The 55,581-nt window shown below is 54.5% G+C and carries 61 protein-coding genes, 6 tRNA genes and 1 pseudogene (2 of these 68 cut by a window edge); 55 read left to right on the top strand and 13 right to left on the bottom strand.

Going from position 1 to position 55,581, the window contains the following annotated elements; translation table 11 throughout:
* The 3 genes in view from AB3175_RS09635 to AB3175_RS09625 are tightly spaced (at most 33 nt apart) and all read right to left on the bottom strand, a layout consistent with a single transcriptional unit that may run on beyond the window.
* A protein-coding gene (locus tag AB3175_RS09635) for a CoA transferase subunit A (protein ID WP_367360726.1) crosses the window boundary here: on the bottom strand, positions 1-579 show its 5' portion. 417 nt of this gene lie to the left of the window's left edge; only the first 579 of its 996 coding nucleotides appear in the window; it begins with the start codon at positions 577-579; its stop codon lies beyond the left edge, outside the window.
* 11 nt (positions 580-590) lie between these two features.
* Complete coding sequence (locus tag AB3175_RS09630) at positions 591-1,124, bottom strand: hypothetical protein (RefSeq protein ID WP_367360725.1); 534 nt, start codon at positions 1,122-1,124, stop codon at positions 591-593.
* A 33-nt stretch (positions 1,125-1,157) separates the two neighbouring features.
* Positions 1,158-2,081 carry a DMT family transporter gene (locus tag AB3175_RS09625; RefSeq protein ID WP_367360724.1) on the bottom strand — a complete coding sequence of 308 codons (924 nt, stop codon included), beginning with the start codon at positions 2,079-2,081 and terminating at the stop codon, positions 1,158-1,160.
* Between the two features lie 273 nt (positions 2,082-2,354).
* Between AB3175_RS09625 and AB3175_RS09620 the strand changes: the two genes are divergently transcribed.
* Positions 2,355-3,929 (top strand): NAD(P)H-hydrate dehydratase, encoded by a 1,575-nt coding sequence (locus AB3175_RS09620; RefSeq protein ID WP_367360723.1) that lies wholly within the window; start codon positions 2,355-2,357, stop codon positions 3,927-3,929.
* A 14-nt stretch (positions 3,930-3,943) separates the two neighbouring features.
* On the opposite strand, the gene AB3175_RS09615 is transcribed toward AB3175_RS09620, so the two are convergent.
* From AB3175_RS09615 to msrB, 3 genes are all read right to left on the bottom strand, one after another.
* Entirely contained in the window at positions 3,944-4,918 is a 975-nt protein-coding gene (locus AB3175_RS09615) for a polyprenyl synthetase family protein (protein ID WP_367360722.1), read from the bottom strand.
* A gap of 291 nt (positions 4,919-5,209) precedes the next feature.
* Positions 5,210-6,007 (bottom strand): LamG-like jellyroll fold domain-containing protein, encoded by a 798-nt coding sequence (locus AB3175_RS09610; RefSeq protein WP_367360721.1) that lies wholly within the window; start codon positions 6,005-6,007, stop codon positions 5,210-5,212.
* Between the two features lie 336 nt (positions 6,008-6,343).
* Positions 6,344-7,438 carry a peptide-methionine (R)-S-oxide reductase MsrB gene (gene msrB / locus AB3175_RS09605; RefSeq protein ID WP_367360720.1) on the bottom strand — a complete coding sequence of 365 codons (1,095 nt, stop codon included), beginning with the start codon at positions 7,436-7,438 and terminating at the stop codon, positions 6,344-6,346.
* 373 nt (positions 7,439-7,811) lie between these two features.
* On the opposite strand from msrB, the gene AB3175_RS09600 reads away from it, so the two are divergent.
* From AB3175_RS09600 to AB3175_RS09575, 6 genes are read left to right on the top strand one after another with little or no spacing between them, the layout of a single operon-like run.
* The gene (locus tag AB3175_RS09600; RefSeq protein ID WP_367360719.1) at positions 7,812-8,660 is read left to right on the top strand and encodes an MlaE family ABC transporter permease; all 849 of its coding nucleotides are present in this window, start codon (positions 7,812-7,814) and stop codon (positions 8,658-8,660) included.
* A gap of 5 nt (positions 8,661-8,665) precedes the next feature.
* Entirely contained in the window at positions 8,666-9,910 is a 1,245-nt protein-coding gene (locus tag AB3175_RS09595; protein WP_367360718.1) for an ABC transporter ATP-binding protein, read from the top strand.
* A gap of 4 nt (positions 9,911-9,914) precedes the next feature.
* Entirely contained in the window at positions 9,915-10,385 is a 471-nt protein-coding gene (mlaD, locus tag AB3175_RS09590) for an outer membrane lipid asymmetry maintenance protein MlaD (protein WP_367360717.1), read from the top strand.
* Positions 10,386-10,405: 20 nt separating this feature from the next.
* Positions 10,406-11,005, top strand: coding sequence for a phospholipid-binding protein MlaC (locus AB3175_RS09585; protein WP_367360716.1), 600 nt, complete (start codon positions 10,406-10,408; stop codon positions 11,003-11,005).
* A gap of 32 nt (positions 11,006-11,037) precedes the next feature.
* A complete protein-coding gene (locus tag AB3175_RS09580; protein ID WP_367360715.1) occupies positions 11,038-12,102 on the top strand; it encodes an MlaA family lipoprotein in 1,065 nt (354 codons plus the stop codon).
* Positions 12,103-12,146: 44 nt separating this feature from the next.
* A complete protein-coding gene (locus AB3175_RS09575) occupies positions 12,147-12,956 on the top strand; it encodes a hypothetical protein (protein WP_367360714.1) in 810 nt (269 codons plus the stop codon).
* Here AB3175_RS09575 and AB3175_RS09570 read toward each other — a convergent pair.
* From AB3175_RS09570 to AB3175_RS09545, 6 genes are all read right to left on the bottom strand, one after another.
* On the bottom strand, positions 12,953-13,321 hold the full coding sequence (locus AB3175_RS09570; RefSeq protein ID WP_367360713.1) for a DUF3135 domain-containing protein: 369 nt from the start codon (positions 13,319-13,321) through the stop codon (positions 12,953-12,955). The two genes, AB3175_RS09575 and AB3175_RS09570, sit on opposite strands and share 4 nt — an antisense overlap.
* A gap of 461 nt (positions 13,322-13,782) precedes the next feature.
* Positions 13,783-14,169, bottom strand: a complete 387-nt coding sequence (locus AB3175_RS09565) for a hypothetical protein (protein ID WP_367360712.1) — start codon at positions 14,167-14,169, stop codon at positions 13,783-13,785.
* Positions 14,170-14,708: 539 nt separating this feature from the next.
* Positions 14,709-16,241, bottom strand: a complete 1,533-nt coding sequence (locus tag AB3175_RS09560) for an ATP-binding protein (RefSeq protein WP_367360711.1) — start codon at positions 16,239-16,241, stop codon at positions 14,709-14,711.
* Between the two features lie 11 nt (positions 16,242-16,252).
* On the bottom strand, positions 16,253-17,617 hold the full coding sequence (rimO, locus tag AB3175_RS09555; RefSeq protein ID WP_367360710.1) for a 30S ribosomal protein S12 methylthiotransferase RimO: 1,365 nt from the start codon (positions 17,615-17,617) through the stop codon (positions 16,253-16,255).
* A complete protein-coding gene (locus AB3175_RS09550; protein WP_367360709.1) occupies positions 17,614-19,821 on the bottom strand; it encodes a DNA translocase FtsK in 2,208 nt (735 codons plus the stop codon). Before AB3175_RS09550 ends, rimO begins: the two co-directional genes overlap by 4 nt.
* A gap of 1 nt (position 19,822) precedes the next feature.
* On the bottom strand, positions 19,823-20,584 hold the full coding sequence (locus AB3175_RS09545) for a lysophospholipid acyltransferase family protein (protein WP_367360708.1): 762 nt from the start codon (positions 20,582-20,584) through the stop codon (positions 19,823-19,825).
* Positions 20,585-20,795: 211 nt separating this feature from the next.
* Here AB3175_RS09545 and rfaE1 point away from each other — a divergent pair, with 211 nt between their 5' ends.
* The 8 genes from rfaE1 (at position 20,796) to AB3175_RS09505 (ending at position 27,303) form a co-directional block, all read left to right on the top strand.
* Positions 20,796-21,794, top strand: coding sequence for a D-glycero-beta-D-manno-heptose-7-phosphate kinase (gene rfaE1, locus AB3175_RS09540; protein WP_367360707.1), 999 nt, complete (start codon positions 20,796-20,798; stop codon positions 21,792-21,794).
* Positions 21,791-22,324 carry a DUF4416 family protein gene (locus tag AB3175_RS09535; protein ID WP_367360706.1) on the top strand — a complete coding sequence of 178 codons (534 nt, stop codon included), beginning with the start codon at positions 21,791-21,793 and terminating at the stop codon, positions 22,322-22,324. The genes rfaE1 and AB3175_RS09535 overlap by 4 nt, the downstream gene beginning before the upstream one ends.
* 55 nt (positions 22,325-22,379) lie before the next feature.
* Positions 22,380-23,264 carry a YicC/YloC family endoribonuclease gene (locus tag AB3175_RS09530; protein WP_367360705.1) on the top strand — a complete coding sequence of 295 codons (885 nt, stop codon included), beginning with the start codon at positions 22,380-22,382 and terminating at the stop codon, positions 23,262-23,264.
* Positions 23,257-23,889 (top strand): guanylate kinase, encoded by a 633-nt coding sequence (gene gmk / locus AB3175_RS09525; protein WP_367360704.1) that lies wholly within the window; start codon positions 23,257-23,259, stop codon positions 23,887-23,889. The genes AB3175_RS09530 and gmk overlap by 8 nt, the downstream gene beginning before the upstream one ends.
* A gap of 36 nt (positions 23,890-23,925) precedes the next feature.
* Complete coding sequence (gene rpoZ, locus AB3175_RS09520; protein WP_367360703.1) at positions 23,926-24,201, top strand: DNA-directed RNA polymerase subunit omega; 276 nt, start codon at positions 23,926-23,928, stop codon at positions 24,199-24,201.
* On the top strand, positions 24,191-24,934 hold the full coding sequence (gene pyrF, locus AB3175_RS09515) for an orotidine-5'-phosphate decarboxylase (protein WP_367360702.1): 744 nt from the start codon (positions 24,191-24,193) through the stop codon (positions 24,932-24,934). Before rpoZ ends, pyrF begins: the two co-directional genes overlap by 11 nt.
* Before the next feature lie 159 nt (positions 24,935-25,093).
* Positions 25,094-25,846 carry a 23S rRNA (guanosine(2251)-2'-O)-methyltransferase RlmB gene (rlmB, locus tag AB3175_RS09510; protein WP_367360701.1) on the top strand — a complete coding sequence of 251 codons (753 nt, stop codon included), beginning with the start codon at positions 25,094-25,096 and terminating at the stop codon, positions 25,844-25,846.
* A gap of 245 nt (positions 25,847-26,091) precedes the next feature.
* Positions 26,092-27,303 carry a type II secretion system F family protein gene (locus tag AB3175_RS09505; RefSeq protein ID WP_367360700.1) on the top strand — a complete coding sequence of 404 codons (1,212 nt, stop codon included), beginning with the start codon at positions 26,092-26,094 and terminating at the stop codon, positions 27,301-27,303.
* 3 nt (positions 27,304-27,306) lie between these two features.
* On the opposite strand, the gene AB3175_RS09500 is transcribed toward AB3175_RS09505, so the two are convergent.
* Positions 27,307-27,383: transfer RNA gene (locus AB3175_RS09500), tRNA-Pro, on the bottom strand.
* A gap of 236 nt (positions 27,384-27,619) precedes the next feature.
* Here AB3175_RS09500 and AB3175_RS09495 point away from each other — a divergent pair.
* From AB3175_RS09495 to rpsE, 40 genes and pseudogenes are all read left to right on the top strand, one after another.
* The gene (locus AB3175_RS09495; RefSeq protein ID WP_367360699.1) at positions 27,620-28,036 is read left to right on the top strand and encodes a DUF1178 family protein; all 417 of its coding nucleotides are present in this window, start codon (positions 27,620-27,622) and stop codon (positions 28,034-28,036) included.
* Between the two features lie 269 nt (positions 28,037-28,305).
* A complete protein-coding gene (gene cysS / locus AB3175_RS09490) occupies positions 28,306-30,615 on the top strand; it encodes a cysteine--tRNA ligase (protein ID WP_367360698.1) in 2,310 nt (769 codons plus the stop codon).
* Positions 30,616-30,752: 137 nt separating this feature from the next.
* Complete coding sequence (gene amrB / locus AB3175_RS09485) at positions 30,753-31,580, top strand: AmmeMemoRadiSam system protein B (protein ID WP_367360697.1); 828 nt, start codon at positions 30,753-30,755, stop codon at positions 31,578-31,580.
* Positions 31,581-31,582: 2 nt separating this feature from the next.
* A complete protein-coding gene (amrA, locus tag AB3175_RS09480; RefSeq protein WP_367360696.1) occupies positions 31,583-32,161 on the top strand; it encodes an AmmeMemoRadiSam system protein A in 579 nt (192 codons plus the stop codon).
* A gap of 167 nt (positions 32,162-32,328) precedes the next feature.
* A tRNA-Thr gene (locus AB3175_RS09475) sits at positions 32,329-32,404 on the top strand.
* A 20-nt stretch (positions 32,405-32,424) separates the two neighbouring features.
* Positions 32,425-32,509 (top strand) — tRNA-Tyr (locus tag AB3175_RS09470).
* 77 nt (positions 32,510-32,586) lie between these two features.
* Positions 32,587-32,662 (top strand) — tRNA-Gly (locus AB3175_RS09465).
* 144 nt (positions 32,663-32,806) lie between these two features.
* Positions 32,807-32,882, top strand: a tRNA-Thr gene (locus AB3175_RS09460).
* 22 nt (positions 32,883-32,904) lie between these two features.
* Positions 32,905-33,054: a 50S ribosomal protein L33 gene (gene rpmG / locus AB3175_RS09455; RefSeq protein ID WP_011416199.1), complete on the top strand. Its 150-nt coding sequence runs from the start codon at positions 32,905-32,907 to the stop codon at positions 33,052-33,054.
* Between the two features lie 26 nt (positions 33,055-33,080).
* Positions 33,081-33,157: transfer RNA gene (locus AB3175_RS09450), tRNA-Trp, on the top strand.
* Positions 33,158-33,198: 41 nt separating this feature from the next.
* Positions 33,199-33,402 (top strand): preprotein translocase subunit SecE, encoded by a 204-nt coding sequence (gene secE, locus AB3175_RS09445; protein WP_367360695.1) that lies wholly within the window; start codon positions 33,199-33,201, stop codon positions 33,400-33,402.
* A gap of 6 nt (positions 33,403-33,408) precedes the next feature.
* Positions 33,409-33,939, top strand: coding sequence for a transcription termination/antitermination protein NusG (gene nusG / locus AB3175_RS09440; protein WP_367360694.1), 531 nt, complete (start codon positions 33,409-33,411; stop codon positions 33,937-33,939).
* 54 nt (positions 33,940-33,993) lie between these two features.
* Positions 33,994-34,419 carry a 50S ribosomal protein L11 gene (gene rplK, locus AB3175_RS09435; protein WP_367360693.1) on the top strand — a complete coding sequence of 142 codons (426 nt, stop codon included), beginning with the start codon at positions 33,994-33,996 and terminating at the stop codon, positions 34,417-34,419.
* A gap of 144 nt (positions 34,420-34,563) precedes the next feature.
* Entirely contained in the window at positions 34,564-35,262 is a 699-nt protein-coding gene (rplA, locus tag AB3175_RS09430; protein WP_367360692.1) for a 50S ribosomal protein L1, read from the top strand.
* A gap of 292 nt (positions 35,263-35,554) precedes the next feature.
* Complete coding sequence (gene rplJ, locus AB3175_RS09425; RefSeq protein ID WP_367360691.1) at positions 35,555-36,079, top strand: 50S ribosomal protein L10; 525 nt, start codon at positions 35,555-35,557, stop codon at positions 36,077-36,079.
* A 51-nt stretch (positions 36,080-36,130) separates the two neighbouring features.
* Entirely contained in the window at positions 36,131-36,514 is a 384-nt protein-coding gene (rplL, locus tag AB3175_RS09420; protein ID WP_367360690.1) for a 50S ribosomal protein L7/L12, read from the top strand.
* 53 nt (positions 36,515-36,567) lie between these two features.
* The gene (rpoB, locus tag AB3175_RS09415; RefSeq protein WP_367360689.1) at positions 36,568-40,659 is read left to right on the top strand and encodes a DNA-directed RNA polymerase subunit beta; all 4,092 of its coding nucleotides are present in this window, start codon (positions 36,568-36,570) and stop codon (positions 40,657-40,659) included.
* 54 nt (positions 40,660-40,713) lie between these two features.
* Positions 40,714-44,742 (top strand): annotated as a pseudogene (rpoC, locus tag AB3175_RS09410) (DNA-directed RNA polymerase subunit beta'); the annotation flags it as partial.
* 180 nt (positions 44,743-44,922) lie between these two features.
* Positions 44,923-45,294 (top strand): 30S ribosomal protein S12, encoded by a 372-nt coding sequence (rpsL, locus tag AB3175_RS09405; protein WP_367360688.1) that lies wholly within the window; start codon positions 44,923-44,925, stop codon positions 45,292-45,294.
* Between the two features lie 15 nt (positions 45,295-45,309).
* A complete protein-coding gene (gene rpsG, locus AB3175_RS09400) occupies positions 45,310-45,780 on the top strand; it encodes a 30S ribosomal protein S7 (RefSeq protein WP_367360687.1) in 471 nt (156 codons plus the stop codon).
* 143 nt (positions 45,781-45,923) lie between these two features.
* Entirely contained in the window at positions 45,924-47,117 is a 1,194-nt protein-coding gene (gene tuf / locus AB3175_RS09395) for an elongation factor Tu (RefSeq protein ID WP_367360686.1), read from the top strand.
* A gap of 45 nt (positions 47,118-47,162) precedes the next feature.
* Entirely contained in the window at positions 47,163-47,471 is a 309-nt protein-coding gene (rpsJ, locus tag AB3175_RS09390) for a 30S ribosomal protein S10 (RefSeq protein WP_093882010.1), read from the top strand.
* A gap of 101 nt (positions 47,472-47,572) precedes the next feature.
* On the top strand, positions 47,573-48,202 hold the full coding sequence (rplC, locus tag AB3175_RS09385; RefSeq protein WP_367360685.1) for a 50S ribosomal protein L3: 630 nt from the start codon (positions 47,573-47,575) through the stop codon (positions 48,200-48,202).
* A gap of 27 nt (positions 48,203-48,229) precedes the next feature.
* A complete protein-coding gene (gene rplD / locus AB3175_RS09380; RefSeq protein ID WP_367360684.1) occupies positions 48,230-48,853 on the top strand; it encodes a 50S ribosomal protein L4 in 624 nt (207 codons plus the stop codon).
* Positions 48,853-49,137 (top strand): 50S ribosomal protein L23, encoded by a 285-nt coding sequence (gene rplW, locus AB3175_RS09375; protein WP_367360766.1) that lies wholly within the window; start codon positions 48,853-48,855, stop codon positions 49,135-49,137. The genes rplD and rplW overlap by 1 nt, the downstream gene beginning before the upstream one ends.
* A gap of 17 nt (positions 49,138-49,154) precedes the next feature.
* Positions 49,155-49,976, top strand: a complete 822-nt coding sequence (gene rplB / locus AB3175_RS09370) for a 50S ribosomal protein L2 (RefSeq protein ID WP_367360683.1) — start codon at positions 49,155-49,157, stop codon at positions 49,974-49,976.
* 3 nt (positions 49,977-49,979) lie between these two features.
* Positions 49,980-50,261, top strand: coding sequence for a 30S ribosomal protein S19 (gene rpsS, locus AB3175_RS09365; protein WP_367360682.1), 282 nt, complete (start codon positions 49,980-49,982; stop codon positions 50,259-50,261).
* A 54-nt stretch (positions 50,262-50,315) separates the two neighbouring features.
* Entirely contained in the window at positions 50,316-50,648 is a 333-nt protein-coding gene (gene rplV / locus AB3175_RS09360; protein WP_367360681.1) for a 50S ribosomal protein L22, read from the top strand.
* An 18-nt stretch (positions 50,649-50,666) separates the two neighbouring features.
* Positions 50,667-51,317 carry a 30S ribosomal protein S3 gene (gene rpsC, locus AB3175_RS09355; protein ID WP_367360680.1) on the top strand — a complete coding sequence of 217 codons (651 nt, stop codon included), beginning with the start codon at positions 50,667-50,669 and terminating at the stop codon, positions 51,315-51,317.
* A 55-nt stretch (positions 51,318-51,372) separates the two neighbouring features.
* Positions 51,373-51,795, top strand: coding sequence for a 50S ribosomal protein L16 (gene rplP / locus AB3175_RS09350; RefSeq protein WP_367360679.1), 423 nt, complete (start codon positions 51,373-51,375; stop codon positions 51,793-51,795).
* Positions 51,785-51,982 carry a 50S ribosomal protein L29 gene (rpmC, locus tag AB3175_RS09345; protein WP_367360678.1) on the top strand — a complete coding sequence of 66 codons (198 nt, stop codon included), beginning with the start codon at positions 51,785-51,787 and terminating at the stop codon, positions 51,980-51,982. The genes rplP and rpmC overlap by 11 nt, the downstream gene beginning before the upstream one ends.
* Complete coding sequence (gene rpsQ, locus AB3175_RS09340; RefSeq protein ID WP_367360677.1) at positions 51,979-52,236, top strand: 30S ribosomal protein S17; 258 nt, start codon at positions 51,979-51,981, stop codon at positions 52,234-52,236. The genes rpmC and rpsQ overlap by 4 nt, the downstream gene beginning before the upstream one ends.
* Positions 52,237-52,270: 34 nt before the next feature.
* Complete coding sequence (gene rplN / locus AB3175_RS09335) at positions 52,271-52,639, top strand: 50S ribosomal protein L14 (RefSeq protein WP_367360676.1); 369 nt, start codon at positions 52,271-52,273, stop codon at positions 52,637-52,639.
* 69 nt (positions 52,640-52,708) lie between these two features.
* Positions 52,709-53,029: a 50S ribosomal protein L24 gene (gene rplX / locus AB3175_RS09330; protein WP_367360675.1), complete on the top strand. Its 321-nt coding sequence runs from the start codon at positions 52,709-52,711 to the stop codon at positions 53,027-53,029.
* An 11-nt stretch (positions 53,030-53,040) separates the two neighbouring features.
* A complete protein-coding gene (gene rplE / locus AB3175_RS09325; protein ID WP_367360674.1) occupies positions 53,041-53,580 on the top strand; it encodes a 50S ribosomal protein L5 in 540 nt (179 codons plus the stop codon).
* Between the two features lie 40 nt (positions 53,581-53,620).
* Positions 53,621-53,806, top strand: a complete 186-nt coding sequence (locus tag AB3175_RS09320) for a type Z 30S ribosomal protein S14 (protein WP_367360673.1) — start codon at positions 53,621-53,623, stop codon at positions 53,804-53,806.
* Positions 53,807-53,830: 24 nt separating this feature from the next.
* The gene (rpsH, locus tag AB3175_RS09315; protein WP_367360672.1) at positions 53,831-54,232 is read left to right on the top strand and encodes a 30S ribosomal protein S8; all 402 of its coding nucleotides are present in this window, start codon (positions 53,831-53,833) and stop codon (positions 54,230-54,232) included.
* Positions 54,233-54,286: 54 nt separating this feature from the next.
* Positions 54,287-54,826 carry a 50S ribosomal protein L6 gene (gene rplF, locus AB3175_RS09310; protein ID WP_367360671.1) on the top strand — a complete coding sequence of 180 codons (540 nt, stop codon included), beginning with the start codon at positions 54,287-54,289 and terminating at the stop codon, positions 54,824-54,826.
* A gap of 52 nt (positions 54,827-54,878) precedes the next feature.
* The gene (gene rplR / locus AB3175_RS09305; RefSeq protein WP_367360670.1) at positions 54,879-55,244 is read left to right on the top strand and encodes a 50S ribosomal protein L18; all 366 of its coding nucleotides are present in this window, start codon (positions 54,879-54,881) and stop codon (positions 55,242-55,244) included.
* 41 nt (positions 55,245-55,285) lie between these two features.
* On the top strand, positions 55,286-55,581 hold the 5' portion of the coding sequence (gene rpsE, locus AB3175_RS09300; RefSeq protein WP_367360669.1) for a 30S ribosomal protein S5. 199 nt of this gene lie beyond the right edge of the window; the window shows 296 of its 495 coding nt (coding positions 1-296); its start codon is at positions 55,286-55,288; its stop codon lies off the right edge, out of view.

Genomic DNA, 55,581 nt, shown 5'->3' with positions numbered 1-55,581 from the left:
CTGGTAGTCGGCCTTCTGCACATGCAGAATCGTCACGTCGGGGTTGATCGCCGGAACGAGGACCACCCTGGGAGCGTCGGCCCAGGAGCCGAAGGGATTGTCCACAACGACCAGCTTTTTGCCGGCGATTTTCGGGTCCTTCTGCCGCATCTCCTCCGAGAAGCCCCACCGGTTGATGATGTCGGTGCCCAGGGAAGAGCGGGTGGGAAGGAAGGGTACGCCCATGGAACCGGCGGCGAAACGCAGGGTCATCTGATAGTTGGAGTAGTCCTCCACCTGGATTTCCCCCTCCTGAACGGCTTTCCGGAAGCGGATGCAGGTGGTCGCCGCCTTTCCGTTGCCGCCATAGGCGATCTCCAGGCGGGAAATGCAGCCCCCGCCGATCAGTTCATCGATTCCGGTCCCGTTGGAATGGACATAGAAGTGGAGATTTTTGATTCCCTGGCGGATGATCGTGTAAACGGCCGCCATGGGATTGCGGCTGATGGAAAATCCGCCGATGGACATGTGGCTGCCGTCCCGGACAAAGGTCCGGACGGCCTCATCCAGGTCCATGACCTTGCTGCGGGAATCCTCCATCGCTTACCCTTTTATTTTGATTCCGGAGTTGCCGGAGTCGCCTGCGGTGCGGCCGTCGGCGGGGGTGGTGCGGCCATTGGCGGCGGCATGACGAACGGGGCGGCTGGTTTGGGGATCAGGTTGTCGAGGCGTCTTTCAAAATTCAGGATGAGGTTCCGCTGGACTTCCAGATCGATGGCCACCTGGATATTGGTGCCGGCGATTTCGCGCCTTAACTCATCCAGATGGGCCTTGTCGATCCCCAGGCTTGCGGCGTTCAGCTTCGAGAGGGGAGCGTCCGCTTCCCGGAGATGGCCGTTGGCCAGGCCGAAGTTTCTTTGATCGAGGTCGAAGAGCGTCTGGAAGAGGGCGGTCCGGGCCTTGAGTAAGTGGGTGCTGTTTTCCGCAGCAATCCGTCTGGCCTCGCTTTCCTTCAGCTGCTGAAGGCATTTTTCCTTCTGGGCATTCACCTGGCTTCTCCCATGCCACATGCCTCCCAGGTAAAGGGCGGCACACAGGACGACGACAACCACTGCGATGATGCCAAGTTTTTTACCTCTGTTCATTGGTCTTCCTCCTTGATGGTTCCAGTTCCATATTCAAAGCGCTCTCTGCGTTGATGGCCCCTGTTCCGGTCCGCCCAGGGAAAAGGCCAGCCCGAAAAGAATCAGGGCCGTACCGGCGAACATAAAGGCATTGATGTCCTCGTGGAGCAGCAGGGCGGCCAGCACCGAGGCCAGTGCCGGTTTGATGAAAAACATCATGGACCCCTTCTGCGCCGGGATATTGAGAAACCCGAAGTAATAAAGAGCGTAGGCCAGGGCGGTGCCCGGCAGGGCAAGATAAAGCACGGGCAGCCAGGCATCCCCCAGGCGGGTCAGGGTGTCCGGTGTAAAGCGCAGCCAGGCCAGGGGCAGAAGAAACAGGCTTCCGAAAAGCGCGGAAAACCCCATCAGCACAACCGCCCCGTACCGCCCGACCACGCGCCGGGAAATGCAGATGCTCAAGGCAAAAAAGAATGCCGACAGGAGCATTTGACCGATGCCGACGAGGGAGGAGAGCGAAAGAGCCCCCGTTTCGCCGGCAAAGAGGCAAACCCCGGCAGCGCCCGTGGCCACGGCGATCCATTTGCGCCGATTCCAGGATTCCCCATTGACAAAACGCGCGAGGATCATGACAAAAACCGGGTTTATGCTGAAGACGACCGCACAGGAGGCGGCTTTGTCCATCGTCTGGATCGCGGTGTGAAACATCGATATGGCCAGGGAGATTCCCAGCAGGCCGTTCAGGCAGAAGATCCCGTAATCCCCTGCCGCCAGCGGTTCGAGTCTCAGGCGAAGGACGGGAAAAGACCACACCAGAAGGACCGCGCCCGTGAGGAAGAAGCGCAGAAACGTCAGGATCAGGGGGTCCACCTGCGGTCCAATGAGTTTGCTGGCGATTTCCACGGTGCTGAAAAGAGCGACGGCGGCCAGAAGACTGAGCATTCCCAGCGCTTCGTCTCGGGAGGTAGCGATGTGCATCAAAAACGATGGTCTCCTGCTTACGGGCAGAGCCGGAGAGGCTGTGCCCATCCGTTTTGGGTCCGGTAACGCCGGGCTGCCGTTTTTGTCCGGAAACGGGCGATGGCTTGACGGTTGCTCCGCACCGCATGATCCTTGCGCCTGAACACCTGAGGCAGAATCTAGCACACCTTTCCCGGAAAATACAAATTCAAAGATCGCTTCTTGCCATCTCCACCGGTTTGAGGATAAAGAAAGAGAGAGATTGCGGAACGAAAAGCCAAGGAGTCCGATATGAGAGTATGCAGCGTTCGGGAAATGCGCGCCATGGATCGGTATGCCATTGAAAAGCTGGCCATTCCGGAAGAAATTCTGATGGAGAATGCGGGATTGGCGTCGGCGGCGGTTTTAAATCGTGAAATCGGAATCCCGGGGAGGAGATTTGCGGTTTTCTGCGGCGGAGGAAACAACGGGGGCGACGGTTTTGTCGTGGCCAGGAAAATCCTGTCCGACGGGGGATCCGTCACGGTTTTCCTCCTTTCCGACCCGGAAAAATTTCAAGGAGCGGCCCGGACCAATCTGGAAATCATAAAGCGGCTGCCCCTGTCACTGGTGCGCCTGGATTCCCCGGAGCGGATCCGCGGCGATGTCGCCCATTGCCATGGCATTGTGGACGCGATTCTGGGCACCGGACTGGACCGCCCTGTCGGGGGGCTCTTTAAAGAGGTGATCGAACGAATCAATGCCAGCGGCAAAAAAGTGCTCAGCCTGGATATCCCTTCCGGCGTGAACGGCGATACGGGTGAGATCCTGGGGGTCGCCGTTCGGGCCGATTACACGGTAACCTTCGGGCTTCCGAAAATCGGCAATCTCCTGTATCCCGGATTTGCCCGGGGAGGAAAACTCCATGTCTGCCATATCACCTTTCCCCCGGATCTGCAGACGGGAGAGTCGATCCGCGTCCGGATCAACACACCGCCGCCTGTTCCGCCGCGTGATCCCGACGCGCACAAGGGGAGCATGGGGGAGGCCCTTTTTATTGCCGGTGCGGCAAACTATTTCGGGGCGCCCTGCTTTGCCGCCCTGTCCTTTCTCAAGGCGGGAGGGGGGTATTCCCGTTTGGCGGCACCGGCATCCATGATTCCCGCCATGGCCCAGCGAGGCGGAGAAATCGTTTTCGTCCCACAGAGGGAAACGGCGGCAGGCAGCCTGTCGGAGGAGAACTTCGAGGCCCTGCTTGCCCTTTCCTCCACGATGGACATGGTCGTCCTCGGTCCCGGCCTTTCTCTTGAAGGGGAAACCCAGGCCCTTGTCGGGAGGCTGGTCCGGGATATTCCTGTCCCCCTGCTCATCGACGGCGACGGCCTGACGGCGATTGCTTCCCGCCTCGAACAAATCCGGGCACGGAAGGCGCCGACGATTCTCACCCCCCACCTGGGGGAAATGGCGAGAATCTCCGGGAAGGGCATTCCCGATATCCGGCGGAACCGGATTGGCGTTCTGCAGGAGACGGCGGCCGATCTCCGGGCCCTCATCGTTCTCAAAGGGGCCCATTCTCTCATCGGAATGCCCGATGGACGGGTCTCTGTGAATCTCAGCGGGAACGCAGGAATGGCAACGGCGGGATCCGGGGATGTGCTGACGGGGACGATCGCGGCCATGTACGGTCAGGGGCTTCCCCTGGATGAGGCCGTCTGCAAGGGGGTTTTCATTCACGGACTGTCGGGGGACCTGGCGGCGGAAAGCCGGGGAGAAGATGGAATGACGGCTTCGGACATCCTCGAATTTCTGCCCGAGGCAAGAAGGGCGGACCGGGCGGGATTGCCGGAGCATCTGCGCCGCCGCTATGCAGGTCCTGAGGTGCTGTAAGGATAAAAGGGATCTTAAAGGTTCCGTTTCAGGACGTATTCGGAAATGGCCAGCAGGGCTTCCTTTGCCGGCCCCTCCGGCATCCCGTCCAGAAACGCCCTTCCCTCGTCAATGAGGATTTCCGCCGAGCGAAGGGCGTCGGCAATGCCGCCGTATCGTGAAATCAGGGCCAGGATTTCCGCCACGGGTATTTCCTTTGCTTTTCTTTCCGCCAGGGCCTCTTCGATAAATTTCCGCTCTTCCGGTGTACAGCGCTTCAGGGTATAGATCAGGGGGAGGGTCATCTTCCCCTCGCCGAGGTCCTTGCCGATTTCCTTCCCGAATTCATCCTGGCTGGCGACATAGTCCAGGGTGTCGTCCGTAATCTGGAAGGCCGAGCCCAGGCGCAGGCCGAACTGCTTGAGCGCTTCGATCCGTTCGGTTCCGGCGCCGCCCAGATGGCCGCCCAGGGCGCAGGCCGCCGAGATGAGAATGGAGGTCTTTTTCTCGATGATCTTCCGGTACTCCTCTTCGGAAAGGTTCGCTTCGCCGCATTTGATCAGCTGAAAGACCTCCCCTTCCGACATGACGTTGGAGGTGTTCGAAATGAGCTGAATGATCTCCATGGTTCCGTCTTTTGCCATGAGCTGGTAGGCCTTCGAATAGAGATAATCGCCCACCAGGACCGTGGCGGCGTTTCCCCAGATATTGTTGGCCGAGACCTTGCCGCGGCGGGTCTCCGCCTTGTCGATGACATCGTCATGGAACAGGCTCGCCGTATGGATGAACTCGATGACGGCGGAAAGGGTGTAGCAGCGCGTGCCCCGGTAGCCGAAGAGGTCGGCCGTTGCCAGAACCAGCAGGGGTCGGAAGCGCTTGCCGCCGCTGCCCAGCAGGTGGTTGACGATCTCCGGGATGACGGATACTTCGGAACGAAGATGGGCCTCCATTTCCTCTTCGACGCGTTTCAGTTCCGAAGCGTAACGGGAAAAGACCTCCTGAATCTGCATGATAACTCCAGTCCTGTAACCGGCTGAACGGACCCGCTCCAGGGGATTGCCGGAAACGGAAAAATCAGCCGGATTGTTGATGTTATTCCACGATCTGATGCCCGGAAGCGATGGAAGCATTTTCGGGGACAATCGCAGAGTCGGCGGAACTATAGGAGATGCGGCCGGAAATGTCAATTCTTTCATCCCTCAAGAGAGGCCAATCCTGCTGGAAGAGCCGCATAAAAAAGGCAGGACCGCCAAGGGATCCTGCCCGATATTTCTAGAAGTAAACGCGATGGTTGTATCTGCTTATGCCTTCAGTTTTCTCCTGAGTCCGGCAATGACGGCAAGCCCCGGAGCAAGGAACAGAAGGCTGGCGGGAAGCGGAACGGCTGTGGCCGTGAAGTCTCGCTGGATATCGGAGATCCTGACCTCGTCGATCGTTCCCGGAGTCGCCCATGTCCAGGAGTCTGTCCCGATGAGGGCCGTTGTATAATTCGGGTTGCTGGGCGCCACGTTAGTGGGGTTGGTCCCTTTAAGAACACCGTCCACCCACACTTCTATACCCTTCGATCCCCATGTTCCCGCGAGATGGTGCCATCCGCCCACCAGGCTTTCCAGGGTCATCTCACTGCTGGCGATATTCCAGCCCCCATTCCAGATCATGAACACCAGCTTGTCCGAGTAACTCCCATGCCTTCCAAGAAACCATCCATCGTCCCAATTGTTCCCATATTCTGTGCCGGAGCCCAGCACCACCATGTACGAAGGGGAACCGGTCAGATTCACCCATGCCTCGACGCTTCCCTGTGTATAGTCCTTCACAGGATTCTGATGCACATTGCCGAGGCGGACGTAGTCTCCGTTGCCGTCCAGTGCGAGACCGCTTCCGAATTTTCCGGAACCGGTGATCTGTGCGTTTCCATAAAGGACTCCGTCATGGTTGCCCACGCTGTCGGGAGTCACGCCCCCGGTCTCGGAGTCGAGGTGATAAAGGGCAACGGTGTTGGCGTCAACAGTATAGGGAACCGTTAACAGCGCATTCCCGTTCGGCGCGGACATCAATAAAACGGCTGCTGCAAAAATGAATACAATGAATTTTCTCATACTCCCCTCCTGATAAGTTATTGCTGTCCGGGCGGTGTCTGATGGGTCTCCTTGCCGGCAGCATCTTGAAGCCCTTCGATTTCCCTGCCGCTTGGTCTATGAAGAATTCGACATCCTCCTTTCCGATTTCCCGGTTCTGCCAGAGGGTGACAGATGAATGCACGAAAAGAACAAGAGCCGGCAATCTCTCTTAGGATCTGGAGCTTCACTGGGAAAATAAAAGTTCAGTAATAAAGATACAGGATACGGCCGTTTTCAGCAATCGGTCTTATCCTGATTTTTTACTTCTAAAATCCTTACGAATGAGCCCGTTGCGGATTCAAAATTATCCAGAGGTTAGTCTTCGCTGAAAATCCGGACATAGTTTCCGTATCCTTCCTTCTCCAGATCCTCTCTGGGGATAAAGCGCAGCGCGGCGGAATTCATGCAGTAGCGCAAACCTGTCGGCCCGGGTCCATCGGGAAAAACATGACCCAGATGGGAATCGCCATGGCGGCTGCGGACCTCCGTGCGCCGGGAAAAGAGGCGGTTGTCATCCCGCTCCACGATATTGCCCGGCTCCAGAGGTCTGGTAAAGCTTGGCCACCCCGTTCCGGAATCATATTTGTCCCGGGAACTGAACAGCGGTTCGCCGGAAACCACATCCACATAGATTCCCTCTCTCTTGTTATCCCAGTATTCATTACGAAAGGGAGGTTCCGTAGCTTCCTGCTGCGTGACCTGGTACTGCAGGGGCGTCAGGATCTTTTTCAGGGTCGCCTCGCCGGGCTTGACACAGGCACGGCCATTGTTCGAGGGAACCGTGTCGGTTTCCCCGCCCCAGACTTTTTCCCGAAACCGGTCCCGGCCGGATCCGGAACGGTAGAGTTGATAGTGCAGCGGGTTCTTGCTGTCGTAGTCCTGGTGATAGCTCTCCGCTTCGTAGAACCGGGTAGCGGGAAGAATCTCTGTGGCCACCGGCCTGGCGAACTTCACCGACTGATCCAGGTCCTGTTTTGATCGTTCTGCCGCCTTCCTCTGATCCTCGTCATGATAGAAAATAACACTCCGGTAATGGGGGCCGCGGTCAACGAACTGTCCTCCTCCATCCGTGGGGTCGATATGCCGCCAGAAGATATCAAGCAGCTGTTCATAGGAGATCTTCTCCGGATCATAGGCGATCTGAACAGCCTCAACATGGCCCGTTCTGCCGTAGGTTTCGTAGGTCGGGTTTTCTCCTGACCCTCCGGTATATCCTGAGACAACCTGGATCACACCGGGCACCTTTTTAAAATCGCTCTGCACACACCAGAAACAGCCACCTGCAAAGGTGGCGATCCGGGTGCTGCGTTTCTGCTCTGTCATCGTGTTTGCTCCTTTCTGGGAAGGGGAATTGCCGTTGCAGCCGAACGTCAGGATCAGAATCAGAATGACTGAAAATATCTTTCGCATGGTCGGCCTCCGGTTGTGTTCTGTTTTTCTTTTAGAATATAATGTAGTGACGATTTCCAGTTGATCAAGGGCGCATGAAAATTGCAATTTTCACATCGCTCTCGGAGAAGATGTCTCTCCTTACGGATTGAACGCGCCCCCTGACGATGTGACACAGCGAAGAGAGATGGGCCGCATCGGACAGGCCGTCTCATTCCAAGGGGTCGATCCTTCATCCCAATGGGTTGAATTTAATGAATCCTTTGTGAAACAGGGAAGCTCTGCTTGACTTGTTCCGCCGGGAGCTGATAATAAGATCCGGTTTAATGATGTATGGAACGGATGTTGGACAGGGGAAGTCGTCAAAGAGTCCAACCGGATAGAGGCTTGATGTATGACGCTGTCTGCGAAGATACAGAAATCTTTTGAGAATGGGGAACCGCGGCGGCCGGGCAGGCTGCTGACCCTGCCCTTTGCGCTGCTGGGCAGTACGGCGCTTAACTGGGTAAACCATGCAGGCGCTGCCGTGATCTTTCTGCTGCTGGCCATCATGAGGATCCCCCGTGCCCGCCAACTGGAGAAGGTGATTCAGCAGGTCTATTACATCGGGGCGAGATCCATGATGATCATCATGCTGGTCGGCCTTTTTACCGGCATGGTCCTGGGCCTTCAATCCTACCACGCCCTGGTCAAGGTCGGTGCGGAAGGGGCCCTAGGCACCCTCGTCGCCCTGTCGCTGATCCGGGAATTGGGACCCGTCCTGACCGCCATCATGATCACGGCCAGGGCCGGATCCGCCATTACCGCGGAAATCGGAATCCAGCGAATCTCCGAGCAGATTGACGCCCTCGACACCATGCACATCGATCCGCTGAGATACCTCGTCAGCCCGAGGATTGCAGCGGCCATTATCAGCTTTCCCATTCTGACCACCCTTTTTGACCTGATCGGCATTCTGGGCAGTTACGTTTCCGGTGTCTGGATCATGGGCGCCAACGCCGGCACCTATTTTTATCGCGTGCAGTCCAGTGTGGAGATGAAGGATGTGACCGATGGGTTCGTCAAGGCGTTCGTCTTTGCGGTCATTGTCGCCACGGTCTGCTGCTATCAGGGCTATTTTGCCCATATGCGTTCGGAGAGCCGCGGGGCGAAAGCCGTCGGTCTGGCAACGACCTCGGCCGTCGTCCTCTCCTGTGTGCTGATCCTGGTATCGGATTATGTGGTTACCTCCCTTCTGCTCTGAGGTTGATGATGGATAATCCACTGATCGAATTTCGGGACGTGACGAAGCGTTTCGGATCCCTCACCGTCCTGGAAAAGGTCAATCTGAAAATTTATGAGGGGGAGGTCACGACCATCATCGGTTTGAGCGGTGGCGGCAAGAGCGTCCTTCTCAAGCATATCATCGGTCTGCTTCAACCGGATGAAGGGAGCATCCTGTTCCGGGGGCAGCCCCTGGACCAGATGAGCAAAAAGGAACGGTATGCCGCTCTGGGCCGGATGAGCTACATGTTTCAGGACAACGCGCTCTTTGATTCCATGACCGTCTATGACAATATCGCTCTGCCCCTTCGGGAAACGACGAGGCTCAAAAAAGCGGAAATCGACCGCAGGGTCAGGGCCCGGATCGAGCAGACGGAGCTGATCGACGCGATGTACAAATATCCCTCCGAACTTTCCGGGGGCATGCAGAAGCGGGCGGCCCTGGCGCGGGCCCTGGTCATCGATCCCCAGATCGTCCTCTTCGATGAACCGACGTCCGGACAGGACCCGGTGCGGAAAAATGCCATCCTGAGCATGATCGCCCAGTATCAGAGAAAATTCGGGTTTACCGCGGTCCTGGTCAGCCACGAGATTCCCGACGTCTACTTCATCTCCAATCGAATCCTGGCCCTGTACAACCGGACCATTGTCTTTCAGGGAACCGTTGAGGAGCTGGAGGATTTTGACCATCCCTTCAAGGATGAGGTCATACGCAGTCTTGAGGGCCTGCAGCAGGAACTGACGGGGCTGCGCTCCAAGCGGCAGTTCAAGATTCAGTATCATGCAAGCATGAAAGGGGGCGCTCTGGGGGAAAGCTTCACCATCATCATCTTTACCCTGGAGGGGCTGGATTCCGTCATCAGCAACCTGGGACACGATGCGGCACAGAAGGCGATCCACAGCACCGGGCTGTTCATCGATAAGCACTTTGGTCCCATCGGCGGTTTTTCCACCCGGGTCAATGCTCAACAGTTCGTGACCATGCTCCCCTATTCGGATCAGACCGAAGCGGATGCCCTCATGGTTGATTTTATTAATGAATTCCAGGAAGAAGGGATCCGGGGCATCCAGGGCGAGGCCGTCGGCAAAATGGGTGATGGGTGTGTTGAACTGGTTGTTCTTGCCGGAATGGCCCAGGGCAACCTGCTGGAAAAAATTGAGTCTGTCATTGAGTGCGCAAGAGACCGGCAGAAAGAAATCGGCCGCATAACGTGCGACACGCAGGAGTAAAGCCATGAAAAAATATGCCATGGAAACGACCGTGGGTATCTTTATTGTTTTCGGATTGATTCTGATCGGTTACATGACCGTGAAGCTCGGGCATGTCTCCCTGTTCGGCGATGACACCTATAGGCTTATTGCCCGCTTTACCTCCGTCTCCGGTTTGAGGGCCGGCAGCACCGTGGATATGATGGGCATCGAAATCGGCAGGGTGGAAAGGCTTTTCATAGACCAGAAGGACCTGAGAGCGGTTGTGGAGATGAAGATCAAAAAGGACATCAAGATTTATGACGATGCCATCGCTTCGATTAAGACGGAGGGATTGATCGGAGACAAGTATCTCAGCATCGATCCGGGAGGAGGGGGCGAACTCCTGCGCCCGGGTGGGGCGATCATTGAGACGCATCCGGCATTGGATATCGAAAGCCTCATCGGCAAATATGCCTTCGGTGAGATCAAAAAAGAGACAGACAGCGCTGAATAGGAGACAGAAAAGGATTCGCCATGAAAAAACACCTCGGAATTGCAATCGTTTTATGGTTTGTACTTTCGCTGTTGCCGTCGCCGGCCTGTGCCGGTGCGGCCACGGACACGCTGAAGATTCATGTCAACAAGGTGCTTGAAATTCTAAAGGATCCGGCGCTTAAGCCGGCATCGGCCAAGGAGGTCAAAAAGGATAAGCTCCGAGCCATTTACGTCCTCATGTTCGATGAAGTGGAGCTGTCCAGGCGGGCCCTGGCCAGGAACTGGAACAGCCTCAACGCCGCTCAGCGCGAGGAGTTCGTTCACCTCTTCCGGCAGGTGCTTGAAAAAACCTACGCGGACAGGATTCTCGCCTATGCCAACGAGAATGTTATTTTTGACAGGGAAACCATGCTTTCGGACAACCAGGCCGAAGTGACAACGAGAATTCTGTCATCCTCAAAGACGATTCCGTTCACATACCGCATGATCCGGAAGGGGAATACCTGGAAAGTCTATGACGTCGTTGTGGAAAACGTCAGCCTGATCCAGAATTACCGTACGCAGTTCAATGAAATACTGGCAAAAAACACCCCGGAACAGATGCTTCAGACCCTGAGGAAAAAGGTAAAAGAAACGTAGTCTCCAGAGCACAGGAAAAGGGGATCCCGGCCATGAAACATTTCTGTTTGACCGTTCTTTTTCTCGTTCTTCTTGCAGGCGTTGGTGCTCCGCGTGCCGACGCCTCGTCTGCCGTGGCGACCTCAGCCTCGGCGCCGATTCTTCTCCCGAGTGCGGGCAACTCGAACCAGCTTGAGCCGGCTTCGCAGGAACCTCCGGCAAGAGAGTCAAAGCCTGATCCGGGAAGCGTCGAAAGCCCTGCAATGGCCGAACCCTCAGCCGCTGAGCCTGAGAGCAGGGCGGTGCCGGCAGGGAGTGCGCCGGAAAGCGTCGCTCCGGGGACGTCCCCGGAGCTTCCGGAGGAGGAAAAGAGGAATTGGCATACCGATGATCTGGAGTCGGACTATGTTCCGGAGGAAGAGGGAGAAGCGCCGGTAACCCTCTATGACCCTCTGGAGCCTTTCAACCGGGCCATGTACCATGTTAACGACAAGCTCTACTTCTGGCTGCTCAAGCCTGTATCTCAGACTTATGGCGAGGTTGTTCCCGAGCCCGCGAGAATCAGCGTCCGGAATTTTTTCTCAAATCTCGCCTTTCCAGTCCGGTTTCTCAGCTGCCTGCTTCAGGCCGATTTCAGCGGCGCCGTCAAGGAATCGGGACGTTTTGTTGTGAACACCCTGTGGGGAGTTGGTGGACTTCTGGATCCCTCATCGAAAAACGAACTGGATCTTCCCAAACAGAATGTCGATCTGGGACAGACCCTGGGGATTTACGGCCTGGGGCCCGGCTTCTACATCGTCTGGCCGGTCCTGGGACCGTCCAGCCTCCGGGATACGGTTGACATTGCCGGAAGGCATTTCCTTTCCCCCGTCTCCTATCTGAATCCCTGGTATGCCCCCATGACGGTGAGGGGATACGAGGCGGTCAACGATACCTCCTTGAGGATTGGTGATTATGAGGCGCTCAAGGGGGCGGCGATCGACCCCTATCTCTCCATCCGGGATGCCTTTGCCCAGTACCGGAAGCAGAAAATTGAAGCGCGGAAAAAACATCTGACGAAACAGCTCCCGTCCGGAGAGGGAAAAATGCCCGTGAGCGTCGGCAGCGGGATTGAATAAGAGCAACCCTGACAAGGGATGATGCAGAGGTTCCGGAGGTCTCAATGGCGAAACTACTGATGAAATTTCTAGGGATGTCCCTTCTGTTGGTCCTTTTTTCTGTCCCGGGAACTGCTGCCGCGGGCGGCCTGTTCGGCCCCCCGCAGTCGCTTTCAAGGGAGAAAGGCGGATTGAACACGACCGTTGGGTTTGACTATCATGAGGATAAATTCGAGGGTAACGGGACCTGCGTATTCCGGCAGAACCGGGTATATTCGCAGGTGGCCTATGGCGGCGCCCGCCACCTCTGGGAAGTTTACGGGAGAATCGGGATCGCCGATCTGGAGATCGAAGATGGTTTCCGTTCCAGGATAAATACGACCACCTCTTCTCCCGATGATTTCGAGGAAAATGAAACGCCTTTCGGTGCCCTGGGGGCCAAGGTCTTCCTTCCCCTGGGAGGGGCTTTCGGCATCGGCGCTTTTCTTCAGGGTTCCTTCTTCTTCGGCGATTTCGGAGACGAGGTCAGGGGGCATTGGAATGGCGCCCCCTACAAGGCGGAACTCAACGTCAGGGATCTGTGGGAGATCACGTCGGGGATCAGCGTATCAGCCACCGCCGCCCGCGGGATCATCCTGTATGCCGGTCCCTTCATCCATTACTCGGAAGCCCGTGTGACCTCCTCCCGCCATGTTTCTGGAATCCCGTTGCTGGAAGAAGACGCCACTATGAAGAATAAAACGGAGATCGGCGGTTATGGAGGAATTTCCGTGCCCCTGGGCAGGGGGTTTCATCTTAACGCGGAAGGCCGATATTCGGAGAGGTTTTCGGCCGGCGTCGCCGTAACCTACACCTACCAGAACGGCGGGCTCTAAGAATCCGGCTCATCATCGAAGGCGCTGTAGTTTCTCTCCAGGCTCTTCAGGCATTCATTGAACTGCAGGATGCCGGGCTCCCAGTTGTTGTGAAAATTGTCCCAGAACAATGTCTGGGCCAGCACGAACCGATTGTGGGCTGATCCGGCGTGCTTCATTTTCGTTTCGAAGGAAGCCTGCAGAGCTCGCAGCCGCTGGCGCAGATCTTCATCCTCGACACTGCTGAAAAACTCATCGAGAAGCCGCTTGCGCTCCCGTTCAAAGGCCAGGCGGTCTTCTTTAAAAAGCCTGGCCATCCGCGCGTGACGCTTCTCCGATTCCTCTCTTCGCTTTTCACTCTCTTCTTCCCACTGGGGCTGGTTCATGGGAGCCTCCTCATTGTTTAGCCTCAGAACTCGCATCACGAGGATGGTGGCGTTTCTTTTGAACCGAATATGCCCTGAATGCCCGAGGAGGGCAATACCTGGAATTCCTTATTTTGGTCTAAGAATTAGGTGGAAATTGGAGGGGGCTATCCAATCACCGTAATCTTGAATATCCGGTCATTCTGTGAGTTCCTTTCACATTTCAGGTTGCAGGATCATCCTTGAAATTTCAAAGATCATGAAGGAACTTTCAAGGGTTGGTATGGGAGTATGTAAAGGGAGACGAAACAGGTGCGGGTGCGTCACCAATCGTTGCACAGTGACTACAAGGGGAGACAGGGAGGGGTTGCACAGACCAGCCGCACGCAGAGCCTGTCGTCTTTTGAAGTCGTCCGTTCCAGAGCTACGCCTGCCACTGCCAGTTCTTAATATTCTTCATTTTATTGTTTCGGTGCCATTGGCTATGCGGATGTTGATATCCTGGATGACATCGCATATGTTTGCTTCAAATGCCACAGGGCAGTTTGGCCGCGCCCCTCTTGATAGACCAGACCGTCTGCTTCAAGCTCTTTCATGATCCGATAGACCTGCTGGCGGCCCAAGTCTGTGAAGCTCCTGATGTCGGAATTGCGGAGAGGACGATCCTTAAGCAAGGACCGGATGAGGACCTTGATCGCTTCCAGATCCAATCTTCGCGTCATGTTATAGGCCACCCCTTCATTGAGAATGGCGGCTGCCTTACGGGAAAGTCGATAGGTTGTCCCTTTCCCTGTTCCGCACTTGTCCGGACCGCGCTGATCTTCATAGAGAATCTTCAGGGCCATGAGGTTGTCGCCGAAAATGAGCATGTTTCGCCAGCCATCCGGAAAGGGATTGTCCGTATTGAAGGTGCGTACCTCCTGGAGGGGGCCGGCCAGGGTTTCCGCAATGACGTCTTCCCGCGTTTTTTCTCTGAGTAAACAAGCTGATCAATCTTCGTCAACGCCACATAATCCCTGACCTCCAAGGGAAAGAGCCGGGACTTGTAGATTTCAGGAAGGGGTTTTCCTTACTGGAGGAGTCGAATGATGGTTTCTCTATCGTTTTCAGTGGGTATGGGCATGCTTTCAAAAATCCTGTTTTCGGGTGTTGGTCCAACGGGGCAGATTTAAAGAAAAAGGGGTTGAAAGACCCCGCTCCCCTGATTCAGAAGATCCTGTCGTGTCGGGATTTGATAAATTCAACCCAACGAATAAATTGCTTCCCGATGGCCTCGATCATGATGATATCCAATCCTATTGGAAGATCTTCTCTTTTATATCAAAAGATTTGCGGTAAAGCGTTTTACACCTCACCCAATTTCCGAAATCGGATGATTAGGGAATTTCACCGGACGATTATCGGATGATTACGCCCGTTCTCCTGTAAGAACATAGCGGATTGAACGCCCACGCCCTCTCCTTTCGATGATGTGCAGGTCAAGAAGCAACTGGATATCGCGATAGGCTGTATCACGCACCACGTTGAACGTGTCCCGGATCCACTTATTGGTGACGCTGCCGCCCTCTTGGATCTGCATCACAATTCTTCGCTGTCGCTCATTGAGCCGGGCTTCCATGGCGGGAGTAATGAAGCCCGGCGCATCGGTAGGCGGCCTCAGGCGGTCGTAGTTGCCGGCCGGTCCGGGCAGTGTGACCACGAAAAAGCCGTCCTGCTGATCGAGAACGGGCGGATCGAGGCCGTGGTTGAGCATGGCGTCGCGCATGCGGGCGAAGCCCGTTCCCCGCTGCTCCATTTTATCCAGGATGCAGAGGCCCTGGGCGATCAGGGGATTCCTCGAACAGGGGCGGTAGTTGCCTTTTCGCAATTTGGCCAGGGTGATCGGTTTGAGCGGGTAGCCGGGGCTGGCGATCTCGATGCGGTTGCTGAAGAGGCGGACGAAGACTTTGCGCGAAGCGTCCTCGTAGTTGCGGTGGGCAACGGCGTTCAGGAGGGCTTCCCGGATGGCCGCCTGTGGATACTCATTGAGGCGGATGCTGTTGAGGCCGACCACGCGCCGGGGATGGAAGGTGTGAGCGTCGATGAAGGCAAGGATCTCTTCCAGGGCATGGGGAAGCGGGGCGTTTACGTTCAGCTGACCTTTGGGTCGGCCCGAGATGCGCGTATCGTCGTAGGCATCGACGAGGATTTCGCATTGGGGAAAACGAAAGGCGGGATGTTCGCCGAAAAGAACGAGTGCCGCTGCGCTGGCGCAGAATGCGGCCGGATGATCGCAGCGGAGCAGGAGACCCCGGGCATGGAGCACCTCGGCGGCAGACCATGTTTCGTGGATATCGCCGGGAATCCGGCCCTTGAATTCCTCGATCAGCCGCTGATCGAGTTCGCTGACCGGCACATCCCTCAGCATGGCTGTCTCGAAGGACGAGGCCGCTTCAATCAGGTGTTCGCTTTCGTTTTGCTCGGCGCTGGTGGCCTGAATCCCGAATTGTTCGGCCAGGGTGCGCAGGAGCGCCCGGAGCATTTCCGGCTTGAGGTCTTCCCGATCATGAAATCTCTTGTAGGTGTGGCCGGCCTTTTTGATCTCTTCGATGAAGGCCCGCGTCTCCGGCAAGCGGCCTTCATCGGTCATCCCCTTGAGAAAAATCAGGGAGGGAAGCTTGAGCTCCCGGGCGAGGCGGTATTCGTGGTGGGTGGCCGAAAGGCCCCCGTCCGGTCGACCGTACTCCGTTCCGACGAGGAGCACGTAAACGGAGCATTCGCGAAGCCTGTCGAGATAGGGCATGGAAGCGGGGCGGAAAGAGGCAGGCTCCCGTTCAAATAGGATCGGGCTGCAATGCTGCATCAGAAAGGGGTCCGTGGCAATGAGGCCTGAGACGGCGGCCCGCTCCAGTTCGAGCTCCTTCTGGACAGAACTGATGAAGATGCGCTTTTTATCAGGCATGTCGGCCCTCTTCAATACGGCGATCCAACAGGCTCTGCAAAGAGATCGTAGTCGTCTGCCGCAACGATCCGGCAGGGGACGAGGGAGCCGGGCGGAAGGGCCTGGTTTCCGCCTTTTACATAGGTCACCCCGTCGATTTCCGGGGCCTGGCGGCGGCAGCGCCCCACGAAGGGATAGTCGGGATGGCCACTCGGGCCTTCAATGAGCACCTCCTGGAGGGAGCCCACGAGGGTCGAATTGATCTCGTTGGAAATGACCGCCTGCTCCTCCATGAGCAGATTGCGCCGGGCCTTTTTGGTCCGCTCCGAGACCTGGCGGGGCAGCTTGTCCGCAGGCGTCCCCTCTTCCGGGGAATAGGGAAAGACCCCGAGATGATCAAAGCGGATCTCCTGGACAAACGCCAGGAGGCGGTTGAATTGAGCCGGTGTCTCTCCGGGGAAACCCACGATGAGTGAGGTCCGCAGGGCGAGGCCTGGGATGACCTCCCGGGCGCGGCTCAGCCTCTTCCGGATCCGGCGGCTGTCGCCTTGGCGCTTCATGGCCTTGAGAACGGCGTCGTCGATGTGCTGGATCGGGACATCCAGGTAGGGGCAGATCCGGTCATGCTCCGCGATGACCGCGAAGAGTTCGTCCGCCAGGCCGGATGGATAGGTGTAGAGAAGGCGGATCCAGGCCAGGCCCTCCAGGGCGGCCAGTTCCCGGAGGAGAAGGGCCAGGGTGGGCCTTCCGGGCAGGTCGCGGCCGTAGGCGGTGGTGTCCTGGGCGATCAGGATCAGTTCCCGGATGCCGCGATCGGCCAGGCCTTGCGCCTCCTCGAGGAGATCATCGACGGGCCGGCTGCGGGCCTTTCCCCGGATCTCGGGGATGACGCAGTAGGCGCAGCGATGCGAACAGCCCTCGGCGATTTTGAGGTAGGCGCTGAAGGTCGGCGCGGAAAGGAGGCGGGGATGGCCGGCATTCATGAGGAAGAGGGGCGGGGTCACCACGGCGCGGTTTGCCTGCGCATCGAGTTGCCCGTCTCGCAGCTTCCGGAGATGATCGGCGATGTTCGGCACTTCCGATATCCCCAGAAAGAGGTCCACCTCGGGGATCTCCGCCGCCAGCTCCACGCCGTAGCGCTGGGGCAGGCAGCCGGTAACGATGAGATGCCTGCAGTTCCCCTGCCTTTTCCATTCGGCGAGCCGGAAGATTTCATCGATGGATTCCTCCCGGGCCGGCAGGATGAAGGCGCAGGTGTTGAGAAGCACGATTTCGGCCTCTTCCGGCGTGGAGACGATCCGGCAACCGGCCTGGGCCAGCAGGGCGGCCATCACCTCCGAATCCACGAGATTTTTCGGGCAGCCGAGGTTGACGACGTGAACGGTGCTTTCTATCATCGCGGCAGCTTCCCGACCAGGACTTTCCGGGGTTTCGCGCCGTCGGAAGGCCCGACGATGCCCTCCGACTCCATCCGTTCGATGAGGCGGGCGGCCCGGTTGTAGCCGATCTTCATGTAGCGCTGGACGAGGGAAATGGAGGCCTGTCCCAGGTCCGTCACCAGTTCCACGGCCTCGTCATACTTTTCGTCAACGTCCTCATTCCCCTTTTCCCCCTCCCGCATATCCGAGTCCGCTTCGTAGCGGGAAATGGATTCGTCGTAGGTGGGCTGTGCCTGCGTCTTGATGTATTCCGTGATGCGTTCGATCTCCCGGTCGGAGACGAAGGCCCCGTGAATCCGCGAGATCTTGGCGGTTCCGGGGGGCAGGAAGAGCATGTCGCCGGATCCCAGCAGGCTTTCCGCGCCCTGCTGATCCAGGATGGTGCGGGAATCCACCTTGGAGGAGACCTGGAAGGAGATGCGCGTGGGGAAGTTGGCCTTGATCAGGCCGGTGATGACATCCACCGAGGGGCGCTGGGTCGCCAGCATGAGGTGGATGCCCGCCGCCCGGGCCATCTGGGCCAGCCGGGTCAGGGAGTCCTCTACATTCTTCTGGGCGACCATCATGAGGTCCGCCAGCTCGTCGATGATAATGACGATATAGGGCAGTTTGGAAGGCAATGCACTCTGCGGCGCTCCTTCGGAGGAGGGCGCCAGTCCGGGCAGGGGCTGCTGCGGCGCGGCCGTCGCAAGGGCCTTGTTGTAGGAATCGATGTTCTTCACGCCCGACGCGGCGATCAGCTGATAGCGCCGCTCCATCTCCTCCACGGCCCACTTGAGGACCTGGGCGGCCTTCTTGGGGTTCACCACCACGGGGTGGAGGAGATGAGGGATCCCTTCATAGGAAGAGAGTTCCAGCCGCTTGGGATCGATCATGAGGAACTTGACATCCTCGGGCGCGGCTTTGAGCAGGATGCTGCAGATCATGGCATTGAGGGAAACGCTCTTCCCCGATCCGGTGGTCCCGGCGATGAGGAGATGGGGCATGCGGGTCAGGTCCGCGACCATGGGGTTGCCGACGATATCCTTGCCCAGGGCGATGGGAAGGACGAGGCGGGATTCGCGGAACGTCTCGCTGTCCAGGACCTCCCGGAGATAGACGGTTTCCCTGTTGCCGTTGGGGATTTCAATGCCGACGGCGGCCTTGCCGGGGATCGGGGCCATGATCCGGATGCTGGGCGCTTTCAGGGCCAGGGCGAGGTCATCGGAAAGGGTGGTGATCCGGTTGATCTTGACTCCCGGCGCCGGCTCCAGCTCGTAGAGGGTGACGACGGGTCCGGGCTGAACCTCCACGACCTTCCCCACCACGCCGAAATCGGCCAGGGTCTTTTCAACGGTGCGGGAGTTGGCCAGCAGGGAGTCCTTCCTGACCTTCGCGTCCCTGCGCTCCTTGTAGTCCAGCAGGGTAAGGGGCGGCAGCGTATACCCTCCTCCACGCCGCACAACGGGGACGAGGGGGGGCGGTTCCGGCGGGTTGGCCTTTTCCCCGGCCGGCGGGGCCGCCGGCTTCCGGGTATGAATGCGGGGGATCTTTTCCTTCCTTTCCGGGAGGATGGCTCTTCCCCTGCGGAACAGGGACATCAGGGCCGGCCCGCCCGCCGCCAGATTCGCCTTCAGGAGGCTTCCCAGGGACAGCAGGGAGAACCGGAACAGGATCATCAGGGAGACAGTCAGGACAAACAGGAGCAGGAGCGCTGTGCCGGCGGAGCCAAGGGAGGAAGAAAGCAGTCCTGTCAGCGCCTTTCCCAGCAGACCGCCGGGCTGATCCTGCACGTCGTGGAGGCTCAGCGCCGGAGCCAGAAGAGAAAGGAGCCCGGAGGAAGAAAGCATCAATCCGGAAAATCCAATGAAGATTTTTTTGCCTGTCCTGAAATCCGGCCGGACAAAATACAGAATGGAGAGGGTCAGCAATCCGGCGGGCAGGAGGAAAACGCTCATCCCGAAGAACCACAGAAGGGCATAGGAAAGGTGAGCGCCGAACCGGCCGATGAGGTTATGGACCGGTCCCCCCGGCGGGACGTAATGGCCGATGGATGGGTCCTGCGGGGAATAGGAAAAAAGGCACAGCAGCAGGAACAGGGCCGCCGTCAGGCTGATGACGCCGGGAATCTCGTGCCTCCATGAAGAACGGGAAGGCGGATGGTTTGAAGATTTCGTTTCCACCTCAAACTCCCTTTTTTATTCCGGTGTGGTGAGCGGCCGAACCGGGCTTGGGAGGGGATGAATCGTTCCGGTAATTTTCAACAATGGTATTACGCACCTCGTCGATGAGCTGGTGGCGCGTTTCAATGGAATAGTTCGCCGCGTCGATCGGCTTGTCAAAAATCAGCTTCACGCCGCCCGGAGTGATCTTCAGAGAGCGTTTCCGCATGATGGCCCCGCTTCCGATGATCGTTACCGGGACGACAGGTACGCCGGCCGAGATCGCCAGATGAAAGACCCCCTGTTTGAAAGGCTGGATCGTCCCATCGCCGCTTCTCGTCCCTTCGGGGAAGGTCATGACGGAACGGCCCCTTCGAATGATCTGGGCGGCATTCTCCAGGCTTCTCAGGGCGCTGTCATGATTTCTCCGGTCAATGGGAATGTATCCCGCATTGCGCATGGCGGTGCCGAAAAGGGGAATGCTGAAGAGCTCCTGCTTGGCGATCCAGCGGAACTGAACGGGAATGCAGGCCAGGGCCACCAGGGTATCGATGTCGCTCTGGTGATTGGCGGCAAAGATCTGGGGTCTGTCCAGGAGGACATGGCGCAGGCCGGATATTTCCACGGGTATCGAGGAGAGGGCCAGCAGCATCCTGGCCCAGAGCTGCGCCAGTCTGTGGATGCGGTTCTCGCCCGCGCCAAGGAGGGAGAAGGCCACCGCCCAGAAAGAGAAAAAAGCGGTAATGGACACACCCACAAAAATTAGGAGAATCGACCGGATCATGAACGCGTTTCCCAGAGTAAACCTGTTTATTATTCTAAGCATTTCCCTCTACTTGATAATTCATGTGAAGTCAATCAGGAATAGACCGGCAAAACCGGGAGCGGGATTTCAGGGCAAGAAATGATTTGACAAACATGCCTCATGGTACTAGCATCGGTCGCCCTCAAAGGAATAAAATTCGCTTGAAAATCTAATATTTGATAAATCTGATATGAAAAAAGTTCTGGACAGGAAGAGAGCGCGGGAAATTGTTGAACGTTTCTCCGAGGCCCGCGTGCTGGTTGTCGGAGATGTCATGGTGGATCATTTTATCCGGGGGAGGGTCGCCCGGATTTCTCCCGAGGCGCCGGTTCCCGTTGTGGATGTTTCCGGGGACCGTCTCCTTCTCGGCGGTTGCGCCAATGTCATCAATAATATCTATGCCATGGGAGGAAGGGTATACGGCGCCGGGATCGTCGGCGAGGATGCCATGGCCGAGCGGATCCGGGAAGAGTTCCGCGGGAGGAACATTGATCCGGCGGGGCTGGTGGTCGAAACGGGGCGCCCGACGACCCTGAAGACAAGGATTATTGCCCACGGACAGCAGGTGGTCCGGTTCGATCGGGAGAGCCGGCAGACGGCGGATGCGGAGAGCATTGAAAAACTGCTTGCCTATGCCCGGACGCTACGGGGAGAACTGGGAGCCATCGTGGTTTCCGATTACGGCAAAGGGGTTGTCACCAGGGAGCTGATGACGGGCCTTCTTGAGGTCGTGGCCGGAACGGATATCGTGGTCTGCGCCGATCCCAAGAGAAACGACCTGTCCCTGTATTCGGGGGTGGACATCATAACCCCCAATCATCATGAAGCGGGCAGGGCCGTCGGCGTGGATGCGCCGACAGGGGATGAGCTTGTCCGGGTCGGAAAGGAACTGCTGTCCCGCTACAATTTCCGGTCCCTGCTGATCACGCGGGGAGAGGAAGGGATGAGCCTTTTTGAAAGAGACGGGCAAGGGGGGGGAATTCTGCATACCCTTTTCCCGACGGAAGCCCGGGAGGTGTTTGACGTCACCGGCGCGGGGGATACGGTGATCGGTGTCTTCGCCCTGTGCATGGCTTCGGGGGCCAGCTTCCGGGAAGCGGCGGCGATCTCCAACTGCGCCGCGGGCATCGTCGTCGGCAAGGTGGGAACGGCAACGGTGACCCGCCAGGAGTTGAAAAAGGTCCTATGAGCCGGCCTCGCGAAGCTGAAGCGGTCAAGCTGATCATGAGTCTGTTTGCCGTGGATCGGGACGTACTGCGCGACATTCTGGCCTGCGTGATCGAAACTTACGGGGAGACGGACTTCATCAGCGGCCTGCTTCCCTTCGACTATACGTCTTACTATGCCGAGGAGATGGGGTCTTCGCTGCTGAGGCGGTTTGTGTCCTTCGAGCGCCTCATCCCCCCGGAAAGCCTTCCCGATATCAAGAACCGGACCAATTCCCTGGAGGACCGGTTTGCGGTGGCCGGAAAGAGGACGGTCAATATTGATCCCGGCTACATTGCCAAGGCCCATCTGATTCTGGCCACGGGCAAGGGGTATACCCATCGGCCCTATCTCCGGGACGGGATTTACGCGGACTTGACCCTGATGTACAGTCATAAAACCTTTTCAACACTTCCCTGGACGTATCCCGATTACGCGGAAAAATCCTCGATTGAAATGTTCAACAAGATCCGCGCCAGGTATGTCGAGCAGTTGAAGAGCCGGAAGGGCTGAAACAGACGCAGCCTGCCGTGCGTGGAAGGAATTTTAAGGAATAGGGGAACAAGACATGATCAGCAGTATGACCGGTTATGGACGGGCGGAATCCACGGATAACACAAGAAAGATCGTGGTTGAGATGAGGTCGCTCAATCACCGATACCTGGAGGTGTCCCTTCGCCTCCCAAACCTTTTCCTCCCGATGGAGATGGAGATCAAAAGAAAGGTCGGCGAGCACTTTTCCCGCGGCCGGATTGATGTGTCCATCAAGATGGATGCCGACAATGGAGGGGAGGGTGAAAACCGATATTCCCTCAACCTGCCCTTGTTGAAAAATTATTTTTCTCTGCTGGTTGAGATGAAAAATGAATTGAATCTTGCGGATGAGATTACCCTGGAGCTGTTGTCGCGCTTCAAGGACGTGATGACCCCCGTGGAGGCGATCCCCGATTTGCAGGCCTGCTGGGGAAAGGTGGAGCCGGTCTTTTATGAAGCGCTGGCGGAGCTGAAGGCTATGCGGAAGACGGAAGGAGACATCCTCTATCGGGATCTCGTGGACCGGATTGGCTATATCCGCACATCTCTCGACGGGATCGTCCAGAGAACGCCGGTGCTCCTCGAGGAATATCACGCCCGCCTGGTAGCCCGCGTTCAGGAATTGACCAAGGGGCTGGTCGTCGATGAGGCGCGCCTGGCCCAGGAAGTGGCGGTCATGGCGGAGCGGAGCGATATTACGGAAGAAACCGTCCGTTTCCGCAGCCATCTCGAACAATTTGAGGCCATGATGAACAGCGCGGAGGCCGTGGGAAGGAAAATTGACTTTCTCATCCAGGAAATGGGCAGGGAGATCAATACAATCGGTTCCAAGAGCAGCGACGCCCAAATTTCCCGGCGGGTGATCGAGATCAAGAGTGAACTGGCGAAATTGAGAGAGCAGGTGCAGAATATTGAATAAGTCCGATGGGAGACCCAGGGGAATCTTTCTCGTCCTGTCCGCTCCCTCCGGTGCGGGCAAGACGTCTATCCGCCGAAAATTTTTCGAACGGCATCCCGAGGTTCAATTTTCCGTTTCCTATACCACCAGGAAACCCAGACCGGGAGAAGTTGACGGAAAGGACTACTTCTACATTTCCGAGGCGGAATTCCGGGAACGGATCGAGCAGGGTGAATTTGCCGAATGGGAGGAGAATTACGGTCACTGTTACGGGACATCCGGGAAAATGATGGACCGCTTTTTGGATCAGGGTCGGGATATGCTCCTGGATATCGAAATGAGGGGGGCAAAGACATTGAAAAAGAATTACTCCGGTGGTATCTATGTCTTCGTTTTGCCTCCCTCTTTGGCTGAGTTGAAGTCGAGGCTGCAAAACAGGGGAGAATCGGACGCCGAAATAAAGAAACGCCTGGGCCAGGTCCTTCAGGAAATAGAAGAGGCGCTCGGGTATGATTATGTCATCTTTAATGATTCACTGGATCGGGCGGTCGACTCTCTTCAGGCGATTTATCTGGCTGAAAAAAGCCGGACGGAAAGAAGAATAAAACAGATTCAGGACATCCTCGATGAGGAAAAAGAGGATTAACACAGGGAATATATTTTTCAGGGAGGCCTGTTCAGCATGGCAAGAATAACTGTTGAAGACGCTCTGCAAGTTACCGGGAACCGCTTCGCCCTGGTTCTGCTGGCGGTGAAACGATCCAAGCAGCTTTTGAAAGGTTCGCAACCATTAACCAATACACGCAACAACCGGGAGATTGTCGCTGCGCTCCGGGAAATTGCCGATAACAAGATTTATTTTTCCCACCCGGAATATCTCATGGGGGCCAAGGAAGATTTTAAGCTCATCGTTGATGATACGACAGAATTTATCGGTGACGAAGACTATGTCGAATAAGGCGGCGCGGGAAAAGCTCATCTTTGCCTTGGACATGGGAAGGGGATTCGACGAGGCCATGTCCTGGGTCCGGCTTCTCACGGGGCATGTCGGGCTGTTCAAGGTCGGCAAGGAGGCCTTCACCCGTTTCGGCCCCAGGCTCGTCGAGGAGATCCAGAAGGCGGGGTCACGGGTTTTTCTGGATCTCAAGTTCCATGACATCCCCAATACGGTTGCCAGAGCCGCTGAAGGCGCCGTGGAGATGGGGGTGGCCATGTTCAATGTCCATGCGCTGGGCGGGATGAGCATGATGGCAGAGACCGCGAAGGCCGTGCGGGAGACGGCGCGGAAGCGGGAGCTTCCCGAGCCGGTCGTTCTCGGGGTGACGGTCCTGACCAGCCTGAACGACGACGATCTCAGGGCCCTGGGCTTCTCCTGCTCAACGGCGGAGCTGGTTCTGAGGCTGGCGCGCATGGCCCGGGACGCCGGTCTTTCCGGGGTCGTTGCATCGGCGCAGGACGTCGAGGCGATCCGGAAGGCATGCGGCGAGGGCTTTGCCATCGTAACGCCGGGGATTCGCGGATCGGCCAGGGTGGCCGGAGATGATCAGAAGCGCGTCCTCACCGCTGAAGAGGCCATCCGGCGGGGCTCGGATTACCTGGTCGTCGGTCGGCCGATTCAGACGGCGGAAGACCCCGTGGCTGCTGCGGATGAACTCTGCAGAGAGATCGCCCGGGGGCTGACGGCGGGATAAGTTCCCCTCAGATTGGAGGGGTTTTCCCGGTGGCGGATCTCCACGGCCGCCCCGCATCAGGCTTGATGTCCGCCGGCGGTTCTCTATCGCCCTGGCGGGATTATTCGGGGTCTTGTTCGAGATGGGCCTCACGTACGTACCGGATCGGCAGGGATGTCCATGGAAGTCATTTATGGCGTCAATCCTTTGAAGGAGGCGCTGATCAGCGGCCGCGGGGGCGTGGAGAAAATCGTTTTGGCCCGGGGTCGGACCGAAGCGGCGATCCGCGAGATTCGAATCCTGGCCGCTCAACAGGGTGTGCCTGTTGAGGTCCGGGAGCGGTCGCACCTGGATGAACTGACCGGGAAGGCTTCTCACCAGGGCGTACTCGGCATATGCAGGGCTTATCACTACCAGGACCTGGATGCGGTGATCGCCAATCGGCATCCGTCCTGCCTGTACGATCTGGTGCTCATTCTGGACGGGATCACAGATCCCCACAATCTGGGTGCCCTTATCCGAACGGCGCACTGTTTCGGCGCCAACGGGGTCATCCTTCCCGAGCATCGTGCGGCTTCCGTGACAGCCACCGTTATTAAAACCTCCGCAGGGGCTGTCCGCCATCTCCCGGTGGCCCGTGTCGCCAATATGGCCCGTGCCCTTGATGAACTCAAAACGCGGGGCTTCTGGATTTTCGGAGCTGACGCGCAGGCCTCCCAATCCGTATCGGCCCCGGATTATTCGGGGGCCGTAGGTCTGGTCATGGGGGCTGAAGGTAAGGGGATGCGGCCCCTCATCCGGAAGAAGTGCGATTTCCTCATCTCCATCCCGATGCTTGGGAAAATCGATTCGCTCAATGTATCCGTCTCAGCGGGGATTGTATTGCATGAAATCCGGCGGAAACAATCCCGCCATCCTGCAGGACAGCGGTAACAATCCCCTTCCCTGATCAAACCACTTCTTTTCATCGGCCCTCTTCTCGGCTTCCCAACCCGATTTTGCCTGTGACCGCGTCGGCTCCGCCCGCCGAATCGATCTCATGTTGGAACAGGGTGCAAGCCGGGACGACAACAGGGAACGTTTCTTGAAATAAAATTTCTTCCAATGCCTTTTGCTATCTGGAAGAGTTGCCACGTTTTTTTTTCACGGAGCGTCCTGAATAAGAAGGAGTTGTCGTCATGACGGAGTTAGTATGGGAAGCAACCACCCGCAGAGGTGAGGTCAAGAAAGGTGAAATGAAGATTGCCGATGAAGCGGCGTTGAAAAGGCTGCTACGGAGGCAGGGATATCGGTCGATATCGATCAGGAAAAAGCCCAAGGACCTTCTTGAATATCTGCCGTTTCTTCAACAGAAAGTCAAAGAGAAGCAGGTTGTCGTTTTTGCCCGTATCTTTTCGACGATGATCGACTCCGGCCTTCCCCTGATTCAATGTCTTGATCTTCTGGGGCAGCAGGAAACCAACAAAACCTTCGCCAAGGTCATCACGGCCATCAAGGAAGATATTGAAGGTGGAGCTTCTTTGACGGATGCGCTGAAAAAATACCCTCAGATTTTTGACGAACTCTTTGTCAATCTCATTGCAGCCGGAGAAAGCGGCGGCATTCTGGATGTCATCCTGGGAAGACTTTCCACCTATATGGAAAAAGCCATGAAACTCAAACGCAAGGTCAAGGGAGCCATGACGTACCCGATCAGCGTCCTGGTAATCTCCATCGGCGTGGTGACGCTGCTGCTTCTGAAGGTGATTCCCGTATTCCAGAAAATGTTTGCCGATATGGGTGGTGCCCTGCCGGCGCCGACTCAGTTCCTGGTCAATTGCAGCGAATTCATGCAGCACTATTTCGTTTATATGGTTGCGGCGGTCATTGCCGCGATTTTCGCCTTCAAGCAGTTTTACAGAACCGAACAGGGGAATGTTCTTGTGGACCGGGCGCTTCTGAAGCTGCCCGTTTTCGGACCGCTCCTTAAAAAGGTAGCCGTGGCCAAATTCACCCGGACCCTTTCCACAATGATGAGCAGCGGCGTTCCCATTCTCGACGGCCTGGCCATTGTGAGCAGAACGTCCGGAAACAAGATCGTCGAGGAGGCGCTGATGAACACGCGGCGCAGTATCAGTGAAGGGAAAACGATCGCAGAACCCCTTGAAGCATCGGGGCTGTTTCCTCCCATGGTTGTTCAGATGATCGCGGTAGGGGAGCACACCGGCGCGTTGGATGCCATGCTGGCTAAAATCGCTGATTTTTATGATGATGAAGTGGACGCGGCGGTAAGTGCCATGACCGCGCTCCTGGAACCTTTCATGATGGTGTTTCTGGGGGGTGTTGTCGGCGGAATGATCATCGCCATGTATCTGCCGATCTTCCAGATGGCTTCCGTGGTGGGCGGATAAAAATGGTCGGGATGGCGCGATTTGAACGCGCGACTCCTGCGTCCCGAACGCAGTGCCCTACCAAGCTGGGCCACATCCCGACAGGGGGATGTTCATATAAAATTTATCCGGAAATGTCCATCTTTATTTGCATGATCCAAAATAAAATATTTCCCTGCACCTTTGAAAAACCGCTGTCGAATGGCGTAAATTGAAGACTTTTTCACCAGATCCTGCTGGAAGATACCTGTTGTCCGACCCGTCGTGCTGCTGCTCTATTGTTTTTTGACTGTTAACATGGTATTGAAGAGGAAAGATAATTAAAGAGGTAGTATTCTTGATTATTTATGATCTGAAATGTGAAAAAGGACACACATTCGAGGGGTGGTTCAAGGACCGGAAGGCCTTCGAGAAACAGAAGGAGCAGAAGATGATTGCCTGTCCGGTTTGTGGAAGCTTTGAAGCCCGGGAACTCCCTTCTTCGCCGAAGATCGTGACGCGACACTCAGGAAGGGATTCCGAAAAGAACTCCCCCAAGGCCCATCGGCCAAGCGTGCTGCAGAAATTTCACGAATACATCAATAAACACTTCGAGGATGTCGGCGAGCGTTTTGCGGAAGTGGCCTTGAACATCTTTCACGGCAAGGAGGATCCGAGAAACATCAAGGGGACTACGACGAAGCGGGAAGAGGATGCGTTGAAGGACGAAGGCGTGAAATTTATTAAGGTTCCCCTTCCCAAGCTGGACAGCTGATTCCAGGTCCCCGTCGGAGAGAAGATCACAGCGAACAATGCGCCGGGGTCGACACCCGGAAGCCGGCAGGCCGCCGTTATTTCATTAAATGAAGATCACACCCGAACAGAACTTTCACAAAGGCAAAGTCCAGAGCCATCATTAATATTTTCACCCCCGCGTCCTGACAGATGACACCCACGGATCGTCCCTTTCCGGTGGTAGGAACAGTGTTGCAGACAAGCGGCACAGCCGTGATCAAAAGGCGGTGTTGGACTGAAAAGAGAAAGATGAAGAAACTCTACAGCAATATTATTGAGTCGATAGGCAATACGCCACTTGTTGAGATTCGCAGGTTGAATCCGAATCCGAAGGTAAAGATCTATGCCAAGCTGGAAAGTTTCAACCCGGGTGGATCCATCAAGGACCGGACGGCCCTGTACATGATCAGCGAAGCTGAAAAGCGGGGGGAACTGACCCCGGATAAAATCATACTGGAGGCGACCAGCGGCAACACGGGCATAGGGCTCGCCCTCATTGCGGCGGCCAAAGGCTACCGGTTGTGCCTGGCCATGGCGGAATCGGCCAGTGAGGAAAGGAAGAAAATTCTCAAGGCCCTGGGGGCCGAACTGTATTTTACCCCGGCCGGCATGGGGACGGACGGTGCCATTGAAGAGGTCTACAGCATGATGCGGGAAAATCCGGACCGCTATTTCGTCCCGGACCAGTTTAACAATCCCGATAACATCCTGGCTCACTATTACGGAACGGCAGAGGAGATCTGGCAACAGACCGATGGGAAGGTCACCACGGTCATCGCCACCATGGGAACGACAGGGACGGCGATGGGGCTGTCTCGAAGGCTGAAGGAGCACAATCCGGAGGTCCGGGTGGTGGGAGTGGAGCCCTATCTTCAGCACCGCATTCAGGGCCTGAAAAATTTAAAGGAATCCTACGTGCCCGGGATTTTTGATAAGCAGAGGCTTGATGAAAAAGTCCATATCCAGGATGAGGATGCCTATGAGACGGCCAGAAGGTTGGCCCGGGAGGAGGGCATTCTGGCGGGGATGAGTTCCGGGGCGGCCATGTACGTGGCGATGCAGAAGGCTCGAGAGATGGACGAAGGCTTCATCGTTGTGATCTTTCCCGACAGCGGTGAGCGGTACCTGAGCACCGAGCTGTTCATGGACAAGGAAGAATCGACCATCCGGTTTTACAATGTCCTGTCACGGAGCAAAACCTTCTTCCGGCCCATCAATCCGGAGATGGTCCTGATGCATTCCTGCGGCCCCACGATCCATGAAGTCCCGCACATCGGCAGCTATCGCCGGTTCGTGGTCTCCGACCTGATCCGCCGCTATCTCGAATTTCGAGGCTATCCGGTTAAGCATGTCCTGAACATTATCGACCTTGCGGACCGCTCCATCCGGGGCGCCGAGCGGGAAAATACGGATCTGGCCGTCTATACGGCCCGCTGCGCCGATGCCTTTCTCCGTGACATCGAAAAGCTCGGCATCAAAAAGGATGAGAATTATCCCCGGGCCAGCGAGAATTTTGACTGCATGCTGGAGCTGGTGGATGAACTGGTCGAGAGGGGATTTGCCTATGAAAAACTGCGGTCTGTTTATTTCGACATCTCGAAATTAAGAGATTACGGATGTCTCTCCAATGTCGACCTCACCCGGGTTCAACACGGACGGACGATTGATCTGGATTACTATGAAAAGGACAGCCCCGTTGATTTTACCCTCTTGAAGCGATCCACGCTCAGTGAGCTGAAGCGGGGCGTGTTCTTCAAAACCTGCTGGGGTAACGTCCGGCCGAGCTGGCACCTCGAATGCGCCGCCATTGCCCGGCATTACCTGGCGGAGACTTTCGACATCCATGCGAGCGGTTCCGATATCATCTTCCCCCACTGCGAGAATGTCATGGCCATCGGCAAGGCCGCCACGGGCAGGAAGATCGCGAATTACTGGATCAATACGGACCTGGTCATGGTCGGCGGAAAAAAGATGTCCCGGTCGCTCAACAATGCCCTGACCCTTGAGGACCTGGAGAAGAAAGGCTATTCCGGCAGGGAGGTCCGGTTTTTCCTGTTCAGCTCACATTATCGGAAACCGCTTAACTTTTCGTTTGGAGCCCTGGATACGGCAAAATATACGGTCCTCAAACTCAATGGCTTCATCCAGCGTCTGATCCGCTTCAAGGCCGGCAGCGGCTATCCCGAACTGGAGCAGTCGATGTACGATCTCCGGCAGGGATTTATCGGCGCCATGGATGATGATCTGAACATATCCGGGGCGCTGGCCGCCCTCTTCGCCTTCGTCAAGAAAGTCAGTGTCCCCCTTGCCGGGGGCCTCTTGACCCTTGAGCAGCGCGATTCGGTCCTGGAGGCCATGAAGAAGGTCGATTCCGTTTTCGGAGTGATGAAGTTTGAAGAGGAGCAGATCAGCGGGGAGGCCAGGCGCTTGATGAAGGAGAGAGAGGCCCTGCGTGCTGCGGGGCGGTGGGCGCAGGCGGATGAGATCCGTCAGAAGCTGCTCGAGATGGGGGTTGTGGTGGCCGATACGCCGGAAGGCATGGTCTGGCGTCTGAAATAACGGAAGCCTGCAGGGGACTGGCCAAGGGGCGATCCGGAACGTCCCTTTGAATCAGGAACCAGCCACAACAGATGCAGCGCGGCGGCTGGAAGAAACCGTTCCAGCCTGAAAGCTGCCATGGAACGGAGGAGTTCGCTATGGACTATATTAAAAAATCCCTGATTGCAGGTTCATGGTACCCGGGAAATCCTCGAATTCTCGAACGGGATATCCTTGATTATTTCAAGAAAGTGCCGGATGACCCGATTGGGGGGGAGATTCTCGGTCTCGTCGCACCCCATGCGGGATACATGTATTCCGGACAGGTTGCGGCACACGCCTATAAGCAGATCACGGGGAAGGCTTACGATGTCGTCTTCGTGATCGGTCCGAGTCACCGATCCTACTTCCGGGGTGTCTCCCTTTTCAACCAGGGAGGGTATGAAACGCCTCTGGGCATCGTCAATGTCCATGAGTCCGTCGCCGCCGGGCTTCTCGAAGGGAGCCCTCGAATTTCCTTTCTGCCGGATGTACATCTGCAGGAGCATTCCGTGGAAATTCAGCTGCCCTTTCTGCAGGTTGCACTCGGGGCATTCCTCTTTGTTCCTTTGATCATGGGCGATCAGGATGAAGAGACCTGCAGAATGCTGGCCGATGCCATCATTTCCAGCGCCGGGAATCAGAACATTCTGGTTGTCGGCAGCTCGGATCTGTCCCACTATCACAACTACGAGGAAGCGATTAAAATGGACAGGCGCATTCTCGATCATCTCGGCAGAATGGACGAGAAGGGCTTATTGAGGGATCTGCAGAGGGGAGTCGGTGAGGCCTGCGGTGGCGGGCCGGCGGCTGTGACGGTGATGGTGGCTAAAGGATTGGGTGCGGACAAGGCGGCAGTTTTAACGTACGCGAATTCCGGGGATGTGACCGGGGATCGAAGCGGTGTCGTCGGATATGCCGCCTCCGTTTTCTACAGGGGGGAATAGGGATGAGCCTGTCGGAAGGAGAAAGAAAGGCCCTGCTCGAGATCGTCCGTTCAACGATCGAAGGGAAGCTCCAGGCTGGTGGAGAATTGTGCGAGACGCCGGGGGACAGCCGAATTCCCTCGGTACTTCAGGAGAAAAGGGGCGTGTTTGTCACCCTCAAGAAGCGGGGACAATTGCGGGGTTGCATCGGGTATATACAGCCCTTCAGGCCTCTTGAACAGGCCGTGAGAGAAATGGCCCTGGCCGCCGCCTTTCAAGACCCGAGATTTTCCCCCTTGAGCCGTGATGAACTGGGGGAAATCTCCGTAGAGATATCCGTGCTGTCACCCTTGAAAAGAATAGAGCGCCCGGAAGAAATCGAAGTCGGAAAACATGGACTGTACATCGTGCTGGGAAATCGTTCGGGCTTGCTGTTGCCTCAGGTAGCGACGGAATATGGCTGGGATGCCTTGACTTTTCTCGAGGAGACCTGCTATAAGGCCGGGTTGCCCAACGACGCCTGGCAGGATGAACGTGCGGCTATCTACGCCTTTTCCGCTGAAATCATTGAAGAACCTGGGGGGATGGCAGGGCCGGACTGATGGAAAAAATAGTTGGATTGTTCCACAAAGGCAGAGAAAACCGGGAAAAAGATTGTTTAAAATTTACTTGACAAACGTAGGCAATCCAATTAAGTTCACCGCTTCAGGGTTTTTCTCGCATTGTTTCCGAGAATCGGACTCTTGAGGCAACTTGTGAATGAGTTTGTGCTGGCGTAGCTCAATCGGTAGAGCAGCTGATTTGTAATCAGCAGGTTGCGGGTTCGAGTCCCATCGCCAGCTCCAGATTGAGTATTTTTAAAATTGGAGGGGTTCCCGAGCGGTCAAAGGGAGCAGACTGTAAATCTGTCGGCTCAGCCTACGGAGGTTCGAACCCTCCCCCCTCCACCATTTACTGCCTCCCTTACGGAGGATGAAGGTTTGGTACAGGAACTTTCCGGGTTTTATCCATCGAATTCCATCGGTAAGCGGGAGTAGCTCAGGGGCTAGAGCGTCAGCCTTCCAAGCTGAGGGTCGCGGGTTCGAATCCCGTTTCCCGCTCCATTTAGTTCCATTTCAGGAATGTGCGGGGTTGATAACGTCTTCCGGCGTAATGGCAGAAGAAATCGATTGCGCAGCATGTTGCATCCTGGAGAGGCAGGAACGAACCGCGAAAAGTCAGGAAGTAACGCAGATAAAATCATAAACGCCCACGTAGCTCAGTCGGTAGAGCACATCCTTGGTAAGGATGAGGTCACCAGTTCAATCCTGGTCGTGGGCTCCAGTGGTGTGCAGGCAGGAGAGGTATGCGTAATATTATTATTTTGGCATGTACGGAGTGTAAGCAGAAGAATTACACGACAACCAAGAACAAGAGGACGATGCAGGGTCGGTTTGAAATAAAGAAATACTGCCGGTTCTGCCGTTCACACAAGCTCCACAGGGAGACCAAATAGGCGAATCATATTTGCGCGACACTTACAGGCCAGTAGCTCTAATGGATAGAGCGCCGGACTCCAAATCCGGATGCTGGGGGTTCGAGTCCCTCCTGGCCTGCCATTTTTTTTAGTAGGTCAAGGGTCCTGGACATGGGAAATATAATGATCAAGTTGAAGGGCTATATCGAAATTATAAGCCTGTTTTTAAAGGGAGCGAGGGCGGAGCTTAAAAAGGTGACGTGGCCCACGCCGAAGCAGACCTTGGCTTCCACCTCCGTGGTCATTATCGTTGTCTTCATTGTTTCCACCTTCCTCGGGATCGTAGATTTCGGCCTTACCAAGACGATCAAGCTGGTGTTAGGTTAAAATACTATGGCTTTCAAATGGTATGTCGTGCATACATATTCCGGTTTCGAAAGCAAGGTGAAACAGTCTCTGCAGGAACGGATAGGGGCCGCAGGCATGCAGTCCCGTTTTTCAGACATCCTGATTCCCGAAGAGGATGTCGTCGAACTGGTGTCCGGTACGAAAAAGACGTCGAAGCGCAAGTTCTTTCCGGGGTACATTCTTGTAAAGATGGAGCTGGACGATGATACGTGGCACCTTGTGAAGGATACTCCGAAGGTGACGGGATTCATCGGAAGCAGGGAGAAACCTTCGCCTATTCCCGACCGGGACGTGGAGCTGCTGAAAACGAGAATCGACGAAGGGACCTTGAAGCCCAAGCCCAAGTTCAAATTTGAAGTGGGTGACCATGTGACCATCGTGGATGGTCCCTTTACAAATTTCGATGGAGTGATCGACGAGGTCAAGGCTGAGAAGGGAAAGTTGAGAGTCATTGTCAGCATCTTCGGTCGACCGACGCCGGTGGAGCTGGATTTTATTCAGGTTGTTCAGAGCTGATCAGGAAGAAACCGTCCGGACAGCCTCAAGATCATAACGTAAGGTGGTTATATTATGGCCAAGAAAGTCATCGCTAATATCAAACTTCAACTCAAAGCGGGAAAAGCAACACCATCACCGCCGGTCGGTCCGGCTTTGGGCCAGCATGGCGTTAATATCATGGAATTCTGCAAGGCGTATAACGCTTTGACGCAAAACCAGGAAGGGACGGTCATCCCCGTGCTGATAACCGTTTATGCGGACCGGTCCTTTACCTTTGTCACAAAAACGCCCCCTGCCTCCGTACTGCTGAAGCAGGCGGCAAAAATCGCCAAGGGCGCCAGTGACCCGAAGCGGGACAAGGTGGGGACGGTATCGGCACAGCAGGTGCGGGAGATTGCCGATTTGAAGTACAAGGACTTGAACGCCGTGGACATGGCAGGGGCGATTCGGATCGTCGAAGGGACGGCGAAATCGATGGGGATTGAGATCGCCGATTAAGCTGCGGGCCATGCCATCTGCGGTTGCCTGAAGTGTTTTTCAGGGAAGACGGAAAGATCGATTCTATAAAAAAACCAGCTGAGACCCTGAAAAAGAGGATGCTGTCCGTCACGACGGGTCGAAACTGTACATTGAGGTTGAATCATGCCAAAAAGGGGAAAGACATATCTAGCTGCGAAAGAGAAGGTAGAGGCGGGACACCGCTATACGCTTTCCGAAGCCCTGGAACTTGTAACGAGTTCTGCAAGGGGGAAGTTTGACGAAACGGTCGAGGCCGCTGTCCGCCTCGGTGTGAACCCGGCCCATGCGGATCAGATGGTCCGGGGCAGCGTCGTTCTGCCGAACGGATTGGGGAAATCGGTGCGGGTTCTGGTTTTTGCGAAGGGCGAGAAGGAAAAGGAAGCCATGGACGCGGGAGCCGACTACACCGGATCCGATGAATACATCGAAAAGATCAAGGGGGGATGGCTTGAATTCGACCGTGTGATCGCAACACCCGATATGATGGGGAATGTCGGTAAGCTCGGGAAGATTCTCGGCCCCCGGGGATTGATGCCTAATCCGAAAGTGGGGACGGTGACCTTCGATGTCGCCCAGGCCGTCAGGGATGTCAAAGCGGGTAAAGTCGAATTCCGGGTGGAGAAGGCAGGAATCGTCCACAGCCCGGTGGGAAAAGTATCCTTTGGCCCGGAGAAGCTGATGGAAAACATTCAGGCTCTCATGGAAATGATCGTCAAGTTGAAACCCGCCACCAGCAAGGGAACCTATATCAAAGGGGTTGCGGTTTCCTCGACGATGGGACCCGGGGTGAGGGTCGATCCGCTGGATTTGAGAAATCTTTAAGAATTCAAATTACTTCTGTTTTAATCAGTTCAAGGCAGATGTGAAATCATACCACTAAATAGAGAAATCTGAGACAGCAGGTACAGGGTTTAAACGATGCGCGCATCGGCCTGCCGAGATAGCTATTGAGTGAAGCAGAGTCATGCTTCAGTGCCATAAGTTTGTGTGTATGTTCCTGTGTGCTGCTCAGTTCTCCTATTTTTTTAATTCCTTAGTAACAGGTTCTGATTTCCCGGGAAGATAATTTATTCCGCCATGCCCATCGCGTGGCGGGCGAGAAAGGAGGTTAAGGTTGGATCGGAGAACGAAAGAGCAGGTTGCCGTTGAGCTCCACCAGAAGGTCAAGTCATTCAAGCTGGCCGTTTTGGCAAACTTCAGAGGAATCGATGTCGCCAAGATGACAGCCCTGCGAAATGACCTGCGGAAGTCTAACACGGAGTTGAAAGTTGTAAAAAACACCCTTTTGAACATCGCGTCACGGGATACTTCCCTTGAGGCATTGCAGGACCATTTCAAAGGGCCGTTGGCTTTGATTCTCAGTTATGGCGATCCCGTGGAGCCGAGTAAGATTCTGTCTGATTTCGCGAAGAAGAATGCAGAATTGGAGCTTAAAGTCGGCATGTTGGGCGATAAGGTCATTACGATTGAGCAGTTGAAGGCGTTGGCGGAACTACCCAGCAGGGAGATTCTGCTTGCCAAGATGCTTTCTGTAATGGTGGGCGTTCAGACGCAGCTGGTCAATGTACTCAGCGCTGTGCCGCGAGGGTTTGTCCGGGTGCTGGATGGATATCGAGCTAAAAAGGAAGAGGGCAATTAAAGGCCCATTCCTTGAGGAACATTAAACAAAACACACAGGAAGGGATAGAAAATGGCGGATATTACAAAAGAAGATGTCGTGAAATTCATTGAAGGGATGACCGTTCTGGAACTGTCCGAGCTGGTCAAGGAACTGGAAGAGAGATTCGGTGTGTCGGCGGCGGCCCCTGTAGCGGTTGCCGCGGTTGCGGGCCCGGCGGAGGCGGCGGCGCCAGCCGAAGAAAAGACGGAATTCGATGCGATCCTGACGGGATTCGGCGATCAGAAAATCCAGGTCATCAAGGTTGTCCGGGCCATCACGGGCCTTGGCCTGAAAGAGGCGAAAGACCTGGTGGAAGGTGTACCAAAACCCATCAAGGAAGCGGTATCCAAGGATGAGGCCGCTGACATCAAGAAGAAGATTGAAGAAGTCGGCGGGACCGTCGAAGTTAAATAATTGAATATAACAAGGGCACAGTCATTGTGCCCGAACTATTATTTAGGAATGCCATGGGCGAATTTAGAAAAAACTTTGGCCGTATCGAGGAAATTCTGGAAGTTCCCAACCTGATTGACATTCAAGTCAGGTCCTACGAGATTTTTCTCCAGGAGAAGGTGGCTTCGGAAAATCGAAAGAATTACGGTCTGCAGGGTGCCTTTAAAAGCGTTTTTCCCATTTCGGATTTCAGTGGGAAATGTTCGCTGGAATTTGTTAGCTATAAGATAGGGGCTGTTCGTTATGACGTCAACGAGTGCATTCAGAAGGGGATGACCTATGCAGCTCCCCTTAAGATCGTCGTGCGGCTCGTTGTTTTTGATACGGACCGCGTGTCCGATCAGAAAAACATCCGTGACATCAAAGAGCAGGAGATTTATTTCGGTGAGATTCCTCTGATGACGGAAAAGGGGACTTTCATCGTCAATGGAACGGAACGCGTTATCGTCAGCCAGCTGCACCGATCCCCAGGCATATTTTTCGACCATGATAAAGGAAAAACGTTAACAAGCGGAAAACTGATCTATTCAGCCAGGATCATTCCCATCCGAGGATCCTGGCTGGATCTGGAATTTGATTCCAAGGATCTGCTCTATGTCCGCATCGACCGCCGCAGGAAGATGCCCGTCACCATTCTTCTCAAGGCGATGGGTTACTCCACGGAAGATCTGCTTAATTACTTTTATGATGTGGAACACGTCTTCTGCGAAGGAGATTCCTTCGCTGTAGCTGTCGAAGAATCTCTCGTCGGCCACAAGCTGTCTGACGATATTCGGGACATTCATACGGGTGACGTCCTGTTCAAGAAGGGACGCCGCATCACCAAGACGATCTTCAAAAAAATCAAGGAGCAGCATGTTGATCGGATTCCGTTGGAGGTCGAGGAGCTGCCGGGAAGAATTCTGGCGGCCGATGTCCTGGATCCGGAAACGGGAGAGGTCATCTTCCGCTGCAATGAGGCGTTGACTGCCGCAGCCGTTGACGCGATCCGGGAAAAGGGGATCCGGAAGCTCAGCGTCATTCAGATCGGCGAGGATATGGCAAACACCTCCATACGGGACACCTTGCTGGTTGACCGGACGGAGAACTCCGGTGATGCCATCATCGAAATCTACCGCCGCTTGAGGCCAAGCAATCCGCCGACGCCCGATACGGCGCAGAAGTTTTTCAACAGCCTCTTCTTTGAGAACGAAAGCTACGATCTGTCCGCGGTCGGGCGGGCGAAGATGAACTACAAGCTTCACCTGGATGTTTCCACGGACGTGACGGTCTTGAGAAACGAAGACATCATGGCCGCCGTCAAATATCTCATCGACCTTAAAAACGGGGTTCCGGAATGCAGTGTGGATGACATTGATCACCTCGGTAACAGGAGGGTGCGCTCCGTCGGCGAGCTGATCGAAAACCAGTACCGTATCGGTCTGGTGCGCATGGAACGGGCGATCAAGGAGAAAATGAGCCTTCAGGACATCGAAACCATGATGCCTCATGACCTCGTCAATGTAAAGCCCGTGTCCGCAGTGGTCAGTGAGTTTTTCGGCAGCAGCCAGCTTTCGCAGTTCATGGACCAGACCAATCCCCTGTCCGAGATTACCCATAAGAGGAGACTGTCCGCCCTGGGCCCCGGCGGCCTGACACGGGAAAGGGCCGGGTTTGAGGTGCGGGATGTTCATCCCACCCATTACGGTCGAATCTGCCCCGTGGAGACACCGGAAGGACCGAATATCGGGTTGATCGTTTCCCTCAGCACGTACGCCAGGGTGAATGAGTTCGGATTTATTGAGACGCCTTACCGCATGGTGCAGGAGGGTCGGGTCCTGCCGGATATCAAATTTCTGACAGCCATTGAAGAGGAAAACCTGGTGGTCGCCCCTGCCGACCAGCCGGTGAATCCCGACGGAAGCTTCATCGGGGAGCTGATTTCGGCAAGAAAGGGTGGAGACTTTGTCTCGGTGGTTCCCTCGGACGTCAACATGGTTGACGTATCTCCGAATCAGCTGGTCAGCGTCGCGGCGACGCTGATCCCCTTTCTTGAACATGACGATGCAAACCGCGCCCTCATGGGATCGAACATGCAGCGGCAGGCGGTTCCCCTGATGAGGCCGGAGATCCCTCTCGTGGGAACCGGCATGGAAAGGGCTGTCGCCCGGGATTCCGGAGCGGTTGTGGTTGCCAGGAGATCCGGGGTTGTCGAGAGCGTCGATGCCTCCAGAATCGTCATCAAGTGCGAGGACGCAGAAAAGGAGGACAGCGATACAGGCGTCGATATCTATACCCTGATCAAATATCAGCGCTCCAACCAGGATACCTGCTTCAACCAGAAGGCCATCGTCAACAAGGGGGACCGGGTCAAGAGAGGCGACATCATCGCTGATGGACCGGCCACGGATAATGGTGAACTCGCCCTGGGCCGCAATGTGATGGTCGCCTTCATGTCCTGGGGGGGGTACAACTATGAAGACTCCATCCTCGTGAGTGAACGGATCGTTAAGGAGGATATCTACACATCCATCCATATTGAAGAATTTGAAACCATGGCCAGGGACACCAAGCTCGGCAAGGAGGATATCACGAGGGATATTCCAAATGTCGGCGAAGAGGCCCTCCGCAATCTCGATGACAGCGGAATCGTTCGGATGGGTGTCTCCGTAAAGGCCGGCGACATCCTGGTGGGTAAAATCACCCCCAAGGGGGAAACCCAGCTGTCGTCCGAAGAAAAACTCCTCCGCGCCATATTCGGAGAGAAAGCCAGCGATGTGAGGGACACCTCGCTCCGTGTTCCGCCGGGTGTCGAGGGGACCGTCATCGATGCCAAGATCTTTACCCGCAAGGGAGCGGAGAAGGATCTGAGGTCTCAGTACATTGAAGATGAAGCGGCAGCGATGCTTCAAAAGGACCGGGATGACGAGATCCGGATCGTTACGGAAACCGTGAAGAAGGACGTCAGCTCATTGCTTCAGGGAAAACAGTCCGGTGCCCGGATTGTGGATCCGAAGAGAAAGAAAATATGCCTCAAAAAAGGCGATGTCATCACCCCTGAAATTTTGAATGAGATTCCCCTGAATCTGTGGAAGGAAATTTCCCTCGTGGATGATGACGAGACCGAGAAGGCGGTCGTCCGCATGATGACCAACCTCTATAACAAGATCGAGCTCGTCGAGGCTTACTACAATGAGAAGATGGAGAAGCTCAAAGCCAGCGATGAACTGCCGCCCGGAGTGATCAAAATGGTGAAGGTCTATATCGCCATAAAGAGAAAGCTTCAAGCCGGAGATAAAATGGCGGGACGGCATGGAAACAAGGGTGTTCTTTCCAGAATCCTGCCGGAAGAGGATATGCCTTATTTCAAGGACGGCAGGCCCGTCGACATCGTGCTGAATCCCCTGGGGGTTCCCTCACGAATGAATGTGGGCCAGATCCTTGAGACGCATCTCGGCTGGGCGGCGAAAGGACTGGGCGAAAAGCTCAATGATCTGCTGGAGCGCTATTCAAGCCGGAACCCCGTTCGGGACGAGTTGAAGAACATCTACTCGTCGAAAGAGTTTGACAAATTTGTCGACGGGGCAACGGAAGAGGACGTCACGAGGTTTGTGCGCAGGCTTCAGCGCGGCATAGCCGTTTCGTCGCCGGTCTTTGATGGCGCCAGTGAAGAGGATATCCGGGATATGCTGGAACTGGCGGGTCTTCCGTCGAAGGGGCAGGCGACGCTCTATGACGGCCGCACGGGCGAACCCTTCGACCAGGAGATCACGGTGGGTATGATCTATATGCTCAAGCTGCATCACCTTGTGGACAATAAGATTCACGCCAGATCCATCGGTCCGTACTCACTGGTCACTCAGCAGCCTCTGGGCGGGAAGGCCCAGTTCGGCGGGCAGAGACTCGGTGAAATGGAAGTCTGGGCCATGGAAGCTTACGGCGCCGCGTATTCGCTGCAGGAATTTTTGACCGTCAAGTCGGATGACGTTGCCGGCCGAACGAGGATTTATGAAGCGATTGTTAAGGGTGAAAATACATCAGAACCAGGCCTGCCGGAGTCGTTTAACGTTCTCGTAAAAGAACTGCAGAGTCTTTGCCTTGATGTGGAATTGATTGAAGAGGAATAGTAAAGGCCTCCTTCATCGCCGACATCGAGTTACATATAACCGGGAGTAAAAACTGTGGAAGATGTTTTCAGCTATTTTGAAAAACCAAAAGATCCGATCCGTTTTAACGCAATAAAGATATCCATTGCTTCACCGGACAAGATTCTGTCCTGGTCTTTCGGTGAGGTCAAGAAACCCGAAACGATCAATTATCGAACGTTCAAGCCAGAGCGTGACGGGCTCTTCTGCGCGAAGATTTTCGGTCCCGTCAAGGATTATGAATGCCTCTGCGGACGTTACAAGCGGATGAAGCACAGGGGCGTGGTCTGTGAAAAGTGCGGCGTAGAAGTCATCAAGTCGAAGGTCCGGCGTGAGCGCATGGGGCACATTACCCTGGCTACGCCGGTTGCCCATATCTGGTTCCTCAAAAGCCTTCCCAGCCGGATCGGAAATGTTCTTGATCTGACCCTGAAGGAGTTGGAGCGGATCCTCTATTTCGAATCATGGATTGTTCTGGATCCCAAAAACACGCCGTTGAGAAAAAAAGAGCTGCTCTCCGATGAAGAATACAATGATTACCGGGAGCAGTACGGTGCGGACGCCTTCCAGGCGGGCATCGGAGCGGAGGCTGTCCGAAGGCTGCTCGAAGAAGTGAACCTGGATGTGATGGACGTGGAGTTGCGTGAGGAGTTGAAGACCGCTTCTTCGGATACAAAGAGGAAGAAAGTCATCAAGAGATTGAAGGTCATCGAAGCCCTCCGCAAATCGGGGAACCGCCCGGAGTGGATGATTCTGACCGTTCTGCCCGTTATTCCGCCGGACCTGCGACCCCTGGTCCCCCTGGACGGCGGTCGTTTTGCCACCTCGGATTTGAATGACCTTTACCGCCGGGTCATCAACCGGAATAACCGGCTGAAGCGTTTACAGGAGCTCAACGCGCCCGAAATCATCATTCGAAACGAAAAAAGAATGCTCCAGGAAGCCGTGGACGTTCTTTTTGACAACGGCAGAAGGGGCCGGGCCATCACGGGAACGAACAAGCGGCCTTTGAAGTCCCTGTCCGACATGCTCAAGGGGAAGCAGGGGCGCTTCCGCCAGAATCTCCTGGGAAAACGCGTTGATTATTCCGGCCGTTCCGTGATCACCGTCGGTCCGGATCTGCGGTTGCACCAGTGCGGATTGCCGAAGAAAATGGCTCTCGAACTCTTTAAGCCCTTCGTTTACAACCGATTGCAGGAGAAGGGCTATGTGACGACCGTCAAGAGCGCCAAGAAAATGGTGGAGCGCGAGACGGCTGAGGTGTGGGATGCCTTGGATGAGGTTGTCCGTGAATATCCGGTCATGCTGAATCGTGCTCCGACACTCCACCGGCTGGGGCTTCAGGCATTCGAGCCGGTCCTGATCGAGGGAAAGGCGATCCAGCTGCATCCCCTCGTCTGCACGGCCTTCAACGCCGATTTCGACGGTGACCAGATGGCCGTTCACGTGCCCCTGTCCATCGAGGCCCAGACGGAGGCGCGGGTGCTCATGATGTCCACAAACAACATTCTTTCACCGGCCAATGGAAAGCCGATCATCATCCCCAGCCAGGATATCGTCCTGGGGATCTATTATCTGACCCGGGCGAAGGAAGATGCCACGGGCGATGGAATGACCTTTTCCGATCCGGAGGAAGTCCGCTCCGCCTATGACGCAGGGGCTCTGGAATTACACGCAAGAATAAAGGCGCGGATCAACGGGGAATTAAAGCAGACCACCGTGGGCCGGGTCCTTCTGTATGATATCATACCGCAGGACATCTCCTTTGATGTCATCAACAAGGTGATGAACAAGAAGGAACTGGCCAATCTGATCGACTACTGCTACCGGACCTGCGGGGAGAAAGTGACGGTTATCCTTGCCGATCGGTTGAAGGACCTTGGCTACAAATATTCAACCCATTCAGGGATGTCTTTTGCCGTCAGGAACCTGAACATCCCGGGAAACAAGAGGGATATTCTCAGCCGCGCGGACCGCGATGTCCTGGAGATCCAGAAGCAGTACATGGACGGCTTGATTACGGACGGCGAGCGGTACAACAAGGTCATCGATATCTGGGCCCAGGCTACGGAAAAAATCGCTTCGGAAATGATGGGAGGGATTGAAACAGAGGAGCAGCTTACGACAGACGGAAAAAAAGTCATCGAGAGCTTCAATCCGATTTACATGATGGCTGATTCCGGAGCACGGGGAAGCAACGCGCAGATCCGGCAGTTGGCCGGTATGCGCGGGTTGATGGCAAAGCCCTCCGGAGAAATCATTGAAACGCCGATTACGGCCAATTTCCGGGAAGGATTGACCGTCCTTCAATATTTCATTTCAACCCACGGCGCCAGGAAGGGCCTTGCCGATACGGCGCTGAAAACGGCGAACTCCGGCTACCTGACGAGGCGGCTCGTCGATGTCGCCCAGGATTGCATCATCACCCAGCATGATTGCGGAACGGTGGACGGCATTTCCGTCTCCGCCCTGATGGAGGGCGGAGAAATCATCGAGACGGCGGGTGAGCGGGTCCTCGGACGCGTGGCCTTGGAAGAGATCCTGGATCCCTTCACGGGTGAAGTCCTCGTGGGGGCCAACCAGGAAATTGATGAGGCCCTCTCAGAAAAGATAGACCGGGCGGGCATCGAGGGTGTGAACATTCGCTCGGTTCTGACCTGCAAAGCCAAATACGGCGTCTGCGCAAAATGTTACGGCCGGGACCTGGGGCACGGACACCTGGTCAACATTGGAGAGGCCGTTGGAATAATTGCAGCGCAGTCCATCGGAGAGCCGGGGACTCAGCTGACCATGAGAACCTTTCATATCGGCGGTACGGCGAAATTTGAGGAGCATTCAACCCTGGATTCGCGCCATGACGGAGGTGTGAAATATGTGGATCTCAATTATGTTACCAGTAAGACGGGTGATTTGGTCGTCATGAGCCGCCACGGAGAAATTCATGTTCTTGATGAGCACATGAGGAGCCGGGGAAAGTATACCGTGCCCTACGGCGCTCACCTTAAAGTGCTGGATGGCGCTTCCGTCAAGAGGGGGGATCGCATGGCGGAGTGGGATCCTTTCTCCATTCCCATTCTTGCAGAGGTGGACGGGACGATCAAATTCGGCGACATCATAGAGGGAAAGACGATGCAGGAGCAGGTTGATGAAGTGACCGGCCTTTCCCGGAAAGTAATCGTTGAGTTCAAGGGCGCAGACCTCAGACCCCGGGTGTCCATCAAGGACGCCAAGGGAAGAACAGCCAAGGTGCCGGGAATCAGTGCCGCGGCCAGGCATCTTCTTTCCGTGGGCGTGAACATTGTCGTGTCCGAGGGGGATGAGGTTAAAGCCGGCGATATTATCGCGAAAATTCCTCGAGAAACCACCAAGACCAAGGACATCACCGGCGGTCTTCCGAGGGTCGCCGAGCTCTTTGAAGCGCGTAAACCCAAGGATTTCGCCGTTATCAGTGAGATCGACGGGGTGGTGTCCTATGGAAAGGATGCAAAGGGGAAACGGAAAGTCATCGTCATTCCGGAAATCGGCGAGGAGAAGGAATATCTCATTCCCAAGGGGAAGCATGTCAGCGTCCAGGAAGGCGACCGGGTCATTGCAGGGGAGCCCCTGATGAGCGGCGTAAACAATCCCCATGACCTTCTGATGATCAAGGGAGAGAAGGCGCTGGCCCGCTATCTTGTCGATGAGGTGCAGGAAGTCTACCGGTTGCAGGGAGTGAAGATCAATGACAAGCATATGGAAGTGATCGTGCGCCAGATGCTGCGGCGGGTAAAGGTCATCGATCCAGGAGACACTCCCTTTATGGCAGACGAGCAGGTCGAGAAGTTCCGGTTCCAGGAAGAAAATGAAAAGGCCATTTCGCGGGGTGAGCGCCCCGCTGTTGGTGAGCCCATCCTTCTGGGCATAACCAAGGCCTCCCTGAGCACGCAGAGCTTCATCTCCGCCGCATCGTTCCAGGAGACGACACGGGTTCTGACCGAGGCGAGCCTGGCGGGCAAGGTGGACTATCTCCGTGGACTGAAGGAAAATGTCATCATGGGCAGGCTCATTCCTGCAGGGACGGGTCTTGTCATGTATCGGAAGCTCGGCATAAAAACCGCTGCCGACGATGCAGTCGAATCCGCTGAAATCGAAGAGAATGATCAAGGTGGCGAGAAATCTCTTGACATGCACGCAACGAATTGATAGTTAACCAAACTTTTCTTAGTCAAATTATTTTTGCTTGAAGTACAGTTTACTGGAGGGGTAATGCCTACGATTAATCAGTTGGTTCGCAATGGGAGATTGCGGGCTGCAAAAAAAGCATCAACGCTGGCTCTGGCAGGGTCTCCGCAGAGGCGCGGGGTATGTGTCCGGGTATACACGTCGACACCCAAAAAGCCCAATTCCGCGTTGAGGAAAGTGGCCAGGGTCCGCCTGACCAGCGGCTATGAAGTGACTTCTTACATCCCGGGGATCGGCCATAACCTTCAGGAGCATTCCGTCGTGCTGGTTCGCGGTGGGCGTGTCAAAGATCTTCCCGGTGTGAGATATCATATTGTCCGCGGGACCCTTGACGCGGTCGGCGTTCAGGACAGAAAACAGGGGAGATCAAAATACGGGGCTAAAAAGCCAAGTTAGAACGGGGTTCTGATTATGCCAAGAAGAAGAGAGATTGCGAAAAGGGTGATCCTGCCGGATCCGAAATACAAGAATGTCCTCGTGGCAAAGTTCGTCAACAACCTTCTGAAGAAGGGGAAGAAGAGCGTTGCCGAGTCCATCCTTTACGGTGCTTTTGATATCATCGAGAAAAAGGCGAAGGAATCCCCCGTGGAGCTGTTTGAAAGGGCCGTCAACAATGTGAAACCCGTCATTGAAGTCAAGTCGCGGCGGGTGGGAGGATCGACGTATCAGGTCCCCACAGAGGTGGCGTCATCGCGAAGAGTTGCCCTTGCCATCCGCTGGATCATCTCCAACGCGACCGACCGGTCTGAAAAAACGATGAGGGAAAAACTGGCCGGTGAATTTATGGATGCAGCCAATAACCGGGGCGGGTCAATCAAAAAGAGAGAAAGCGTGCATAAAATGGCAGAGGCGAATAAGGCTTTTGCCCACTACCGCTTCTAGATATTTGCAGAAGGCTGATGTCGATCAGCCTTTCGTTGATGCAGGAACCGGAAAAAAATCTTTGGGCTTCGCAGCAGGCGGGACCTGAAGGATCAAGGATGATACTTATTCAAGAGAATTATAAAGATTAAGGAGGTCGGAGGATGGCTAAGAAGAAATTTGAAAGGACAAAGCCGCACTTGAATATTGGAACCATTGGACATGTCGATCACGGAAAAACCACTTTGACGGCAGCGATCACAAAGTGGCTTGCAAAAAAAGGCTTCGCCGAATTCCGGGCCTTTGATTCCATCGACAATGCGCCGGAAGAAAAAGAAAGAGGCGTTACGATCAACATCTCCCATGTGGAATATCAGACGGACAAACGCCACTACGCCCATGTGGACTGTCCGGGGCACGCCGACTATATCAAGAACATGATTTCCGGTGCGGCTCACATGGACGGGACGATTCTCGTGGTTGCCGCTTCAGACGGCCCCATGCCGCAGACCCGTGAACATATCCTTCTTGCAAGGCAGGTGCAGGTTCCCTACATCGTGGTTTACATGAACAAGGTAGACCTCGTCGATGACCCGGAGCTTCTTGATCTCGTTGAGCTGGAGTTGAGGGAACTGCTGAACGAATATGAATTTCCCGGAGATGACATTCCCATTATCCGAGGGTCGGCGCTGAAGGCCCTGGAAAGCGAAAGTGCGGAAGATCCCGACGTGAAAACCATCTATGAACTGATGGACGCCGTCGATAATTATATCCCTGAGCCGGAACGCGCTCTGGATAAACCATTTCTCATGCCTGTCGGGGATGTCTTTACCATTTCCGGTCGTGGAACCGTTGTCACGGGAAGAGTGGACCGGGGAATCGTCAAAACCGGTGAGGAAGTTGAAATCGTCGGGATCCGTACGACACAGAAGACCGTTTGCACAGGCGTGGAGATGTTCCGCAAGACCCTGGATGAGGGAAGAGCCGGTGACGATGTCGGCTTGCTGCTGCGCGGCATCAAGCGGGAGGATGTTGAAAGAGGCCAGGTTGTCGCCAAACCGGGTTCCATTACCCCGCATACGAAGTTCATGGCTCAGGTGTACGTTCTGACCAAGGAGGAAGGCGGTCGGCATACCCCGTTCTTCACAGGCTATCGTCCGCAGTTCTATTTCAGGACCACCGATGTGACCGGTGTGGCGAAGCTCCCTGAGGGTGTCGAGATGGTTATGCCTGGCGACAATGTGGAGATGGAAGTGACCCTGATCACGCCTATTGCCATGGAAGAGCAGCTGCGGTTTGCCATCCGGGAGGGTGGAAGAACCGTCGGTGCCGGCGTTGTCAGTAAGGTCATTGAATAAGCAATTGAATGAAATACTTGATGAGATATTGGGTCGAACGAGGACATGAAAGATCAGAAAATTAGGATTCGTCTAAGAGCGTACGATTATAAATTACTTGATCGTTCGGTAGAGGAGATTGTGGAGACAGCGAGGCGTACAGGCGCTCGAGTGGCGGGCCCTGTGCCGCTTCCGACGGAGATCAACAAGTACTGTGTGAATCGTTCCCCGCATGTCGACAAGAAATCAAGAGAGCAGTTTGAGATAAGAACGCACAAACGATTGATTGACATTATAGAGCCAACGCAATCAACGGTGGATGCCTTGATGAAACTGGATTTGTCGGCTGGCGTAGATGTGGAAATAAAGGCTTAGATTCCAAGCAGGCGGCGGACGGGACTCTCCGGACAGGCGGTATCGTTGGTAGTCGGGCAACAAACGTTTAAAAAATACACGTAGATGATAAAGTGGATCTGATGAAAAAGATGATCATTGGCAGAAAAATCGGGATGATGCAGGTATTTGCCGAGGATGGGGCTGCCGTTCCGGTGACGGTCGTTGAAGTTGAACCATCGGTGGTTACTCAGAAAAAAACGGTCGATACAGACGGGTATGACGCGGTTCAACTTGGTTATGGCAGAATGAAGCAGAACAAGGTGACGAAGCCGTTACAGGGTCATTTTAACAAGGCGAACAAGGGATATTTCCGCGTCTTGAAGGAAATGCGTTCAGACTCGATCGATGACTATGAATTGGGTCAGGAAATTACGGTGGAGGCGTTCAGCGTCGGCGAGAGCGTGGATATAACGGGAACAACAAAGGGAAAAGGGTTCGCCGGAGTCATCAAACGCCACGGTTTTGGTGGAGGAAGGGCGACGCATGGGTCGATGTTTCATCGGGCCCCTGGATCCATAGGCGCCAGCGCGTACCCGTCGCGGGTTCTTAAAGGCAAAAAGCTGCCCGGGCAAATGGGCAACAAGCAGAAGACGGTGAAGAATCTTATGATCTGGAGCATCCGCTCTGAAAAGAACCTGATCATGATCAAAGGAGCCGTGCCCGGTGCGCGAAACGGCTATCTATTCATAAAACAGTCTGCAAAGGCGTGAATGTTTGCTATTTGAGGGGAATTGAAGATGTTGGTTGCTGAAGTATTTGACATAAGTAAAAATAAAGTGTCTGAGATCGAGCTTGATGATGCCGTGTTTGGTGCCGAAGTTAATGATGCGGTGATTTATGACGTGGTGAGAATGCAGATGGCGTCACGGCGCTTGGGTACGGCAGCGACCAAAGGTAGAAGTGATGTGAGTGGCGGCGGTAAGAAGCCCTGGCGGCAAAAGGGTACCGGGCGGGCGCGCGCGGGAACGAGCCGGTCACCCATCTGGCGGGGCGGAGGAATCGTCTTCGGGCCATTGCCGAGAGAATATAAGCATAAAGTTTCCAAGAAGGTGCGAAAGAGTGCGTTGCGGTCCGTACTGACCATGAAGTATCAGGGGCAGAAGCTGGTCGTCCTGAAGGAGTTCCCGCTGGAAGAGATAAAGACCAAGAAGTTTCAGGAAGTCGTTGATCGGTTTGGATTGAGGAAAGCCTTGTTTGTAACGGACGAGCGCAATGAGGTCCTGGAAAAATCTTCCAGAAATATAGAAGGGATCAAGATGATAAGGTCCGAAGGCATTAATGTTTATGATGTCCTGAATCATGAGCACCTTGTCATTCTGGAGCCGGCAGTCAAGAAATTGGAAGGGGCGCTGCTGTCATGATGGAAATGCATTCGATTATTAAGAGAATGTTGGTCACTGAAAAAAGCACCATCGAAAAGGAAGAAAAAAATAAGTATTTCTTTGAAGTGGATCCCAGGGCGAACAAGATAGAGATTCGCAGGGCCGCGGAGAAACTTCTGAAGGTGGTCGTTGATGACGTGCATGTCATAAATGTTAAGGGCAAGAAGAAAAGAATGGGCCGGACGATGGGGAAGAGAAAAGACTGGAAAAAGGCGGTCGTAACGCTTGCCCCGGGAAATTCGATTGACATATACGGTGTATAGAGAAGGGATAGAGACGGATGGCGATCAGAAAATATAAACCAACCTCACCAGGGAGAAGATATCAGACCTGCTCGACGTTTGAAGAGATTACATCGGATTCACCGCAAAAGAGTCTTCTGAAAACAATTAAAAAGACAGGCGGTCGAAACAATTTAGGACGAATAACGAGCAGACACGTTGGTGGCGGGCATAAGCGGCGCTATCGATTCGTCGATTTCAAACGGGAAAAGCTGGATGTGCCCGGCAGAATCGCGTCGATAGAGTATGATCCGAACCGGTCCGCCAGGATCGCCTTGGTCAACTACGAAGATGGAGAAAAGCGCTATATTCTTGCCCCGGCAAAAGTCGAACTTGGAGAAAAGGTTTTAAGCGGCGAGAAGGCGGATATAAAAGCAGGCAATGCCCTGCCCTTGAAAAACATTCCCCTTGGATCTCTTATCCACAACATAGAATTGAAGGTGGGGAAGGGCGGTCAGCTCATAAGAAGCGCCGGAACGTATGGGCAGTTAATGGCGAAAGAAGGAAATTACGCTCAAGTAAGACTGCCCTCGGGTGAAGTGAGAAAAATCTTCATCAATTGCCGTGCCACCATTGGTCAGGTCGGAAACAACGATCATGAAAATATCAGCATCGGAAAAGCGGGACGGACACGATGGAGCGGTAAAAGACCCAAGGTCCGGGGTGTGGTCATGAATCCGGTTGATCATCCGATGGGTGGCGGTGAAGGAAGGTCTTCCGGGGGAAGGCATCCGTGCACTCCCTGGGGCATACCAACAAAGGGGCATAAAACGCGAACCAATAAGGATACAGATAAATACATCGTAAAGAGAAGGGGATAGGAAGTGGCACGATCAATCAAAAAAGGTCCGTTTGTTGATGAAAAGCTTCTTGATAAGGTCAGTAAGGCTGTTGCTTCAGGGAATAAAAATGTCATTAAAACCTGGTCGCGCCGGTCAACAATAACCCCTGATTTGATAGGAATTACCTTTGCGGTGCACAACGGAAAGAAATTTATACCGGTCTTCGTGACAGAAAACATGGTCGGCCATAAACTGGGTGAGTTTGCACCCACGAGGATATTCTTCAGTCATGCAGGTGACAGAAAATCGAAAGTGCGGAAATAGGAAATTGGTTATTTTGACAGAACCGACAAAGAAAAGATCGTAGAGACGGAAAATATGGAAGCGAGAGCAGTAGCAAAATACATAAGAATGTCACCCCAGAAGGCGAGGCTGGTTGTGGATCTGATCCGCGGCAAAAGGGTGGAAGATGCAAGGGAGATTCTGACCTATTCTCAGAAGCGGTCCGGCGAAATTGTGGGAAAGGTTCTAAAATCGGCGATTGCGAATGCTACACAGAATCCGAACATAGACGAGAAAATTCTCTTCGTGAAGGAAGTGCTCGTCGATCAGGGACCATCATTGAAGAGATGGCGCGCCAGGGCCCAGGGCCGAGCTGCATCAATCAAAAAAAGGATGAGTCATATTACCGTTATACTTGACGAAAAGTAACGAGTGGGAGGTGCTAGATTGGGGCAGAAGGTTAATCCTGTCGGTCTGAGGCTGGGAATCAACAAGAACTGGAATTCCAGGTGGTATGCCGATAAGAATTATCGGGAGATGCTGTATGAGGATCTGGCAATCCGCCGGTATCTGAAGAAGAAGCTTTATCACGCGGGCATTTCCCATATTGACATCGAAAGAGCGGTCAATAAGGCCAAGGTAAATATATATGCGGCGCGTCCCGGGATCATCATCGGGAAAAAGGGTGCCGAGATTGAAAAGCTGAAAAAAGACCTTGAGAACGTATCGACGAGCGAGATCATCATCAATATCCTTGAAGTACGGAAACCCGAGATTGATGCGCAGCTTGTCGCCGAAAATATTGCAATGCAGCTGGAGAGAAGAGTCGCCTTTCGAAGGGCCATGAAAAAGTGCGTCCTCACCGCGCTGAAATTCGGTGCGAAGGGTATTCGGGTCAGTTGTTCGGGAAGATTGGGAGGGGCTGAGATGTCACGGACCGAATGGTACCGCGAAGGAAGAGTCCCGTTGCATACACTGAGGGCGGATATCGATAGCGGCTTCACGGAAGCGAAGACGGCCTACGGACAGATCGGCATCAAGGTCCTGATCTTTCACGGAGAAGTCCTGCCGGGGAAGAAGGAACTGGAACGGCCATAGGATCCGCCAAGTTCTAACATAAAACCATGCAGAAAAGAACAGAGGGATAAGTTCCATGTTAATGCCAAAAAGAGTTAAATATCGAAAGCTGCAGAGAGGACGCAGAACAGGAACTGCAACACGTGGCAGCAAAGTATCCTTTGGAGATTACGGACTTCAAGCCGAGGAATGCGGCTGGATTACGGCTAGGCAGATTGAAGCGGCCAGAATTGCCATCACGCGTCATGTCCGCAGAGGCGGAAAGATATGGATACGGATATTTCCTCATAAATCGATAACGAAGAAACCAGCCGAAACGAGGATGGGAAAAGGAAAGGGTGCGCCGGAGGAATGGGTGGCGGTCGTCAAGCCGGGAACGGTGCTCTATGAGATGCAGGGAGTTTCAAAGGATGTGGCAAGGGAAGCTTTCCGGCTTGCATCACATAAACTTCCAATAGGAACGAGGTTTCTTGCTAGGGAGTTGTCAGATGAAGGCTAAGGAATGGAGAGACAAAAGCCTTGATGAAATAAGGCAGAAGAAGAACGAGCTGGTTGAGGAGCTTTTTAACCTGAGAATGCGCAGTGCTTCAGGGCAACTTGAATCTACGGCTGCATTCGGAAAGATCAAGAAGGATATCGCCCGGGCAAAAACGATATTGCGGGAAAAGGGGGTTAAGGAGCATTGAAAGAACGGGGTAAGAACAGAACAATCAAAGGGGTTGTCGTCAGTAACAAGATGGACAAAACCATCGTCATTCGAGCCGAGCGCCTTGTGAAGCATGCTGTTTTTCATAAATACACAAAAAGGCACACAAAATACCTTGCTCATGATGAAAGAAATGAATGTCAGGTGGGAGATACCGTGATCATCATGGAGTCGCGCCCGCTCAGCAGATTGAAGAGATGGAGAATGCTCAATATCGTCGAAAAGGCGAAGTAGATCGAAAATACGGGAAGGTTGATGGAGTCGCGTTATGATACAGATGCAAACGGTGCTTAATGTGGCCGATAATTCCGGTGCTAAGAAAGTCGCCTGCATTAAAGTGCTAGGGGGCTCGAAACGAAGGTATGCCGGCGTGGGTGACGTCATAGTTGTGGCTGTAAAGGAAGCCATGCCGAATTCGAAGGTCAAGAAAGGCGATGTCATGAAAGCCGTCATCGTTCGAACGGCAAAAGAGGTCAGACGTCCGGATGGATCTTATTTGAAGTTCGATGACAATTCTGCCGTTCTGATCAGCAACCAGATGGAGCCCATTGGAACAAGAATATTCGGCCCCGTAGCAAGGGAACTCAGGGCCAGGCAATTTATGAAGATTATATCACTGGCGCCGGAAGTGCTCTGAAACTCGGGATCTTGAAATTGCGCTGTTGATGATAGGCATAACCGCGGACGAGAAGATGGAGAATAGGAAATGCAAGTGAAGCATTTGAAAAAAGGCGACCTGGTCAAGGTCATCGCAGGAAAGGAAAAGGGGAAAACCGGAAAAGTCCTGACGGTGCTCAAGGATAATAACAGGGTCGTCATAGAAAAGCTTAACATGATAAAAAGGCACCAGAAAGCCAATGCAATGGGAAAAGGCGGCATCGTGGAGAAGGAGGGGCCGATTCACGCATCGAATGTAAGCATTCTGTGCGGAAAGTGTAACAAGGAAACAAGGATCGGCATCAAGATTTTCGAGGACGGGAAGAGAGTTCGGATTTGCAAAAAATGCAGTGAAATATTGGATGTGTAGGTAGTGGAGACATGGCGAGATTAAAGGAGTATTATAAAAAAGAAGTCGTTCCTGCTCTGATTTCACAGTTCGGATACAGCAATCCCATGCAGGTTCCGGTGATGAAGAAGATTGTGGTAAACATGGGGCTGGGTGAGGCGATACAGAACGTGAAGATTCTTGACACAGCAACCGGGGAGCTGGAACTGATTACGGGTCAGAAGGCTGTTATTACGAAAGCCAAGAAGTCGATTGCTACGTTCAAACTGAGAAAGGGCATGTCCATCGGATGCAGAGTCACGTTGAGGCGTGAGCGAATGTATGAGTTTTTCGATCGGTTCATTAACGTGGCCCTTCCGCGGATTCGCGATTTCCGTGGGGTATCCCCCAATACGTTCGACGGCCGTGGAAATTTTTCGATCGGTGTAAAAGAGCAGATCATCTTTCCTGAAATTGAATACGATAAAATAGAAAAAATTCGAGGAATGAATATCGCCATCGTGACGAATGCCGCCACAGATGAGGAAGCAAGGGCGCTTTTGAAGCATATGGGAGTTCCTTTCAGAAGTTAAAGAAAACAGCTAGGGAAGAGAAATAACCGGAGGAGTCGGAGTGGCAAAAAAATCCTTGATAGCGAAGGCAAAAAGAGAGCCGAAATATTCTGTGAGAACCTACAATAGATGTGCGATATGCGGCAGGCCAAGGGCATATTACAGGAAATTTGGTATGTGCAGGATATGTTTGAGGCAGTTATCGTCAAAAGGCGAAATTCCCGGCGTGATTAAATCCAGCTGGTAGTCAATATATTTAAGGAGTAGGTATATGGGGATGACCGATCCGATCGCAGATATGCTCACAAGGATAAGAAATGCAAATCGAGCACGTTTCAAGAGTGTCGAGGTGCTGCATTCAGGGATCAATCTGAACATAGTGAAAGTGTTAAAGAAAGCCGGGTATATTGGCGGATATGACATCAAAAAGAACGAGAAGGGCTTCGACGTTCTTAATGTCTATCTGAAATATCCCGACAGCAAGACGACCATCATTCAAGACATCCAGAGGGTCAGCAAACCAAGCAGACGGATCTATGTCAAGCGGGATAAGATTCCAAAGGTGCTCAACGGATACGGTGTCGCCATCATATCCACATCGAAGGGTGTGATTACAGACAAAGAGGCCAGGGAAAAGAACGTCGGTGGCGAAGTGCTCTGCAAGGTCTGGTAGGAAGCATAGGAGTTGGTGATAGGGTAGCAGAAGGATAACGACAGGAGAGTTATCATGTCAAGAATTGGTAAAAAACCTATAGAACTGCCGGCGAAGGTAACATGTGAGCGCACGGTAAACACAATAAAAGTTACCGGTCCGCGCGGTGAATTGGCGGCCATTATACCGGAACGGATCGATGTTGTCATGGAGCCCGGGAAGGTCGTGGTGAACAGGCCTTCAAACAGCAGGCAGGACCGGGCGTATCACGGACTGGTAAGAACCCTGATACAGAATATGGTTACTGGTGTGAATACCGGTTATGAGAAGAATCTTGAGATCGTGGGTGTTGGATACAAGGCGGAGGCGGACGGGAAAAATCTTAAATTGACCATCGGCTTTTCGAGTCCTGTAATCTATACCGTGCCCGAGGGGATCGATTTCAGGATCGAAAAGCAGACAGCGATTATCCTGTCCGGAATCGACAAGGAGCAGGTGGGAAAGGTTGCTGCTGACATCCGCAGAATTAAAAAACCCGAACCCTATAAGGGAAAGGGAATCAAATATGCCGGTGAGGTAGTAAGACGCAAGGTCGGGAAATCTGTAGGGGCATGACGTCTAAAGTAAAACAATACAATTTATATCGGTAATACGGCGAGGTAGAAAGTTGGCGTCGAAAAAAGTTCAGGAAATCAGGAAGAAGAGAAAATCTCGGGTTCGTGCAAAGATCAGCGGTACGACCGAGAGACCGAGGCTGGCAGTCTTCAGGAGCGCGAAGCATATTTACGTGCAAGCCGTGGACGACAATGTAGGGAAAACGATTGCGCAGGCCTCTACAATTAATGAAGAAGTAAAGAGCAAGGTGCTTGAAGCGAAAAAGGTGGACGCGGCCAAAGAGGTTGGACGGGAAATATCCAGGAAACTTCAGGCTATGGGGATACAAGAGGCCGTGTTTGACCGCTCATGCTACCTGTATCATGGAAGAGTGAAGGCATTAGCTGACGGTGCCAGGGAAGAAGGGTTAAAATTTTAGAACAAAAATTCATTTTCTATTCATCTTGAAGGGATTGATCATTGGATAAGAAAGATTTCGGTGAAGTTGAATTTCTGGACAGGGTCATCGCGATCAACAGGACTGCGAAGGTCGTGAAAGGTGGAAGGCGATTTCGATTCAGTGCGATTGTCGTTGTGGGTGACGGCAACGGGTCTGTCGGCGCCGGCTTGGGAAAGGCGCACGAGGTTCCTGAAGCCATCAGAAAAGGCATGGAGCAGGCCAAAAAAAGCATGACGAGAATCGAAGTCGAAAGAGGGACCATACCCTACGAAGTTATTGGCAAATTCGGGGCGGGGCGCGTGCTTCTGAAACCGGC

It is taken from the genome of Syntrophus sp. (in: bacteria), assembly GCF_040768185.1.
GTDB classification, from domain to species: Bacteria; Desulfobacterota; Syntrophia; order Syntrophales; family Syntrophaceae; genus Syntrophus; species Syntrophus buswellii.
This window is presented reverse-complemented; position numbering and strand designations above follow the sequence as displayed.

Excerpts from the sequence above, each read along its gene's own strand:
- amrA (WP_367360696.1), top strand. The coding sequence starts at position 31,583 with ATGAGCCTGTCGGAAGGAGAAAGAAAGGCCCTGCTCGAGATCGTCCGT.
- AB3175_RS09600 (WP_367360719.1), top strand. The coding sequence starts at position 7,812 with ATGACGCTGTCTGCGAAGATACAGAAATCTTTTGAGAATGGGGAACCG.
- cysS (WP_367360698.1), top strand. The coding sequence starts at position 28,306 with ATGAAGAAACTCTACAGCAATATTATTGAGTCGATAGGCAATACGCCA.
- rplK (WP_367360693.1), top strand. The coding sequence starts at position 33,994 with ATGGCCAAGAAAGTCATCGCTAATATCAAACTTCAACTCAAAGCGGGA.
- rplX (WP_367360675.1), top strand. The coding sequence starts at position 52,709 with ATGCAAGTGAAGCATTTGAAAAAAGGCGACCTGGTCAAGGTCATCGCA.
- AB3175_RS09565 (WP_367360712.1), bottom strand. The coding sequence starts at position 14,169 with ATGCTCATTTTCGGCGACAACCTCATGGCCCTGAAGATTCTCTATGAA.
- AB3175_RS09610 (WP_367360721.1), bottom strand. The coding sequence starts at position 6,007 with ATGAGAAAATTCATTGTATTCATTTTTGCAGCAGCCGTTTTATTGATG.
- tuf (WP_367360686.1), top strand. The coding sequence starts at position 45,924 with ATGGCTAAGAAGAAATTTGAAAGGACAAAGCCGCACTTGAATATTGGA.
- AB3175_RS09630 (WP_367360725.1), bottom strand. The coding sequence starts at position 1,124 with ATGAACAGAGGTAAAAAACTTGGCATCATCGCAGTGGTTGTCGTCGTC.
- rpsH (WP_367360672.1), top strand. The coding sequence starts at position 53,831 with ATGGGGATGACCGATCCGATCGCAGATATGCTCACAAGGATAAGAAAT.
- msrB (WP_367360720.1), bottom strand. The coding sequence starts at position 7,438 with ATGCGAAAGATATTTTCAGTCATTCTGATTCTGATCCTGACGTTCGGC.
- AB3175_RS09585 (WP_367360716.1), top strand. The coding sequence starts at position 10,406 with ATGAAAAAACACCTCGGAATTGCAATCGTTTTATGGTTTGTACTTTCG.
- rplL (WP_367360690.1), top strand. The coding sequence starts at position 36,131 with ATGGCGGATATTACAAAAGAAGATGTCGTGAAATTCATTGAAGGGATG.
- AB3175_RS09560 (WP_367360711.1), bottom strand. The coding sequence starts at position 16,241 with ATGCCTGATAAAAAGCGCATCTTCATCAGTTCTGTCCAGAAGGAGCTC.
- rpoZ (WP_367360703.1), top strand. The coding sequence starts at position 23,926 with ATGGCAAGAATAACTGTTGAAGACGCTCTGCAAGTTACCGGGAACCGC.
- AB3175_RS09535 (WP_367360706.1), top strand. The coding sequence starts at position 21,791 with ATGAGCCGGCCTCGCGAAGCTGAAGCGGTCAAGCTGATCATGAGTCTG.
- rplN (WP_367360676.1), top strand. The coding sequence starts at position 52,271 with ATGATACAGATGCAAACGGTGCTTAATGTGGCCGATAATTCCGGTGCT.
- AB3175_RS09530 (WP_367360705.1), top strand. The coding sequence starts at position 22,380 with ATGATCAGCAGTATGACCGGTTATGGACGGGCGGAATCCACGGATAAC.
- rpoB (WP_367360689.1), top strand. The coding sequence starts at position 36,568 with ATGGGCGAATTTAGAAAAAACTTTGGCCGTATCGAGGAAATTCTGGAA.
- rplA (WP_367360692.1), top strand. The coding sequence starts at position 34,564 with ATGCCAAAAAGGGGAAAGACATATCTAGCTGCGAAAGAGAAGGTAGAG.
- rplF (WP_367360671.1), top strand. The coding sequence starts at position 54,287 with ATGTCAAGAATTGGTAAAAAACCTATAGAACTGCCGGCGAAGGTAACA.
- AB3175_RS09575 (WP_367360714.1), top strand. The coding sequence starts at position 12,147 with ATGGCGAAACTACTGATGAAATTTCTAGGGATGTCCCTTCTGTTGGTC.
- nusG (WP_367360694.1), top strand. The coding sequence starts at position 33,409 with ATGGCTTTCAAATGGTATGTCGTGCATACATATTCCGGTTTCGAAAGC.
- rpsG (WP_367360687.1), top strand. The coding sequence starts at position 45,310 with ATGCCAAGAAGAAGAGAGATTGCGAAAAGGGTGATCCTGCCGGATCCG.
- AB3175_RS09570 (WP_367360713.1), bottom strand. The coding sequence starts at position 13,321 with ATGAACCAGCCCCAGTGGGAAGAAGAGAGTGAAAAGCGAAGAGAGGAA.
- rpmC (WP_367360678.1), top strand. The coding sequence starts at position 51,785 with ATGAAGGCTAAGGAATGGAGAGACAAAAGCCTTGATGAAATAAGGCAG.
- secE (WP_367360695.1), top strand. The coding sequence starts at position 33,199 with ATGATCAAGTTGAAGGGCTATATCGAAATTATAAGCCTGTTTTTAAAG.
- AB3175_RS09580 (WP_367360715.1), top strand. The coding sequence starts at position 11,038 with ATGAAACATTTCTGTTTGACCGTTCTTTTTCTCGTTCTTCTTGCAGGC.
- AB3175_RS09505 (WP_367360700.1), top strand. The coding sequence starts at position 26,092 with ATGACGGAGTTAGTATGGGAAGCAACCACCCGCAGAGGTGAGGTCAAG.
- mlaD (WP_367360717.1), top strand. The coding sequence starts at position 9,915 with ATGAAAAAATATGCCATGGAAACGACCGTGGGTATCTTTATTGTTTTC.
- rplB (WP_367360683.1), top strand. The coding sequence starts at position 49,155 with ATGGCGATCAGAAAATATAAACCAACCTCACCAGGGAGAAGATATCAG.
- rfaE1 (WP_367360707.1), top strand. The coding sequence starts at position 20,796 with ATGAAAAAAGTTCTGGACAGGAAGAGAGCGCGGGAAATTGTTGAACGT.
- pyrF (WP_367360702.1), top strand. The coding sequence starts at position 24,191 with ATGTCGAATAAGGCGGCGCGGGAAAAGCTCATCTTTGCCTTGGACATG.
- amrB (WP_367360697.1), top strand. The coding sequence starts at position 30,753 with ATGGACTATATTAAAAAATCCCTGATTGCAGGTTCATGGTACCCGGGA.
- rplE (WP_367360674.1), top strand. The coding sequence starts at position 53,041 with ATGGCGAGATTAAAGGAGTATTATAAAAAAGAAGTCGTTCCTGCTCTG.
- rplD (WP_367360684.1), top strand. The coding sequence starts at position 48,230 with ATGTTGGTTGCTGAAGTATTTGACATAAGTAAAAATAAAGTGTCTGAG.
- rpmG (WP_011416199.1), top strand. The coding sequence starts at position 32,905 with ATGCGTAATATTATTATTTTGGCATGTACGGAGTGTAAGCAGAAGAAT.
- AB3175_RS09625 (WP_367360724.1), bottom strand. The coding sequence starts at position 2,081 with ATGCACATCGCTACCTCCCGAGACGAAGCGCTGGGAATGCTCAGTCTT.
- rpsL (WP_367360688.1), top strand. The coding sequence starts at position 44,923 with ATGCCTACGATTAATCAGTTGGTTCGCAATGGGAGATTGCGGGCTGCA.
- rplW (WP_367360766.1), top strand. The coding sequence starts at position 48,853 with ATGGAAATGCATTCGATTATTAAGAGAATGTTGGTCACTGAAAAAAGC.
- AB3175_RS09595 (WP_367360718.1), top strand. The coding sequence starts at position 8,666 with ATGATGGATAATCCACTGATCGAATTTCGGGACGTGACGAAGCGTTTC.
- rplP (WP_367360679.1), top strand. The coding sequence starts at position 51,373 with ATGTTAATGCCAAAAAGAGTTAAATATCGAAAGCTGCAGAGAGGACGC.
- rimO (WP_367360710.1), bottom strand. The coding sequence starts at position 17,617 with ATGATAGAAAGCACCGTTCACGTCGTCAACCTCGGCTGCCCGAAAAAT.
- rlmB (WP_367360701.1), top strand. The coding sequence starts at position 25,094 with ATGGAAGTCATTTATGGCGTCAATCCTTTGAAGGAGGCGCTGATCAGC.
- rpsJ (WP_093882010.1), top strand. The coding sequence starts at position 47,163 with ATGAAAGATCAGAAAATTAGGATTCGTCTAAGAGCGTACGATTATAAA.
- AB3175_RS09545 (WP_367360708.1), bottom strand. The coding sequence starts at position 20,584 with ATGATCCGGTCGATTCTCCTAATTTTTGTGGGTGTGTCCATTACCGCT.
- AB3175_RS09620 (WP_367360723.1), top strand. The coding sequence starts at position 2,355 with ATGAGAGTATGCAGCGTTCGGGAAATGCGCGCCATGGATCGGTATGCC.
- rplC (WP_367360685.1), top strand. The coding sequence starts at position 47,573 with ATGAAAAAGATGATCATTGGCAGAAAAATCGGGATGATGCAGGTATTT.
- AB3175_RS09615 (WP_367360722.1), bottom strand. The coding sequence starts at position 4,918 with ATGCAGATTCAGGAGGTCTTTTCCCGTTACGCTTCGGAACTGAAACGC.
- rplV (WP_367360681.1), top strand. The coding sequence starts at position 50,316 with ATGGAAGCGAGAGCAGTAGCAAAATACATAAGAATGTCACCCCAGAAG.